General features: G+C 67.1%; 54 protein-coding genes (1 of these 54 only partly in view). 21 read left to right on the top strand and 33 right to left on the bottom strand.

Annotated elements, in window-relative coordinates:
• The first annotated feature begins 404 nt into the window (after positions 1–404).
• Positions 405–1,127, top strand: coding sequence for a hypothetical protein (locus QZY44_RS22795; RefSeq protein WP_295453059.1), 723 nt, complete (start codon positions 405–407; stop codon positions 1,125–1,127).
• Between the two features lie 249 nt (positions 1,128–1,376).
• On the opposite strand, the gene QZY44_RS22800 is transcribed toward QZY44_RS22795, so the two are convergent.
• From QZY44_RS22800 to QZY44_RS22815, 4 genes are all read right to left on the bottom strand, one after another.
• A complete protein-coding gene (locus QZY44_RS22800) occupies positions 1,377–2,783 on the bottom strand; it encodes an FAD-linked oxidase C-terminal domain-containing protein (RefSeq protein WP_295453062.1) in 1,407 nt (468 codons plus the stop codon).
• Entirely contained in the window at positions 2,758–3,381 is a 624-nt protein-coding gene (locus QZY44_RS22805; RefSeq protein WP_295453065.1) for a BON domain-containing protein, read from the bottom strand. Before QZY44_RS22805 ends, QZY44_RS22800 begins: the two co-directional genes overlap by 26 nt.
• A 77-nt stretch (positions 3,382–3,458) precedes the next feature.
• Positions 3,459–3,815: a YraN family protein gene (locus QZY44_RS22810; RefSeq protein ID WP_295453070.1), complete on the bottom strand. Its 357-nt coding sequence runs from the start codon at positions 3,813–3,815 to the stop codon at positions 3,459–3,461.
• Positions 3,812–5,245, bottom strand: coding sequence for a penicillin-binding protein activator (locus tag QZY44_RS22815; protein WP_295453073.1), 1,434 nt, complete (start codon positions 5,243–5,245; stop codon positions 3,812–3,814). Before QZY44_RS22815 ends, QZY44_RS22810 begins: the two co-directional genes overlap by 4 nt.
• A gap of 36 nt (positions 5,246–5,281) precedes the next feature.
• On the opposite strand from QZY44_RS22815, the gene rsmI reads away from it, so the two are divergent.
• Positions 5,282–6,139 carry a 16S rRNA (cytidine(1402)-2'-O)-methyltransferase gene (rsmI, locus tag QZY44_RS22820; RefSeq protein ID WP_295453076.1) on the top strand — a complete coding sequence of 286 codons (858 nt, stop codon included), beginning with the start codon at positions 5,282–5,284 and terminating at the stop codon, positions 6,137–6,139.
• A 231-nt stretch (positions 6,140–6,370) separates the two neighbouring features.
• Here rsmI and hypB read toward each other — a convergent pair whose 3' ends face one another.
• From hypB to QZY44_RS22895, 15 genes are all read right to left on the bottom strand, one after another.
• The gene (gene hypB / locus QZY44_RS22825) at positions 6,371–7,255 is read right to left on the bottom strand and encodes a hydrogenase nickel incorporation protein HypB (protein WP_295453080.1); all 885 of its coding nucleotides are present in this window, start codon (positions 7,253–7,255) and stop codon (positions 6,371–6,373) included.
• Positions 7,256–7,312: 57 nt separating this feature from the next.
• The gene (locus QZY44_RS22830) at positions 7,313–7,684 is read right to left on the bottom strand and encodes a hydrogenase maturation nickel metallochaperone HypA (RefSeq protein ID WP_295453084.1); all 372 of its coding nucleotides are present in this window, start codon (positions 7,682–7,684) and stop codon (positions 7,313–7,315) included.
• 199 nt (positions 7,685–7,883) lie between these two features.
• Entirely contained in the window at positions 7,884–8,492 is a 609-nt protein-coding gene (locus tag QZY44_RS22835; protein WP_295453087.1) for a DUF5989 family protein, read from the bottom strand.
• 2 nt (positions 8,493–8,494) lie between these two features.
• Positions 8,495–10,339, bottom strand: a complete 1,845-nt coding sequence (locus QZY44_RS22840; RefSeq protein WP_295453090.1) for a carbamoyltransferase — start codon at positions 10,337–10,339, stop codon at positions 8,495–8,497.
• Entirely contained in the window at positions 10,336–11,964 is a 1,629-nt protein-coding gene (locus QZY44_RS22845; RefSeq protein ID WP_295453095.1) for a GDSL-type esterase/lipase family protein, read from the bottom strand. The genes QZY44_RS22840 and QZY44_RS22845 overlap by 4 nt, the downstream gene beginning before the upstream one ends.
• A gap of 510 nt (positions 11,965–12,474) precedes the next feature.
• A complete protein-coding gene (gene dusA / locus QZY44_RS22850; protein WP_295453098.1) occupies positions 12,475–13,578 on the bottom strand; it encodes a tRNA dihydrouridine(20/20a) synthase DusA in 1,104 nt (367 codons plus the stop codon).
• A 15-nt stretch (positions 13,579–13,593) separates the two neighbouring features.
• Positions 13,594–14,373, bottom strand: coding sequence for an ABC transporter ATP-binding protein (locus tag QZY44_RS22855; RefSeq protein WP_295453101.1), 780 nt, complete (start codon positions 14,371–14,373; stop codon positions 13,594–13,596).
• A gap of 7 nt (positions 14,374–14,380) precedes the next feature.
• Complete coding sequence (locus QZY44_RS22860; protein WP_295453106.1) at positions 14,381–14,659, bottom strand: RnfH family protein; 279 nt, start codon at positions 14,657–14,659, stop codon at positions 14,381–14,383.
• Positions 14,660–14,682: 23 nt separating this feature from the next.
• The gene (locus QZY44_RS22865) at positions 14,683–15,354 is read right to left on the bottom strand and encodes an electron transport complex subunit E (protein ID WP_295453110.1); all 672 of its coding nucleotides are present in this window, start codon (positions 15,352–15,354) and stop codon (positions 14,683–14,685) included.
• 1 nt (position 15,355) lies between these two features.
• The gene (gene rsxG / locus QZY44_RS22870; protein WP_295453114.1) at positions 15,356–16,000 is read right to left on the bottom strand and encodes an electron transport complex subunit RsxG; all 645 of its coding nucleotides are present in this window, start codon (positions 15,998–16,000) and stop codon (positions 15,356–15,358) included.
• Entirely contained in the window at positions 15,997–17,073 is a 1,077-nt protein-coding gene (locus tag QZY44_RS22875) for an RnfABCDGE type electron transport complex subunit D (protein ID WP_295453117.1), read from the bottom strand. The genes rsxG and QZY44_RS22875 overlap by 4 nt, the downstream gene beginning before the upstream one ends.
• The gene (rsxC, locus tag QZY44_RS22880) at positions 17,070–18,578 is read right to left on the bottom strand and encodes an electron transport complex subunit RsxC (protein ID WP_295453122.1); all 1,509 of its coding nucleotides are present in this window, start codon (positions 18,576–18,578) and stop codon (positions 17,070–17,072) included. The genes QZY44_RS22875 and rsxC overlap by 4 nt, the downstream gene beginning before the upstream one ends.
• A 17-nt stretch (positions 18,579–18,595) precedes the next feature.
• On the bottom strand, positions 18,596–19,126 hold the full coding sequence (locus QZY44_RS22885; RefSeq protein ID WP_295453128.1) for an RnfABCDGE type electron transport complex subunit B: 531 nt from the start codon (positions 19,124–19,126) through the stop codon (positions 18,596–18,598).
• 61 nt (positions 19,127–19,187) lie between these two features.
• Complete coding sequence (gene rsxA, locus QZY44_RS22890) at positions 19,188–19,769, bottom strand: electron transport complex subunit RsxA (RefSeq protein WP_295453132.1); 582 nt, start codon at positions 19,767–19,769, stop codon at positions 19,188–19,190.
• Between the two features lie 15 nt (positions 19,770–19,784).
• Entirely contained in the window at positions 19,785–20,288 is a 504-nt protein-coding gene (locus tag QZY44_RS22895; protein WP_295453136.1) for a SoxR reducing system RseC family protein, read from the bottom strand.
• 335 nt (positions 20,289–20,623) lie between these two features.
• On the opposite strand from QZY44_RS22895, the gene QZY44_RS22900 reads away from it, so the two are divergent.
• Positions 20,624–21,577 carry a cation diffusion facilitator family transporter gene (locus QZY44_RS22900; RefSeq protein ID WP_295453141.1) on the top strand — a complete coding sequence of 318 codons (954 nt, stop codon included), beginning with the start codon at positions 20,624–20,626 and terminating at the stop codon, positions 21,575–21,577.
• A gap of 272 nt (positions 21,578–21,849) precedes the next feature.
• Entirely contained in the window at positions 21,850–22,962 is a 1,113-nt protein-coding gene (locus QZY44_RS22905; protein WP_295453146.1) for a hypothetical protein, read from the top strand.
• Positions 22,963–23,112: 150 nt separating this feature from the next.
• Here QZY44_RS22905 and QZY44_RS22910 read toward each other — a convergent pair whose 3' ends face one another.
• Both QZY44_RS22910 and QZY44_RS22915 read right to left on the bottom strand, forming a co-directional pair.
• Positions 23,113–25,674 (bottom strand): ArsR family transcriptional regulator, encoded by a 2,562-nt coding sequence (locus QZY44_RS22910; RefSeq protein WP_295453149.1) that lies wholly within the window; start codon positions 25,672–25,674, stop codon positions 23,113–23,115.
• A gap of 7 nt (positions 25,675–25,681) precedes the next feature.
• Positions 25,682–26,002 carry a hypothetical protein gene (locus tag QZY44_RS22915; RefSeq protein WP_295453153.1) on the bottom strand — a complete coding sequence of 107 codons (321 nt, stop codon included), beginning with the start codon at positions 26,000–26,002 and terminating at the stop codon, positions 25,682–25,684.
• A gap of 447 nt (positions 26,003–26,449) precedes the next feature.
• Here QZY44_RS22915 and crcB point away from each other — a divergent pair, with 447 nt between their 5' ends.
• Genes crcB through QZY44_RS22935 form a run of 4 tightly spaced genes read left to right on the top strand, consistent with a single transcriptional unit; the run spans position 26,450 to position 28,501 of the window.
• Positions 26,450–26,839, top strand: a complete 390-nt coding sequence (gene crcB, locus QZY44_RS22920; protein ID WP_295453379.1) for a fluoride efflux transporter CrcB — start codon at positions 26,450–26,452, stop codon at positions 26,837–26,839.
• A gap of 20 nt (positions 26,840–26,859) precedes the next feature.
• A complete protein-coding gene (locus QZY44_RS22925) occupies positions 26,860–27,186 on the top strand; it encodes a DUF190 domain-containing protein (protein WP_295453160.1) in 327 nt (108 codons plus the stop codon).
• Positions 27,183–27,680 carry a disulfide bond formation protein B gene (locus QZY44_RS22930; RefSeq protein WP_295453163.1) on the top strand — a complete coding sequence of 166 codons (498 nt, stop codon included), beginning with the start codon at positions 27,183–27,185 and terminating at the stop codon, positions 27,678–27,680. The genes QZY44_RS22925 and QZY44_RS22930 overlap by 4 nt, the downstream gene beginning before the upstream one ends.
• A complete protein-coding gene (locus QZY44_RS22935; RefSeq protein ID WP_295453166.1) occupies positions 27,677–28,501 on the top strand; it encodes a lysophospholipid acyltransferase family protein in 825 nt (274 codons plus the stop codon). The genes QZY44_RS22930 and QZY44_RS22935 overlap by 4 nt, the downstream gene beginning before the upstream one ends.
• Positions 28,502–28,519: 18 nt before the next feature.
• Here the strand turns inward: QZY44_RS22935 and QZY44_RS22940 are convergent, their stop codons facing one another.
• Positions 28,520–30,037 (bottom strand): bifunctional UDP-sugar hydrolase/5'-nucleotidase, encoded by a 1,518-nt coding sequence (locus tag QZY44_RS22940; RefSeq protein WP_295453169.1) that lies wholly within the window; start codon positions 30,035–30,037, stop codon positions 28,520–28,522.
• A gap of 301 nt (positions 30,038–30,338) precedes the next feature.
• On the opposite strand from QZY44_RS22940, the gene QZY44_RS22945 reads away from it, so the two are divergent.
• Complete coding sequence (locus QZY44_RS22945) at positions 30,339–31,307, top strand: GAF domain-containing protein (protein WP_295453172.1); 969 nt, start codon at positions 30,339–30,341, stop codon at positions 31,305–31,307.
• Between the two features lie 8 nt (positions 31,308–31,315).
• Here the strand turns inward: QZY44_RS22945 and QZY44_RS22950 are convergent, their stop codons facing one another.
• The 3 genes from QZY44_RS22950 to QZY44_RS22960 form a co-directional block, all read right to left on the bottom strand.
• Complete coding sequence (locus QZY44_RS22950; protein ID WP_295453175.1) at positions 31,316–32,137, bottom strand: HAD-IIA family hydrolase; 822 nt, start codon at positions 32,135–32,137, stop codon at positions 31,316–31,318.
• A gap of 85 nt (positions 32,138–32,222) precedes the next feature.
• Positions 32,223–32,801 (bottom strand): peptidylprolyl isomerase, encoded by a 579-nt coding sequence (locus tag QZY44_RS22955; protein ID WP_295453179.1) that lies wholly within the window; start codon positions 32,799–32,801, stop codon positions 32,223–32,225.
• 89 nt (positions 32,802–32,890) lie between these two features.
• Entirely contained in the window at positions 32,891–33,499 is a 609-nt protein-coding gene (locus QZY44_RS22960; protein ID WP_295453182.1) for a hypothetical protein, read from the bottom strand.
• Between the two features lie 146 nt (positions 33,500–33,645).
• On the opposite strand from QZY44_RS22960, the gene QZY44_RS22965 reads away from it, so the two are divergent.
• Together QZY44_RS22965 and QZY44_RS22970 are read left to right on the top strand one after the other, a co-directional pair.
• A complete protein-coding gene (locus QZY44_RS22965) occupies positions 33,646–34,080 on the top strand; it encodes a TerB family tellurite resistance protein (protein ID WP_295453185.1) in 435 nt (144 codons plus the stop codon).
• Positions 34,081–34,281: 201 nt separating this feature from the next.
• Positions 34,282–34,923 carry an EF-hand domain-containing protein gene (locus tag QZY44_RS22970; RefSeq protein ID WP_295453191.1) on the top strand — a complete coding sequence of 214 codons (642 nt, stop codon included), beginning with the start codon at positions 34,282–34,284 and terminating at the stop codon, positions 34,921–34,923.
• A 139-nt stretch (positions 34,924–35,062) separates the two neighbouring features.
• Here the strand turns inward: QZY44_RS22970 and QZY44_RS22975 are convergent, their stop codons facing one another.
• Both QZY44_RS22975 and QZY44_RS22980 read right to left on the bottom strand, forming a co-directional pair.
• A complete protein-coding gene (locus QZY44_RS22975; protein WP_295453195.1) occupies positions 35,063–35,395 on the bottom strand; it encodes a hypothetical protein in 333 nt (110 codons plus the stop codon).
• 12 nt (positions 35,396–35,407) lie between these two features.
• The gene (locus QZY44_RS22980) at positions 35,408–35,908 is read right to left on the bottom strand and encodes a hypothetical protein (protein WP_295453198.1); all 501 of its coding nucleotides are present in this window, start codon (positions 35,906–35,908) and stop codon (positions 35,408–35,410) included.
• Positions 35,909–36,642: 734 nt separating this feature from the next.
• Here QZY44_RS22980 and QZY44_RS22985 point away from each other — a divergent pair.
• Entirely contained in the window at positions 36,643–36,906 is a 264-nt protein-coding gene (locus QZY44_RS22985; RefSeq protein WP_295453203.1) for a hypothetical protein, read from the top strand.
• 158 nt (positions 36,907–37,064) lie between these two features.
• On the opposite strand, the gene QZY44_RS22990 is transcribed toward QZY44_RS22985, so the two are convergent.
• From QZY44_RS22990 to QZY44_RS23010, 4 genes are all read right to left on the bottom strand, one after another.
• A complete protein-coding gene (locus tag QZY44_RS22990) occupies positions 37,065–37,358 on the bottom strand; it encodes a nucleotidyltransferase domain-containing protein (protein ID WP_295453208.1) in 294 nt (97 codons plus the stop codon).
• A 163-nt stretch (positions 37,359–37,521) separates the two neighbouring features.
• A complete protein-coding gene (gene mfd, locus QZY44_RS22995) occupies positions 37,522–41,031 on the bottom strand; it encodes a transcription-repair coupling factor (RefSeq protein ID WP_295453211.1) in 3,510 nt (1,169 codons plus the stop codon).
• A gap of 86 nt (positions 41,032–41,117) precedes the next feature.
• Positions 41,118–41,294, bottom strand: coding sequence for a hypothetical protein (locus tag QZY44_RS23000; RefSeq protein ID WP_295453214.1), 177 nt, complete (start codon positions 41,292–41,294; stop codon positions 41,118–41,120).
• A 249-nt stretch (positions 41,295–41,543) separates the two neighbouring features.
• Positions 41,544–43,259 carry a protein kinase gene (locus tag QZY44_RS23010; protein WP_295453219.1) on the bottom strand — a complete coding sequence of 572 codons (1,716 nt, stop codon included), beginning with the start codon at positions 43,257–43,259 and terminating at the stop codon, positions 41,544–41,546.
• A 372-nt stretch (positions 43,260–43,631) separates the two neighbouring features.
• Here QZY44_RS23010 and tagH point away from each other — a divergent pair, with 372 nt between their 5' ends.
• The 9 genes from tagH to QZY44_RS23055 all read left to right on the top strand — a co-directional run bounded on the left by tagH (position 43,632) and on the right by QZY44_RS23055 (position 54,539).
• A complete protein-coding gene (tagH, locus tag QZY44_RS23015; RefSeq protein WP_295453223.1) occupies positions 43,632–45,314 on the top strand; it encodes a type VI secretion system-associated FHA domain protein TagH in 1,683 nt (560 codons plus the stop codon).
• A 68-nt stretch (positions 45,315–45,382) separates the two neighbouring features.
• Positions 45,383–46,039, top strand: a complete 657-nt coding sequence (tssJ, locus tag QZY44_RS23020; protein ID WP_295453227.1) for a type VI secretion system lipoprotein TssJ — start codon at positions 45,383–45,385, stop codon at positions 46,037–46,039.
• Positions 46,040–46,048: 9 nt separating this feature from the next.
• Positions 46,049–47,383: a type VI secretion system baseplate subunit TssK gene (gene tssK / locus QZY44_RS23025; RefSeq protein ID WP_295453232.1), complete on the top strand. Its 1,335-nt coding sequence runs from the start codon at positions 46,049–46,051 to the stop codon at positions 47,381–47,383.
• 3 nt (positions 47,384–47,386) lie between these two features.
• On the top strand, positions 47,387–48,805 hold the full coding sequence (icmH, locus tag QZY44_RS23030) for a type IVB secretion system protein IcmH/DotU (protein WP_295453244.1): 1,419 nt from the start codon (positions 47,387–47,389) through the stop codon (positions 48,803–48,805).
• Entirely contained in the window at positions 48,802–52,419 is a 3,618-nt protein-coding gene (gene tssM, locus QZY44_RS23035) for a type VI secretion system membrane subunit TssM (RefSeq protein ID WP_295453248.1), read from the top strand. The genes icmH and tssM overlap by 4 nt, the downstream gene beginning before the upstream one ends.
• Complete coding sequence (gene tagF / locus QZY44_RS23040; protein ID WP_295453251.1) at positions 52,416–53,168, top strand: type VI secretion system-associated protein TagF; 753 nt, start codon at positions 52,416–52,418, stop codon at positions 53,166–53,168. Before tssM ends, tagF begins: the two co-directional genes overlap by 4 nt.
• Before the next feature lies 1 nt (position 53,169).
• On the top strand, positions 53,170–53,907 hold the full coding sequence (locus tag QZY44_RS23045) for a protein phosphatase 2C domain-containing protein (protein ID WP_295453254.1): 738 nt from the start codon (positions 53,170–53,172) through the stop codon (positions 53,905–53,907).
• Between the two features lie 186 nt (positions 53,908–54,093).
• Positions 54,094–54,291, top strand: a complete 198-nt coding sequence (locus QZY44_RS23050) for a hypothetical protein (RefSeq protein WP_295453259.1) — start codon at positions 54,094–54,096, stop codon at positions 54,289–54,291.
• Positions 54,288–54,539, top strand: a complete 252-nt coding sequence (locus tag QZY44_RS23055) for a hypothetical protein (RefSeq protein ID WP_295453263.1) — start codon at positions 54,288–54,290, stop codon at positions 54,537–54,539. The genes QZY44_RS23050 and QZY44_RS23055 overlap by 4 nt, the downstream gene beginning before the upstream one ends.
• Positions 54,540–54,665: 126 nt before the next feature.
• Here the strand turns inward: QZY44_RS23055 and purT are convergent, their stop codons facing one another.
• On the bottom strand, positions 54,666–55,850 hold the full coding sequence (gene purT, locus QZY44_RS23060) for a formate-dependent phosphoribosylglycinamide formyltransferase (protein ID WP_295453267.1): 1,185 nt from the start codon (positions 55,848–55,850) through the stop codon (positions 54,666–54,668).
• A gap of 83 nt (positions 55,851–55,933) precedes the next feature.
• Positions 55,934–56,268: the 3' portion of an ATP-binding protein gene (locus tag QZY44_RS23065; RefSeq protein ID WP_295453271.1), read on the bottom strand. Its footprint extends 1,240 nt past the window's final position; only the last 335 of its 1,575 coding nucleotides appear in the window; the start codon falls outside the window, past its right edge; the stop codon is at positions 55,934–55,936.

Genomic DNA, 56,268 nt, shown 5'->3' on the forward strand with positions numbered 1-56,268 from the left:
ACCAGCCAGCACTGCTTCGTACCCCGGAATGGCTCGTTGTAGACCGCACGGTAAACCGACCCAGGCGCCCTGCGCCTGAGGTGAACTCAGTGTTGGCATTCGTCGTCTCCTGTGTCAACCATTACACCCAGGCCGCCAGCCGGACCCGTTGCGGCCTCGCGGAGAAGTTCAAGGCGCGGCTCGTGCGTCGCGGACGCAAACGAATATGCCAAAGCCTTGCTCGATGAAATACACCGCACCGACACCGGTTCGGCCCTCTCCGACCAGACCTATCCGCAGGCCGTACTCGGCCCCCGCACGGCCGACGGCGCGAATCGAGTCTGACACCGGGGCCGCCCAAGGCGGGAAAGAGTCCGGCTGAGGCAGCCGCGCACAGGGAACTGCTGATCGACTTCGGCTGCCGGGTGGACGCACTGCCCGATCTCTCGACCTCACTGGATGGTCAGCTCCGCGACGAGGATCACGTGGCGCAGAGCCAGGGCGGCATCACGCTGGCCGAGATCCGCGACCCGGCGCGCGCCGCTCTCGTGGTCAGCGTCGGCGTCTCGATGCGTCCGGTCGCTGATGCCTTCCTCTCCCGCTGCCCGCGGGTGCGGCACCTGCATCTGCCGCGGGTGATGGGGCCGGCGTCCGGGCGCGCCACGGCCATGAGTGGCCTCAGGATCGTTGGCACGCGGAATGCTGCATTTTGGTCAAGGGACCCCAGCGGGGACCGAACCAAGATCGGGAGAACCCAGATGTACGCCGAGTCACTGCAACTTAGTATCGCGACCGTCCAACCCCAGCAACAAGAGCGTACACGCCAGCAGCGCGGTGCGCTGACCCAATTGTCACTTCGGGACGAGAAAGTCCTGTTTGAGCGTACACGCGCACTCGGTCTGCACAATGAGCGCCGGGGTTTCGTGCCCGGCTTCCGCCACAATGCGAGTGGCGACCTGGCCATCGCCCGGTTCGCGGACGGTTCTGCGGCCCCGCTGCATGTGCTTGATGGGCTGCCGGAAGACTGGATCGCCGTGCGCGATGCGCGCGGGCACGTGACCCACACCTGCGCGGGGCTCGTCAGCGGATTCATCCGCGAGGGCCGCTTCTACACCCGTGACGAGGCTGCTCGCGCCTGCGCGCATTAGTCGCCCTTTGTATTCCCTGGTCTCGCCGAGTGCGCGCAGTCCTTCCAGCAGCGTCGGCGTGACCCGATACACTGACCGTTGTGGGTCGTCACCTCGGGCCCAGCGGCGGGTATGGCATCCCGTGCGTGCCCGCCAGCCAGTGCCAGACGCTCCTCGTCTGTGACAAAAAGGTCACCCCTAACCCGTTCGATCGTGTCGTCCAGCGTCTGGTTCAGATGTCTCCAGCCTGCAGGTCGTCCTCGTTGAGTGTCACTCGCTTGGCAGGCCCTTCCCCGGATTGAGTATCCCCGCCGGGTCGAAGCTCTGTTTCACCGCCGCCATCACCGCCAGGGTGGGGGCGTCGATCTCCCGGGCGACGAAGTCGCGCTTCTCCAGCCCCACCCCGTGTTCCCCGGAAAGGGTCCCGTCGAGCCCCAGGACCAGTGAGAAGACCGCGTCCAGGCAGGTCCGGGCGCGTGCCATCTCTTGCGGATCGTCTGGATTCATCAACAGGTTGACATGGATGTTGCCGTTGCCGGCATGGCCGAAGTTGACGATGCGGATGCCGGTCTCCCGAGCCAGGCGCTCCAGTCCATCAATGAACTCGCCCAGGCGCGAGACCGGCACCACCACGTCCTCGTTGATTTTCTTGGGGGCGGCCTGCCGCAGCGCCGGTGACAGGGCCTTGCGCGTCCGCCATAGGGCCGCAACCTCCGCCTCATCCCGGGCGTGACCGACCTCCAGCAGGCCCTCATTGCGGGCGGCGTCCGCCACGGCAGTGACCGCGCCGGCGATACAGGCGGCCGGTCCGTCCACCTCGATCATCAGCAGGGCGCCGGTTGCCGCCGGCACGTCGAGTGCCGCATAACCGCGCACCATGGCTAGTGCCGCGCCGTCCATGAATTCGAGTGCGCACGGGATGACTGGCTGGGCCATGATCGCGGACACGGCCGCCGCCGCGGCATGGATATCCCGGTAGGCGGCGCGCAGCGTCCGGGTGGCCTCGGGCAGCGGGGTCAGCTTGACTGTGGCTTGCGTGATCAGCGCCAGCGTCCCCTCGGAGCCGATGATGAGACGTGTCAGGTCATAGCCGACCACGCCCTTGGTGGTCAGTACGCCGGTACGGATCGGCTCCCCGCGCCCGGTGACGGCCGCGAGTCCCAGAGTGTTCTCCCGCGGGGTGCCATATTTCACCGCCCGGGGGCCGGCCGAGTTGTAGGCCAGATTGCCGCCGACGGTGCAGACCGCCGCACTCGTGGGGTCAGGCGGCCAGAAAAAGCCTACCGCACCCACCGCGCGCTGCAGGTCGGCGTTGACCACCCCGGGCTCGCAGATCGCCAGCCGGTCTGCGGGGGCGATGCGCAGGATACGGTTCATGCGCTCGAATGACAGGACCACCCCGCCCCGGTCCGGTACCGTCGCCCCGGTGGTGCCGGTGCCGCGCCCACGGGCCACCAAGGGCAGGCCCGCCGCCGCACACAGCCGGACCAGGCGCTCGACCTGTTCGCCATCTGCGGCGAAGACCACCGCTTGGGGGAGGGCGTGACGGCGGCTGTTGTCATAGCCATAGGGCCAGCAGTCTGCCGGGTCGGTGAGCAGCCGGTCCGGCCCGACGGCGGCGGCCAGGTCCGAGCGCAGTCCGGGGCTCAGGTCAGGTCCTTGGTTCCTGGTACTCAAAGAGCTTCACCACTTGCTTGACCCCAGGGACATAGCGGACCTGCTCGGCCGCCGCGTCGCCCTCCGCGGCCGAGACCAGGCCCAGCAGATAGACCACGCCGTCCTCGGTCACGACCTTGACCTTGGTCGGGTCGAAGCTCGGCACCTTGACGTTGAAGAGTGCGAACTTGGCCCGCGAGGTCACGATCACATCCTCGCTCTGGCGTGGCAGGCTGATGTCTGGTCCGATCGTGACCTCGTTGATGACCTTCTTGACCTTGGACATACGGCGTACCACCCCGGCCGCCAGATCCACCTCCGCGGGGCTGCGCACCTGTCCGGTCAGCAGCACCTGGTAGTCGTAACTGGTCACCGAGACGCGACCACGTCCCTGGAGGCCCGGCTCGGCCTCAATGGCTCGCGCGGCGTTGAATTCGATCTGCTGGTCCTCAATGACGGCGGCGGCACCCCGGCGGTCGTAGACCGCCGCCGCGCCCAGCGCCGCCCCGCCGATGATGACCGGGACGCATCCGGTGATTGACGCCGCCACGGCGACCAAGAGGAGTCCCGCCCAGGGTCGCGGGCAGTTGGATGGTCCAGGCTTCTTCTGATGAGACACGTTGGCTCAGCCTCCCGGGAGTAAAGCGCATCGGTTACCAACAACCGTTGCACTGGACTGACGAAAAATGGACAGGATTACGCACCAAATGCATTTTTGATCCACCGGATCTGATCCTGGTCGCGGATCGCCACCACGTCGAAGCGGCAGGGTAGCACGCTGGGGTGACACCGGAGGTAGTGCTCGGCGGCGGCGCACAGGCGCCGTTGCTTGTGATAGTCCACGCTCTGTTCAGGGCCGCCGAAACGCCCGGAGCGGCGATAACGGACCTCAACGAAGACCAGACAGTCGCGATCCCCCATCACCAGGTCGATCTCACCGAACCGGCAGCGATGGTTGCGGGCAATCAGGCGCAACCCCTGGGCCTGGAGATAGCGCGCGGCGAGGCGCTCCTTGTCCTCGCCGACGGCGCCCGGGGACGCGGGGTCTGTCACCCGGGCCGGGCGACGGGCTCCGGCTGTGGCGCCGGGGTGACGGGCTCCGGCCGCGGTGCCGGGGCGATGCGCTGCGGCCGCGCGATCGGCGTCGGCGGCTCCGCCTTGGCCGCGGGCTCTGCCGGGGCCGCGGGTTCCGTTCCAGTTGCGGGCTTCGGCTTGGTGGCGGGCTTCGCCTTGGTGGGATGCTTGGCCTTGGCGGGTTTGGCGGGTTTGGCGGGCTGGTCGGCCGGTGCTGCCGTGGCCGGCACGCCGGGTTTGGCCGCCACCATGGCGGGCGCCGGCTGGGGGCCGCTCGCGGTGAACTGGGCCAGCGTCAGTTGGCGCTGGACCCGGCCGGCGCTGTCGATGGACAGAGTGCCGGACTCGCCCGGGAAGGTGGCGCCGGCGTCCTTGGCCAGCGTGCTCAGGCGCGGGGCCAGGCGGTAGGCGTCGATGCCCATCGCATAGAGCCGCAGACCCAGCGGCGTGGCGAGCGCGCTGGAGCCCCGCTTGAGCTTGGCGCGTGCCAGCGGATCATCCGCCGCGCCCACCCCCAGGACCCAGGGTGCGTCGACGAAATAGAGTCCGGTCAAAGCCTTGTCGCGGACCGGGTCGGGCTGACCCGAGTAGACCGCCGAGGTGGCTACCACCGGGAGTGAGACCGCCCCGTCGCGCACCGCCGGAAAGACCTTGCGCGCCTGGTCGGCGTCGGTGGCCAGGAACAGGACGTCCGCCGCACCCTTGTGGAGCAAGGCGTTCAGTGACTTGCTCAGGTTCGCCGCGGCCGGGTCGAGGCTTGCTTCGCCCACCAGGGTCCCGCCGAGCTTCTGCCACTGGCGGCGGAAGGCATCGGCGCGTCGGCTCCCCGCCTCACCCTTGGGGGAGAGCATCAGTGCGCGGGTGAAACCCCGGGCCTTCGCCTTGTTGGCCACATCCACCGCCTCGGTCTCCGGGGCCAGGGCAAACTGATAGAGATTGGCCGCGGGTTTGCCGGGCGTGGTCGCCTGGTTGAGGGCCAGGGTCGGCACCTTCAGCGCCGGACCGCCCGCCAGGACGTCCACGGAGGGCTTGAGCAGGGGGCCGATCACCTGGGTCGCGCCCGCCCCGATGGCGCCTTTATAGTCCGCCGCCATCTTCTTGGGGTCGTCGTTGGCGATGAAGGTCAAGGCGGGCTTGGCGGCCGTGTCGTCCGCGCCGTTAGCCGCGCGCAGCCCCTCGCGGACCGCGTTGGCCGCGTCCGCCACCGGGCCCTTGGCGGGCAGGATGACCATCAGCTTGTCGCCCGCCGCATAGCCGCCGCGGATGCTGGGTGGCGGCGGCGCCTTCTGCCAGGGGAAGCCGGCGCAGCCGCTCAAGGCGAGGGCCGCGACCAGGGTTGCGATCAGCGCGGGGGCGCTACCCTGGGCCGGGACGCAATGCGCATGGGGGACGGGGCGATCTTGGTGCATGATAGGCGTTCCATTACAGCAGCGGAGATGGTCGGAATGGACGAACGATGTGGCTTACTATACGTGGTGGCAACGCCTATCGGCAATCTGGGCGACCTGACCGAGCGGGCGCGCAAGGTCCTGACGGACGTCGACCTGATCGCCGCCGAGGACACCCGGGAGACCCGCCGGCTGCTGGCCCATTGCGGCATCACCACCCGGCTCATCGCCTACCACGACTACAACGAGGCCACGGCCGCCGCCCGCCTGATCGAGACCCTGGAGTCCGGCCTCAGCGTCGCCTTGGTCTCGGATGCCGGCACCCCCCTGATCAGTGACCCGGGCTACGACTTGGTCGTCGCCGCCCGCGCCCGGGGGCTCACCGTGGTGCCGGTCCCCGGGGCCAACGCCGCCATCTGCGCACTATCGGCGGCCGGCCTGCCCAGTGACCGCTTTCTCTTCCTCGGCTTTCCGCCCCGTACCGGCGCCCAGCGGCGGCTCTGGCTACAGGCGGTGGCGCGGGAGCCCGGCACCCTGATCCTCTACGAAAGCGGCCGCCGCGCCGCCCTGACGCTGGCCGATGCCGCGACCGTGCTCGGGGAGACCCGGCGCGCGGTGGTGGGCCGGGAACTCACCAAGCGGTTCGAGACCTTCCTTTCCGGCTCGGTACGCGAACTGGCGGATCGGCTGACGGCCGAGGACGAGCAGCGCCTGGGCGAGATGGTCCTACTGATTGAGGGTTGGCAGGACCCGGGGTCGGCCGACCAGGTGGAGCAGGAGCGTGTGCTGCGCGTACTGGCTGCCGAGCTGCCGCTGCGCCAGGCCGCCGGCCTCGCTGCCCGCCTTACCGGTGGGCGTAAGAACGACCTCTATCGCATGGGGCTCGAGCTGGGGTTGGCGCAGGGGTCTGCGTAATCTAGGCCGCCCTTCAGGGCGACCGGCGCCTGCCCTCGCGGGCGGGACGGGGTTTGCAACCCCATCTCGAATGTTTCGGGACCGGGCGGCATAGCGGATTCGCTAGCTGCTTCAAACGGTTCCGGACGGGGCGAATGCCCCGTCCGGCGTGCGCGCGACGGTGCAACCTGACTGGGGGTCCACTATCTCTGGTCGTGACGCGCACACGCGGCACGCACGCGGACCCCAGCCTCAGCTGTGATGATGGTCATGGTGATGCCCGTGCACGTGCCCATGGTGGTGATGGGTGTGGCCGCCCGCCTCTGTCGTATGCAATCGCGCGCCCGCTGACTGGCCACCGGACTTGGTGGTGAGGCCCTGCTCCAGCCGTGCGCGTTGCGCGGTGAGCTCCTCCTGCAGCCATTCGAGCCAGGGCTCCAGGTGGCCGGGGCCGCGGGTGGACAGCACCGCAAAGGGCGCGGAGCTTGCCAGATTGCGCAGGTAGCGCTCGGCGCTCTCCGGCTGGAACTCGGGCAGCAGGGGCAGCAGGTCGGACTTGGTGCAGAGCACCAGGTCGGCCGCGCGGAACATCACCGGGTACTTGGCCGGCTTGTCGTCTCCCTCCGGGACCGAGATGAGGGTGACGTTGCGGTGCTGGCCCAGGTCGAAGCTCGCCGGGCAGACCAGGTTGCCCACGTTCTCGATGAACAGGATGTCGATCCCGTCGAGATCCAGGTTGTGCAGGGCCGCGTGGACCATGTGGGCATCCAGGTGGCAGGCGCTGCCGGTGGCGATCTGGATCGCCGGTACGCCCTTGGCGCGGATGCGGACCGCGTCGTTCTCGGTCTCCAGGTCGCCCTCGATCACGGCGATCCGCAGGCGCCCGCCCAAGGCGTCGATGGTCGCCTCCAGCAGGCTGGTCTTGCCCGCCCCCGGGGAGGACATCAGATTCAGCGTGAGGGTGCCGTGCTGGTCGAAATGTTCGCGATTGTGCGCGGCCTGATGGTCGTTTTCGGTGAGCAGGCACTGGAGCACCGTCACCGCCGCTCGGCCGTCGGCGGTGCGGGCGAGCGGCCCGTCCCCGCGGACCAGGTGTTCGTTGCCGGGGGTGATGTTGCAGCCGCAGGTGTCACACATGAGTGGTCTCAGAATCGGTCAGCGTAAGAATTAAGTGGCTGTTCGCGCATGGGCGCGTCAGCCGTCCGGGTTCGTGGTGGCGTCCGGGATGGTCAACTCCACCCTGGCCAGGAGCAGTTCGTCGCCGCTGATGAGCCGGGTGCGGAAGCCCCCGCAACTAGCGCACAGTAGGCGATTGGGGGTGGCCGCCGATTCCGCGTGGCAGTCCAGGCAGCTGACTCGTACCGGCGCGGGTTCGATCACCAGTTTCGCGGTCTCGGCCACCGTACCGGTCGCCGCCAGGGGCCAGGCGCTCATCAACAGGGCCGGTTCCAGCCCGGCGAGCGGGCCGACCTGGAGCAGAATGCGCTCCACCCGGCTGGCGCCGTGTTGCCGTGCGATCCCCTCGACCTGATCGAGCAGGGACTGACAGATGGAGAGTTCATGCATCGGCACTGACCTGCTGCACGCCGTCCGGCGCGGTCGGACAAAGAAACACCCTAACCGAATCGTCGGCGCCTTGCACCCTTAAGGGGTGTCCGGTCAGGGTGACCGCGCTCAGTCAGGGGGGGCGGTGCCTGACCGCCAGGGCAACAGCAAGGGATTGATCTGCTGGTGAGGTCGCCGCGGGGCGGCGGGATCGGCAACGCTAGAACAAGGTGTAGATCAACGGTGCCAGGGCCGAGGTCTTGACGAAGAACAGCACCAGCCCAAGGGCCACGAGGATCACCAGCGTCGGCAAGAACACGTAGTGGCCGCGGCTGGCAAAAAACGCCATCACATTAAGAAAACGCCGCGCCGGGCCCTGGCTGCCGCCGTGGCCTTGATTGGTCTCGAAGAGCACCTCCTTCGGGTACCAGCCTTCCATCGCTGGGGGCGGACGTTCAGCCCACTGGTAGATTGGTGCGTTGCCCTTGATCACACGCACGAGCCAACCAAGCGGGGTCATCAAGAGGATATAGACCAACCCGAGGAGCACCGCAAAGAGGGCGCCGCCGACGGTGCGGATCACGGCACCGAGTGCGGACTGTGGGAGATGCCACGCGGATGGGAACACCAGGCTAAGCAGCAGTCCGATGCCGCCAAGCGCGGCGACGAGCAGCCACAGGCGGTCAGAGGCACCGATCAGGAAAAAATATTTCCAAAGACCAACGGCACTCAGCATGCCCGAAACGACTAACCCAAAGACGATGTCGCGTTTGAGTTCGTCCAGGCTCAGTCGTGCCTGCCGACGCGCCAGGTAGTGACTCTTGGTCATGATCAGTCCAATGCGAAATTGGCGAGCCAACGCTCGCGCTGCGCTTCGTCCATCGCACCGCCTGACTGTTGGTCGCGCAAGAACAGTCGATTGCCGACCACGAGACAATCGATCTCAGTCGCGACGAAACAGCGGTAGGCATCGCGCGCGGTGCAGACGATGGGTTCCCCGCGCACGTTAAAGCTGGTGTTGATGATGAGCGGGACGCCAGTGAGTTGCTCGAACTCAGTGAGCACCCCATGAATAAACGGGTTGCGTACCAGATCGATGGTTTGTACCCGCGCCGAATAATCGACGTGCGTGATCGCGGGGACGTCGGAGCGCGGAACCTTCAGCAGATCGATGCCCCACAGGTTGGCCTCGTGCACGGTTGGGGTGCGTCGTCGGCGCGCCGTCACCGGGTAGGCCAGCAGCATGTACGGGCTTTCCTGGGTGATATCGAAATACTCACGGGCGCGTTCGGCCAAGACCATTGGGGCGAAGGGCCGGAAGCTCTCGCGGAACTTGATCTTCAGGTTCATGTGAGACTGCATGTGCGGCGAACGCGGGTCGCCCAGGATGGAGCGGGCGCCGAGTGCGCGCGGTCCCCACTCCATCGCTCCGCGGGCCACCGCCACGACCTTGCCCTGCGCGATCAGCGCGGCGATCCGGGCCTGGAGATCGGGCTCGCTCATGGTCACCCAGCGGCCGCCCAGGGCCGTCAGGTCGGCATCATCGGTTGCGTCCTCGGGCCGGATCTCGGGGCCGAGGAAGGCACCCTGCATGGCGTCCGGTTGCTCTGCCGCGCGCGGGTGATCCAGCACCATGTGCCACAGCCACAGGGCCGCGCCCAAGGCGCTGCCGGCATCGCCGGCGGCGGGTTGGATCCAAATCTCGTCGAACGGTCCCGTGCGCGCGAGCAAGCCGGTGGATACGACGTTCAGTGCCACCCCGCCGGCCATCACCAGGTGACGCATGCCGGTCTCGCGCTGGACGTGGTGCGCCATCTTCATGACGATCTCGTTCAGGACCTCCTGAATGCTCGCGGCCAGGTCCATCTCGCGCTGCGTGATCGGCGTCTCCGGCGCGCGCGGCGGGGCACCAAACAGCGCGGCAAAACGGTCGTTGGTCATCGTCAGACCGCCGAGATAGTTAAAGTAGCGTTGGTTGAGATGGACCGCACCGTCCTCCTGAATGTCGACAATCTCCTTGCGGATCAGCTCTGTATAGATCGGCTTGCCATAGGGGGCCAGGCCCATAAGCTTGTACTCCCCGCTATTGATCTTGAACCCGGTAAAGTGGGTAAAGGCCGAGTAGAGCAGACCGACGGAATTGGGGAACCGGATCTCCTTGAAGAGCTCTATCTGGTTGTCGCGACCGACGCCGAAGGTGGCGGTGGACCACTCCCCCACGCCATCGATGGTCAGGATTGCCGCTTCCTTGAATGGGCTCGGGAAGAAGGCGCTCGCGGCATGCGACAGATGGTGGTCGCCCATCGCGATACGCTTGCTGATCCCAAGTTCAGACTGCATCTCGCGTTCCAGCCACAAATTTGAGGTCAGCCACTTGGGAAAGGACTTCAGGAAGCTCTGGCCGCTCTTCGGTGCAGTCAAATGATAAATGGCGGTCAGCCGCTCGAACTTGACCAGGGGATTCTCATAATAGACCCAGTGATCGACCTCATGCTCGGTGATGGCGGCGCGCGCCAGGCAAAAGGCAATCGCGTGATGGGGGAATGAGGAGTCGCCCTTGATGCGGGTAAAGCGCTCCTCTTGGGCGGCACACAGGATCTTTCCATCCTTCAGCAGGGCCGCCGCCGAGTCGTGGTAATAGGCCGATATCCCAAGAACGTAGACGGGCTTGCTCATGGCCGGACCGCAACCTCATCAAACTCGATCTGGAGCTGCAGGGCATTGGGTTCAGTCGGATAACTCACGAGTGCGTAGCGCCGCCCGTTTTTCTTGGGATGGCTATTGTCGCTGGCGGAAAAGACCACTTGGCCCTTCCAGTGAGACCAGCGCCCAGCCCCAGCGGTCGCAATATCGGCATGCTGGGCATGGGCCGGCTTGAGCGGAACCCCGTTCTCCAAGAGTATCCAGGCGGAGCGCGTCGGGTGGATGTCGTCGTCGGCCTCGGTGTGAAGGTCAGTCGCTGCGAAGACAAAGGCGTGACCGCCCCACTGGCTGATGGCATCGGGACCCGGCTCGATCGAACGATCCACCCGCTGGGCGGCAACGTCGGCGGCGATCCTCAATGTATTCACCGCATCGGCTCCGACCTTTCCCCCTAAGTCCCACTCGACCGCCGCGCCCCGTCGCACCTCGCCCCCGATGGGATTGCCGCGGTCCACCCCGGTCCCCGGATCGACCGCGGTGAACCAAAGCCGCGCGGATGCCAATCGTTCGCCGGAAAGTCTCACCTTGCGTATGGCCACCGGCAACTCGAAGGCGAGCATGACATGCGGCGTGTCCAGCGGCTGGCGCGGGGCGAGTGCGTCCGGGCCCGGGTAGAGCAGGCGCCATTGTCCGGGCGCGGTCGCCACGACCGCCGCCGCTGGAGGCATCCAGTCGTTTAGCTTCGGCACCAGCAGCCCTGACGCCTGGCGACGCTCGCCAAGCGTCTGCGGGACTGAGTGCTCCAGGATGTCGGCTACCTGGCGGGCGTAGAACCTGGTGGCAGTCGGGGCTGGGTGCGCGTTTGCCGGGTTCACGCCCCACTGCAGAGCGCTGGGGCTGATCAATCCGTTAGTTTCAGGGTATTCGCGGACAAATTCGTCGAGCAGGTTGACGAAGGGCAGCCCGGCGGCAGCAAACAGTGGTTCGACCGGACGGTAGCGCGGCGCGAATGCGTCAGGGTCGGGCCTGTTCGGTAGCGTCACCACGAACGCGGGCCGATCGTCGCTGCGCAGCAAATCAGCGAGTTCCTGCACGATCCGACCGTAGGCCTCAATGTTCGGCGACTCCAGGATCTTGAGTTCCCAGGTATCGTAGGCGTAGGTATCGGTTTGTTCGCTTGCCCACTTGGCAGTGAGCTTCGGCTTGATTTGGGCCGCCAAGGTCGGCGCAACCTGGCCCAAGGTGGCATCGAGTGCGGTCCATGTCGGGAGCGGTACATCCCGACCGAACTGGCGCACCAGATACCTGCCGTCCGGGCCGCGGACATCGGGGTCGTTGGTGACATAACCAAGGATGACGGCATCCGGTTGGATCGTCGGTAAGAAGCCTGGGTCCCTTAGCCATTCGAGTTGCTGTTGTGTGGACGCCCCATTACGGCCGGCCGCGACAACCTCTACCCCAGGGTAACCCCGATGCCTGAGCTCCCGCTCAAGTTGCCGCCACCAGATGTCGTTGGCGTTGAGGTAGCCGTCGCCCCAGACAAAGGAGTCCCCAATGACTAGAATGCGGCCCACGCCCGGCGACCGTTGGCCAATGGGGATGCCGGCCGAGTGCCAGATCGGGTCGGTTGCGGAACCCAGCACCTTTTGTTGGTTCATCTGGTTGATCGTATCGTTCTCGATCGCCCATGCGTTTGAGACCACGGTGCGCTGCGACGCGAGATACCGAAGCGCGCCCTCGGTCAGCGCCACGCCTGCGCCAAGCGCCAAGAGGGCGTAGATGAAATACCGTAACGCCAGCGTTGGCAGTAGCGGTCTCGGTGCTGTCTCGCCCGTCCAACCCAGGGCGGAACAGAAGTTTGCGTTTGCTGCGTTCGAGTGGTGGCCCACGATATTTGTCAAAGCTCCTAACCTATCACGGGCCAAAGGTCTGCTTGACAGACCGTCCGCGACCACGCAAACCGCGCGAAACCAACGATTCCAGGGACAAGCGAGAACGGGGCGTTCGCCAATCCGGCGGTTGACGGCAGGTTCTTGCAAGCAAAGACGCTCGGCGGTGCCGGCAAGCGCAAGTCAGGTTGGCTGGTTTCGGCCGCCGTTGTCGCGGTGCGCGGACCTGGACGGCCGAGCCGGCTGGCCCGATAAACGAGATGTTATCAAGCTTATTGCTTATCTGGGAATCTTATCGATGCCCGCCGCGTCTGTCAAGCTGGGCCGGGCGGGCCGTCTGTAGCCTGCCCCGCCGTCGGGGCAAGTCGGGCGAGCGGTGCCCGACGCGAGTTCTTGGTTGTGGCATGCCTCCCGCTCCCGCGGCAGCGCGGCGGTCAGTACCTCCAACCCGGCGCCGCGCCGGTGTGCCTCCTCGCTGATGTGACGGCGCCAGGCGCGCGCCCCGGGCTGGCCTTGGAAGAGCCCGAGGATATGGCGGCTTATGTTGCCCAGCGGGACCCCAGCGGCGAGCTCCCGCGCCACATAGGGCAGGAAGCGCTCCAACACCTCGTAGCGGCTCGCGGGCGCCGCGCTCTCGCCGAAGATCAGGCGGTCGGCCTGCGCCAGCATCCAGGGGTCCTCATAGGCCGCCCGGCCGATCATGACGCCGTCCAGATGGGTGAGGAAACCCGCGGCGTCGTCGAGGATCCGGATGCCCCCGTTGATGGCGATCGGCAGCGCCGGGAAGTCGGCCTTGAGTCGCGCCACCCAGTCATAGCGCAACGGCGGTACCTCGCGGTTCTCCCGCGGGCTCAGGCCTTGGAGCCAGGCCTTGCGGGCGTGGACGATGAGCGCGTCGCAGCCGGCCCCCGCAACCGCGGCGACGAAGGTGGTCAACTCCTCGTAGCTGTCGCGATCGTCGATGCCGATGCGTGACTTGACCGTCACCGGGATCGCGACCGCCGCCTTCATCGCCGCCACGCAGTCGGCGACCAGCGCCGGCTCGGCCATCAGGCAGGCGCCGAAACGCCCGTTCTGGACCCGGTCGGAGGGGCAGCCGCAGTTGAGGTTGATCTCGTCATAGCCCCAGGCTTGACCCAGGCGGGCACACTGGGCCAGGGCCTGGGGGTCCGAGCCGCCGAGTTGCAGCGCCAGCGGGTGCTCCGCCGGGTCGAACCGCAGGTGCCGGTCCTGGTCGCCGTGGATCAGTGCACCGGTGGTGACCATCTCGGTATAGAGCAGGGTGCGCCGGGTGATCAGCCGCAGGAAATAGCGGCAGTGCCGGTCGGTCCAGTCCAGCATGGGGGCGACGGATAGTCGGCGCTCGAGTGGGGGCAGTGACATGAGTGGTGGCGGTCGCTAGTGGTCTTGCAGAGTCGCTTGCCTGCCGCCATCCACATAGCCGGACTCCAGCGCCGCCGAGACTGCACGGCACAGGCTTGCGTAAGCGGGTGTCAGGCGGAGATCCGGCGGGCGCGGATAGGGCAGGTCGACGGCCAGGTCCGCGATGACCCGGCCCGGGCGTGCGCTCATGACGAGTACCCGCTGGCTCAAGTACACCGCCTCGAAGACGCTGTGGGTGACGAAGACGGTCGTGAAGCCATGGACCTGCCAGAGTGCCAGCAGGTCGTCATTGAGTCGGGCGCGGGTGATCTCGTCCAGCGCGGCGAAGGGCTCGTCCATCAGCAGCAGCCGCGGGTGGGTGACCAGTGCGCGGGCGATCGAGGCGCGCATCCGCATGCCCCCGGAGAGTTCCCCCGGATAGGCGTCGGCGAACCGTCCGAGTCCGATGGCCTCCAGGGTCGGTTCGATACGGCGGCGGGCGTCGGCCCGCGGGGTACCCTGGATACGCAGGGGCAGGCTCACATTGTCGTAGAGCGTCGCCCAGGGCATCAGGGTCGCGTCTTGGAAGACGCAGGAGGTTTGGGCCAGCGCTGCGTCGGTGCCGACCGCGACCACCCCGGAACACGCCCGGTCGAGTCCCGCGATCATCCGCAGCAGGGTGGTCTTGCCGCAGCCGGAGGGTCCGAGCACGGCGGCGAACTGACCCGCGGGGACCTCGAATGAGATGTCCGCCAGGGCCGCGATCCCGGAGGCGAAGCGCCGCGTGACCGCGTCGAGGCGGATGGCCGCCGTCATCGGGCGGTCAGGTGGCCGCGGGGCTCGCCTTGCCGCGTTGTTTGACCTGCTTGGGGTCGGCGACCAGGGCGCGGTAGATCTCGACCCGGTCGCCGTCCTCCAACGGCGCGTCCAGCGCGGTGATTTTGCCAAACACCCCGAACTTCTGCTGTTCCAGGTCGATCTCCGGAAATTGCCGCAGGACGTCGGAGCGCATCACGGCATCTTTCACCGTGGAGCCTTGCGGGATATCCACATGGACCCAGAACTGGCGTGCCGGCGTGGCATAGACGACTTGTATCTTCATCGCGTCGGTCTCGTGCGGTGGCGTCAGACGGCGTGGGCGCCGGCCATTTGGATGGACTTGCCGCCGGCCACGTCGATCATCCGCTTGCCGACCACCATGAGTCCGGCGACCAGGAAGCCGCCGGGGGGCAGGATCAGCAAGAGGACGCCCATGCTCTCGGGCATGATCCGCATCTCCATGAACTTGAAGGCGGGGCCGAGTAGCAGTGACGCATCAGCAAAGAGCGTGCCGGCGCCGATGATCTCACGCACCGCCCCGATCGCGGTGAGTGCCAGGGTGAAGCCGAGGCCCATGAAGACCCCGTCAGCCAGGGAGCGCATGACCGTCTCTTTGGAGGCGAACGATTCCAACCGGGCTAACGGCAGACAGTTGGAGACGATCAGCGGGATGAAGAGCCCGAGCACCTTGTAGAGGTCATGCATATAGGCGTTCATTCCGAGATCCACCACCGTCACCATGGCGGCGACGATCAGGATGTAGACCGGGATACGCACCTCCTGGGTGATGTAGCCGCGGAAGAGGGCGACGAGCGCCCCGGAGGCCGCCATCACCACCGCGGTGGCGAGCCCCATGCCCAGTCCATTGGTCGCGCTGGTGGTCATGGCCATGGTCGGGCACATGCCGAGCAGCATGGCCAGGACCCCGTTGTTGTCCCACAGGCCGTCGCGGGCGATTCTGCCGTATCCGGTTGACATCTCAGCGCACCTCGTTTGATATCTGTGGGTTTGCCGTCTGTGGGGTTGTTTGCTGGGTCATCAGCGGCTGGTTGGCCGCGAAAAAGGCCAGGCCCTCGCGGATGGCGCCGACCACGCCGCGCGGCGTGATGGTCGCCCCGCTGAACTGGTCGAACTGGCCGCCGTCCTTCTTCACCTTCCATTTCTCCACCGGCGGGTTGCCGAGGCTCAAGCCGGTAAAGCGGGTGATCCAGTCGCCCTTCTTGATCTCGATCTTGTCGCCCAGCCCGGGGGTCTCCTTGTGGGCGAGCGCCCGCACGCCCAAGACCCGGCCATCCGCGCCGACCCCCAGCATGAGCTTGATCGGGCCGGCGTAGCCGATGCCGCTGATCTCGTAAGCCACCCCGGTGACCTGGTTGCCCTTCTTGGCGCGGTAGACGGTCAGCTCTTTGCCGTCGCCACCCTTGATCGTCACCGTGTCGGTGACCGGGTTGTTGTCATGGATGCTGTCCGGGATCACCGCGGAGAGTGAGTTCTGCCGGTCCTCCATGGCCCGCGCGGCGATGTCCTCTTTGGTCACCCGGTGGGTGAGTGCCAGCAGCAGACCGAAGCCGAGACAGAAGGCGCCCAGGACCAGACCGTGATAGATGGAGCTATTCTTGTTCATTTGTCCCCCAAGGGCGCCAGCGGCTCACCCCGGCGGGTACGTCCGAACCGACGCGGCCGGGTGTATTGGTCGATGATGGGGGTGAGTGAGTTCATCAGCAGCACGGCGAATGCAACGCCCTCAGGGTAGCCGGCAAAGGAGCGGATGACCCAAGTGAGCAGTCCGACCCCGCAGCCGAAGACGATCTGCCCCGACTTGGACACCGGCGAGGTGACATAGTCAGTGGCGATGAAAAAGGCACCCAGGAAGGCCGCGCCCGACATCAGGTGAAAGGTGCCGTCGGCGAAGCGCGCGGGATTGGCGGTATGCCCCAGGGTGGCCACCACGAAGAGGGTGCCCAGCATCGCCGCCGGGATGTGCCAGGTAATGATCTTTTTCCACATAAGGAAGAGGCCGCCGGCCAGGATCAGGACCAGCGAGGTCTCGCCCAGGCTCCCGGCGCGCAGCCCCAGGCCCATGTCCATCAGGTCGGGTAACTGGCCCATGGATTGAGACACCGGGATGCCGCGCGACAATTCGGTCTTGACAAACCCGAGCGCGGTCGCGGCGCTGAATCCGTCCGGTATCTGGCCGCCGAAAGTGATGTTCAGGGCCTCCTGGAACCCCGGGGTCCCGGTCCAAAACAGCGGATGAGGCCCCACCCAGGAGGTCAGGGCCACCGGAAAGGAGACCAGCAGGGCGACGCGCGCCACCATGGCTGGGTTGAACAGGTTCTGCCCCAGACCGCCGAAGGCCTGCTTACCGAGCAGGATGGCGAAGACCGCCCCCAGGACCCCGGTCCACCAAGGCGCCCACGGCGGCAGGGTCATGGCCAGCAGCCAACCGGTCAGGATCGCGGAACTGTCGCCCAAGGTGGGGAGCAGGCGTCGGCCGCGGATCAGCAGGGCGAGGCCCTCCATGGCGACGCAGGAGAACAGCGTGACGCTGAACAAGAACATGGCCGGCCAGCCGAACAGGTAGAGGTTGAACGCGGTGGCCGGCACTAAGGCCAGGATCACCGTGTTCATGGTCTTCTGGACGCTGGCTGCCGAATGGGTGTACGGCGCGCTGGTGGTGGCGGTCTCGATCATCATGCCTCTGTTGGCTCCTCGGCCCGCGACTGGCGGGTGTCCGGGGCGGTTCCTGTGGCGGCGGCGCCATTGGCGCTTGCGCGGGTGGTCTTCGTGGCCTTCGCGGCGAGTTTGGCCGCTTCCGCCTTTTCCATGCGTGCCCGATGGGCTTCGGTCTGCATCTTGGTGTGTTCGCTCTTGGCCCGCTCGCGCTCCTTGGTCTTCAGCATCCCCTTGGCATAGTTGAAATACTGCACCAGCGGGATGTGCGAGGGACAGGCCCAGGAACAGCTCCCACAGGAGAGACACTCGGTCACGCCCAGGTTGGCGGCACCCTTCAAGTCGTCGGTGCGGATAAAGGCGGCCATCTCCAACGGCACCAAGCCGCAGGGGCAGATGCTGACGCAGGTCCCGCAACGGATGCAGGGGCCTGGGGCCGCCTCACCGGTCTCTTGCGCGTCGAGCGCCAGGATACCCGAGGTCCCCTTGATCACCGGCACATCCAGGTTCGGCAACGGCTGTCCCATCATGGGCCCGCCGAGCACTAAGCGCGCCGGAACGCCGACGAGCCCGCCGCAGAACGCGATCAGGTCGGCGACCGGGGCGCCGATCGGCGTGCGGATGTTGCGTGGCTCGCGCACGGCGCGCCCGCTCACGGTTACCACCCGGTCGATCAGGGGGCGGCCGTGGCGGACTGCCTGATGGACGGCCTGCGCGGTTGCAACGTTATGTACCACTGCGCCGATGTCCGCGGTGAGCTTCATGGCCGGGGTCTCGCGGCCGGTGAGGGCCTGCACCAGGTGGCGCTCGGAACCCATCGGATACTGGACCGGTACCGGTTGGATGGTGACGTCGGGGAACTCGGCGGCCGCCCGGGTCATGGCCTCCAGAGCCTCCGGCTTGTTCTCCTCGATGCCGACGATGACCTGCCGGGCACCCAGTGCGTGGGCCATGATGCGGGCGCCGTCGACCACCTCCGCGGCCTGTTCGCGCATCAGCCGGTCGTCGCAGCAGAGGTAAGGCTCGCACTCGGCGCCGTTCAGGACCAGCATCTCCAGCTTGCGCTGCACCCCCAGGTGTAGCTTGATCACCGAGGGGAAGGCGGCCCCGCCCAGGCCCACGATGCCCGCTTGTGCTACCCGATCCCAGATTTGTTGGGGGGCAACCGTCAGCGCGTCGGTGATGGGGTCGGGCAGGGTGGCCCACTCGTCCAGTCCGTCAGGCGCCAGGACGACCGCGGTCAGGGGCAGTCCGGAGGCGTGCGGGGCCGTGACCTCGCTCACCGACTCGATTACCCCGGAGGTGGGGGCGTGCGTGGGGGCCGAGACCGGCCCCTGGCCCTGGGCGATCATCTGACCCTTGCGGACCCGTTCACCCGGGGCGACCATCAGCCGGGCCGGTGCGCCGATGTGCTGATGGAGCAGGATCTGGAGTCTGGCCGGCATCGGCAGGGCGGTGATCGCCTTGTCGCTGGCCAGTTCCTTGCGGTAATCGGGATGGATGCCGCCCCGGATCGCAAACAGTTTCATCGCTCGATCTCCAAAAACTAATGCGCGGCGAAGGGCTTAGGCCAATGCCAGGTGCCCAGGGTGACCGGCACCGGATGCATCTTGATCGCATCGGTGGGGCAGACCGGGATGCATTTGCCGCAGGCGTGGCAGGCCTCCGACAGGATCGTATGCATCTGCTTGGTGGCCCCGACGATGCCATCCACCGAGCACTCCTTGATGCAGCGGGTGCAGCCGATGCACAGTGCCTCCTCGATCGCGGCGAATTCCGGACCCCGGTCCACATGGGTCGAGAGGTCCACCGTGACCCCCAGGCGTTTGGCCAGGGCCTCCGCCACCGCCTTGCCCCCCGGCGGGCAAATCGTCACGGCCGCGTCGCCCTGGGCGAGCGCCTTGGCCGCCTGGGCGCAGCCGACATAGCCGCATTGACCGCACTGGGAGCCGGGCAGCAGGGCCTGCAGATCGGACTCCAGTGGGTCGACCTTGACTGCCAGGAGGCGCGCCGCCGTGCCCAAGATGCCGCCGAGCGCCAGTCCGATGACGGTGAGACTACCGATCGCGATCAACATAGTGAATCTCCAGTGTTATGGCAGACACATGACTGTAATAGAGGGGGCCTAGTATAGGGGTCTAGACCGTGCTGATGCCGGAGAATCCCATGAAGGCGAGCGCCAGCAGGCTGGCGGTGATGAAGCCGATCGGCGGCCCGGCGAACAGGCGCGGCACCTCGGCCAGCGCGAGGCGTTCGCGCAGCCCGGCAAAGATCACCATCACCAGGCTGTAACCGACCGAGGAGGCGAAGGCGAACAGGGTGCTCTGGATGAACGTGAGTTTGCCCTCGATCAGCAGCAGGGCCACGCCCAGTACCGCACAGTTGGTGGTGATCAGCGGCAGGTAGATGCCCAACATCTGGAACAGGGGAGGGGAGACCTTGCGCACGGTCATCTCGGTGAACTGTACCGCCCCGGCGATGACCAGAATAAAGACCACGGTACGCAGGTAATCCAGGCCGAAGGGCTCCAGGAGGTACTCCTGCGCCGCCCAGTTCAGCATTGAGGACAGGGTGATCACGAAGGTGGTCGCGAGCCCCATGCCCATGGCGGTATCGACCCGGGTGGTCACACCCATGAACGAACACAGGCCAAGGAAGCGCGCCAGGATCACGTTGTTGACCAGGGCCGCGCCGACCATCAGAAGGACATATTCCTGCATTGCCTGAACCTTAAGCTAGATGATTTGACAGGTTTGGGGCGCCTGGCCCACCCGGCGCAGGAAGCGCGGGGCGCTGGCGCCGCTGGCGAACAACCGGCCGGCCCCGAGCCGGGCCAGCACCAAACCGAAGAACAACCCGCCGACACTGCCCGCGATGGTCGTCGCATCCTGACCCCAACCCCATTGTGCCAGCCCGCCGCCCAGGAACAAGGTCACCAATGGCACGGCATAGGCGGTGAGCGCCGCCTTGACCAGTGCATCGCCTCGCACCCCCACCACTACCCGCTCGCCGACGCGCAGCCCCGGGTGATCCACCAGCGGAAAGCGGCGCGCCGCGATGCGGTTGGCGACCGTCCCCAGTCCCTTGGCTCCGCAGGCGCCCGACGCGGCACAGCCGCCGCAACTCGTGGTCTGCTCCGGCTCCAGCCAGGCGACCGCCCCCGCGACCTCGACCACGCGCGCGATGCCCTCCACCAGCTCCGGGGGGCCGGCATCCAGGCTGTCAATGGTGTCAGGCATTATGCGCACCCTGCGCAGCGCTATGCCGACCGCAATCGGCGTCGCGACTCACCACCAAGCGACGGGAAAGGCACGCAGACATGACGGCCACCTCGTGGAAAAACCGACAAAAATGAAGCGTTCACGACAATGCTGCGACGCACAATGCCGAATCTACGACAAAAGGAACCCGTTAGGCAATGTATCGATATCATTTATTTCGCGACAGCGGCGCCGCCGGCCGACTCGGGTCAATTTGAGATCGCAAATGAGCAATCAACGTGCCAAGCGTCGCCGTGCGCCGGACGCCCCCAGCGGTGCGACAATGATACCTTTCCAGGTTGACCGGAACATTGATGAGCCACGCCCACCCGACCCATGCTGACCATCATGGTCACGACCACCAAGTCCCGGCGACCCTGCCCGCACTGCTGCTCACCCTCGGTCTCACCCTGGGGTTTGCCCTGGTGGAGGCCGCCGCGGGTTGGTGGTCCGGTTCGCTGGCGCTGCTCGCGGACGCCGGCCACATGGTCACCGACGCCGCCTCGCTGGGGCTGGCGGGGCTGGCCGCCTGGCTCATGGCCCGTCCGCCGTCGCCGCGGCACAGCTATGGCCTGGGGCGCGCCGAGTCACTGGCGGCGCTGATCAACGCGGTGGCCATGCTAGTGGTCGTGGCCCTGATCGCCGCCGCGGCCTGGGGGCGTTTCCAGTCACCGCGGACCATCGACGGCCTGGCGGTGAGTGCCGTGGCCGTCGTGGGCCTGGTGGTGAATCTTGTGGTTGCCTGGGTGCTCGCCCGTGGCGAACGCGATCTCAATGTGCGCGGTGCGCTGTTGCACGTCATGGGCGATGCCCTGGGGTCCGTGGCCGCCATCGTTTCGGGGTTGGTGATCTGGACCACGGGTTGGACGCCCATCGACCCGTTGCTGTCGCTCCTGATCTGCGGTCTGATTCTCTCCTCCAGCGTGGGGCTCCTCAGCGAGGCACTGCACACCCTGCTCGACGGCGTGCCCGGCAGCCTGCCACTGGAGAGCGTCGGGATGACCCTGGCCCGCGTCCCCGGCGTTACCGAGGTGCATGACCTGCATGTGTGGTCGCTGTCCTCCAAACGGGTCGCGCTCTCCGCCCATGTGCGGGTCCCGGACCTGCTGGGCTGGCCAGAGACCCTGGAGGCCCTGCGCCGGGCCGCCCAGACCCTGGGCATCGAGCACGTTACCCTCCAGCCGGAATCCATCGCGCAAACGGTGCGCTGGGGGGCCCGACCGGCGCCGCATGCCGGGCATTGCAGTCACTCGCACCCGCACTCATGACGGCGTCCGGCGCTGCTGCCTGCCCGATCGGATCGCGCCGTCATTGCGTTCGGGATTCGGCGCGTGTTTCGTTTGTCGGCGACGAGACTGAACAGGAACACGCACCTAATCGCTCGCGTTGCGGACGAGCGGACGCGGAGGCGCCACGATGCGCTGTCGCGCTGTCGCGCTGTCGCGCCGGTGCGGCGTCTTTTTTCAGCGCCCTTGACGCGAGCGGGCGGGCGTGGTAGTAGAATCAAACAAATCCCGCTTTCTCGCCATTGGAGGTTGCTATGTTTGAAAATCCCATGCTTGATGTTTTCATCGGGCTGATTTTTTTCTATATGCTCCTGAGTGTCATCGTCACGGTCGTACAGGAGGTTATCGCGTCGTCTCTGAGCTTGCGGAGCAAGAACCTGCGCACCGCCATCACCATGTTGATCGGTGCGGATAATTTGCAGGCGTTTTATAACCACCCGCTCATTTTTCCGCTGTTTAAAGGTGAGGTCGATGATAAGGGCCATCCTATTAGTGGCGGTCCGTCCTATATTCCAAAACGCAGCTTTGCCCTGGCCGCTATTGATGTGGTGAGCAAAGCCTCGTGCGGCGCCGACCCGTTGACCGAGCCTCGCCAACAGTTGCCACCGGTTCTGGACCTGATCAAGTTGTTGAGCGACCCCGATAATAGCGGTTCAATTGGGATGCAGGTTAGCCATTTGGATCAGGCCGCCACTGACCTCGTTGCCAAGATCGCCAGCCCGGCCGTCAAAGACGCCGCGAACAAGGCGCTCGCGGTCGCCGTCGGTAGGCTGACCAGGGATCTTGGCAAAGTCGATTCGGTCATAGAGGGTGTTGAGGCCTTGTTCGACAGTACGATGGATCGGGCCATCGGCTGGTACAAGATCAATGCGCAGCGCATTTCGCTGGGAATCGCCCTGGTGTTGGCGGTGGCATTGAACGCCGATTCGTTTTTCGTGGGCAAACTGCTCTGGCAGGACGAGGCGCTCCGCAAGGGTGTGGTCAGTTCCGCTGAAACATATTACAAGAGCGCAGAGGGTAAGGCGAACCTGCAGACAATCTGTGCTGCTAAGGTCGCGGCCGACAGCGCCCCCAAGAACGCAGCCGATCAGTTAAGCGCTGTCGGCACGTGTGCTGCAACCCAGTTCCGTGCGGTCACGGCTGAGTTGAGCCCTTATCCGATCGGCTGGCCCATGGCCGCGCAGCAGCAGCCCACAGGGAATTGGCTGTCGTTGATTGTCGGTGGTCTGGGGATCCTCGTCGGTTGGGTGGTCACCGCACTCGCCATGAGCCTCGGGAGCGGTTTTTGGTTCGACCTGCTCAGCAAGGTGATGAGCATCCGCATGGCCGGCAAACGGGAACCGACCGAGTTATCAACCAAGAGTTAGACGCGGCGCAGCCTTGGTCATCGCGGTGGCCATCGCAAGAGGTGCGGCGGCGGAAGTCGCTCCGGATAGTAAATCGAATCTGGCAGCCGCTATGGCAGGCGCCGCTGCCGGATGGCAGCGGTGCGGGCTCGCTTTCGGCAGGGCGCTGAATCAGGATTCGGTTTCCGGGTTGAATACCTGCCCCAGCAAGGTGCGCTCTTCCTGATTGAGGTCCAGCAGAATGCCGCGGTCGGTGCCGCCGGCCTTCAGGAAGTCCACGCCAGTGCGGAAGAGGCGTAGCGGCAGCCGGAAAGCGTCGATACCCTGGCCCGCGGCTTCCCAGGCAGCGGCCCAGGTCTCCAGGTTATCCGGGCTCGGCAGGCTGGCCGGATCGGTATGGAGTCTGCCCAAGTGCTGCATGAGTGCCTCCCCGAGTTGGGTGATGGCCTCTAAGTCGCGGTAGACCTGGAGCAGGTTGCGGGTGCGCTCGGCCCGGATTGCGGGTTGTAGCGAGCTGTCGAAGAAGGCGCCGATGATGTCCGTTGAGTCGCCTTGATAGGGTGGCGAGGCGCTCATGCCTTCCCGCAGGCCGTTCCCCAGCGCCGTGATGGCGTCGTACCAGCGGCCAGTGGCAATTCGGATCTCGGCCAGCGCAATCTGGGAATCGAAACGAATTTCCGTCGGTGCTCCTTCCAATCGCAATGCGGCGTCAAGATCCCGTTCGGATTGATCGGCTTCGCCCGACTGCCAATAGGTTAGGCCCCGGTTGATGAGCGCCCTGGCGATCGGCTCGACAGGCGCTTGCGGTAGGTTGATGGCGGCGCTGTAGTCGGCAATCTCTTTATCCATATCGCCGCGTTGCCCGCAGGCTACGCCCCGGTCGATAAGCGCCCAGGCGACCTGCTCGGCGGGGGCCTGCGGTAAGTCGATGGCTGCGCTGTAGTCGGCGATTTCCTTTTCGATGTTTCCGAGTTGACCGTAGGCAATGCCGCGGTTGATGAGTGCCCGGGCGACCTCCTTGGTAGGGGCCTGCGGTAGGTCGATGGCCTTGCTATAGTCGGCAATTTCCTTTTCGGGTTCTCGGATCTGCCCGTAGGTCAGGCCTCGGAATACAAGCGCCATGGCGACCTGTTGGGCGGGAGCCCGCGGCATCGCCAGCGCGGCATCGAGCTGCCCTATTGCCAGAACCCACTCGCCTTTCTTATAGTGAATCTCAGCTGCGAGATTTAGGGCCGACGCCTTTAATCCGACGGACTGAGTGCTGCCCTCGCCGGCAATCTCATCGAGGATACGAAGCGCCTCGGTATCCTCACCCTTCGCCCAATGCCCGCAGGCCAGGGCCAACTCCTCGGATTGTTCAGCGTAGGTTTCAATCCGCGGCCCCCATTCGGCCCGGCCCGCATCATCCAACTCCATCTTGAATCCGTCCGCCAGCAGCCGCGCACGGAGATTGCCCTTGGCTTGGTTGGCCTCAATGGCCGACGCCAGATAGGTGCGGGCTATGCCGTCAGTTTTTCCATCGGATAGCCTGGCGTTCAGCTCGCGTCCGTCATACCAGACGCGCAGGAAGTCGACCAGCACCCGTAATGGCCCGTGTTTCTGGTTCTCCTTCACCTCGACACAGATGCGCATCATCGGTTCGGCGATCTCATACAGCGATTCGCGTCCGCGTTGAGCGGCCTGGACGTAGCCCTTGTCGCGCAGGTCCTTGAGCTGGCTGGAGACGGTCTGTTGGCTGGCGAAGAGTCGGCGAGCAATCTGTTTGACCGCAGTGGGCCGGTCCTGGGTACACAGCAGTTGGACGATCTTGCGCTGCTGCGCCGGCAGCCAGCGGATGAGTTCCCGGTAATAGGGCGTCATCTCGTCGACCATCTTGGCGAAGGGGTCCACCAGGGATTGGATGCTGTCGCGGGTGATGAACTGGGACAGGACGATGTAGATGCGGTGGTTGCCGCCGGAGAGGTGATGCAGTGCGCGGATGCGCGAGCGGCCGGTGGCGCTGTCCAGAAAGGCGACGACATCGCTCTGGTTGTTGAGCCGGGCGATGTTCTGGAGCAGTTCGCGGGCCTGCTCCACCGACAGGGTCTTCAGGTGCTCGGTCTGAAAGAAGCCGAAGAAGGCGCTCTGGCGCTTGGCGATGTCGTCCACCAGCCGCTGGGCGGTGGCCACCAGGGCCAGCACCGGGTGCTCCTGGATGAAGGCGCGGAGCTTCTGTTGACCGGCCTGCCCCAGCCCCGCCAACAGGGCGTCGAGATTCTCCACCAGGACCAGCAGGGTGCGGTATTGCAGCGTCTCAAGCAGCAGTTGGGCGAGTGCGCCCTCCGCCGCGTCCGGTGTCAGGTCGAACAGGGGGTCCAATGCTGCGGCCGTGAATTCATTCGGGTAGCGCTTGGCCAAGGCGTCATAGATGCGGCGCAGCAGTTCCAGCAGACTGGTGCTGGTCTCGTCCTCGTTGAGCCAGGCGACGCGCAGCCGATCATCCAACGCCCGGTCCTGCCCCAGCCGGTAGACCAGCAGCGTGACCAGGTGGGTCTTGCCGGTGCCGCGCGGACCGACGAACAATAGATGGTGCTTGTTGCCCGTGGTGGCGCTCTCGCGCACCCGCTCGACGGCGTCCGTGATGAGCGCTTGGCGTTGGACGGTGATGGCCTCCAGGTCTTCCGGCGACGTGCGGCTGGGGGTGAAGACGGAGAGGAAGGCGCGATCGTTCATGGCGGGGCGGGTGCTTTGCATGGTGGTCTCAGAGTCCGCGGGCGAGCCGCCACCAGCGTTGCAGTAGCGGGAAACGGAACCGATAGTTGCCAGCGGTATCGCGCGCCAGATAGTGGTCCTGCTCCACGAGTCGGAGCAGTTCGATCAGGCGGTCACGATCGTCCAGGCTGCCGCTCGCCTTGCCCTCCGCCAGCAAATCGACCTCGCGGTAGACCGATAGCGCGAATTCCCGGGCGCTGTGATACCGCTCCAGGTCCTGAAACATCGGCACCCAGCCGGGCCTTGGCTCCGCGCACAGTTTGCGGATGATGGTGGTCTTGCCGATGCGCCGCTCGGCGTTCATACGCATGGATTGCTGCTCGAGCGTGTCCCAGATCCGCCTCGATCAGTTGGTCGCGCCCGACGACCTCCGCGAGGTCGATCTGGCCACCCGGGTTTGCCTTCATGTCTAAATCCTGCGCCAATGGTTGGATTGCGAAATAGTACGCTGAATCAATCGTACGTCAAATCTCACGTGCGTTTAACGTCTCGGTCGACACCGGCCAAGACCCCGAAGGGGCTGATGCGTCGCCCGCTAGCATCAGCCGCGCTGACCCTCAGCGCGGGCGAGCGGGTCCCGCGGTGGCGATCACCAACCGTGCGGGTTAGCATGGCACCAGCGGGGACGCTCTGGCGCTCCAGCGCGGGCCTGGCCGCCGGGGGCCGGTTCGCCCACTATGCCCAAACTGGACTATCGGAGGCGGTGCCAACCGGCCGCGCGCCGCCGTGACGGGTCCGACCCAGCCTCCAGGGGACACTGAACTTGATTGCTGTCTTTGCCGTCTTCACCGGCGCCGGTCTGGGCGCACTGCTGCGCTGGGGGCTGGGGCTGCGGCTGAATCCGCTCTTTCCCACCCTGCCACTGGGAACGTTGGCGGCTAACCTCCTGGGCGGGCTGCTGGTCGGCTTCGCGGTGGCCTGGCTCGGCCGTCATCCGGGGCTGCCGCCGGAGTTGCGGCTCTTTTTCATCACCGGCTTCTTGGGTGGGCTAACCACCTTTTCGACCTTCTCGGCGGAGGTGGTCACGCTGATCGCCCGGGGTGAATACGGCTGGGGCCTGGCCGCCGCGGGCTCCCACTTGGCCGGTTCACTCGCGTTGACGGCCGGCGGTATGGCCCTGGCCAACATGATCATGGCCCGGCACTGAGCTATTGCGGTACACACACCATGAACGGCTGCTTTCTCAAATTCTACGTGGCGGAAAAGCGCCGCCACCACCACCGTCTCGCCTATGAGTGGCTGCTGGAGGAGGCGCAGTCACTCGGCCTGCACGGCGGCTCCGCCTTCCGCGCCTTGGCCGGCTATGGGCGCCACGGTCGGCTGCACGAGGAGCAGTTCTTCGAGCTGGCCGGCGACCTGCCGGTGGAGGTGGGTTTCGTCGTCACGCAGGATGAGGCGGATCGTTTCCTCGCACACATCGGGGCGCAGGGGCTCAACCTCTTCTATCTGCGGGTGCCGGTGGAGTATGGCTTCACCGATGGGGGGGCGTCATGAACCGGCTGTCCGCGCGTCTGCTCTGGTCGGTCCTGGCCCTGGGCTGTCTGGTCCTGGTGGTGGGGAGCTTCATCCTCACCGCCTGGATGGACCTGCGTCCTTGCCCGTTGTGCATCTTCCAGCGCCTGCTGTTCATGGTCTTGGGGCTGCTCGCCCTGGCCGCGGCCTGGCTCGGTTCGCGCCCGGCCGCCCTGCTTCCGGGACTGCTGACCCTTCCGTGCGCCGTCGGCGGGATCGGCATCGCCGCCTACCAGATCTGGCTGCAACTCCAACCGCCGGCCAGTGCCTCCTGCGGCGGCGGACCCCTGGCCTTCATCGACGTCGTGGTCGATTGGTTGGGTGATCGGCTGCCGACCCTGTTCCTTGCCACCGGCTTCTGCGAGGAGTCCGGGCCGCTGATCCTGGGGCTGACCCTGCCCCGGTGGGCGCTGGTTGGCTTCAGCGGCTATCTGATCATTGCGCTCTGGGCCATCCTGGCCCGCCGCCGCACATGAGTCCCCCGGACCGGACGCCCCAGCCGGCGCGATGCGGGGCCTGGCGGACCCTCTGGCGTTGCCTGCGGCTCGTGGAGCACATCACGACCGGGGTGCTGATCCTGGGCTTCGTCAGCCTGATCTCCCGGGAGGGCGCTCGCCCCGCCTGGTTGCCGTCGGTAGTTCAGTGGTGGTATCAGCGGGAGTCCCGCGCCCTGGGGTTGCGAGTGGAGGTTACCGGGCGGCTTGCGAGCGGTTGTCTACTGGTCAGCAATCACATCTCCTGGCTGGACGTGACGGTCTTGGGTGCCCAGGGGCCGCTGGGCTTTCTGTCCAAGTCGGAGGTGCGCGGCTGGCCACTGATCGGTTGGATGTCGGGCGTGGTCGGCACCCTGTTCATCGAGCGCGGCGCCCATCAGGTCGGCACCGTCACCGCCGAGATCACGGCGCGTATCGGGCGGGGGTGCAGCCTGGTGATCTTTCCTGAGGGCACGACCTCAGAGGGTGGCGGGGTGGGCCGCTTTTATCCCCCCCTGTTCTCCATTGCCCTGCAACCGGGTCTGGGGGTCCAGCCAGTAGCGATTTCCTATCGGTGCGCGGACGCGCCCGCGCCGGACCGAAGCATTGCCTTCGTGGGTGATCAGACCCTGGTCGCCAACCTGTGGCGCGTGCTGCGCCACCCCGGCCTGGTGGCGCGGGTCCAGTTCCTCGCGCCCATCCACCCGGGGCCGGCGGATGACCGGCGTTCGCTCTCCGGCCGTGCCCGCTCCGCCATCCTGGCCGCGCTGGATCTCCCGCAGGGGCCGCCCAGCGTGCGACGGCGACCGGGCCGACCGTCGTAGGAACGGGCTATTTCGCTGTCAGGGATCGGTTAGCCGGATGATGCGCCCATCGGGTTGCGGGTCCACCGTCCCGGCGGCACGGAAGCCTTCGATGACCATGTCTGAGATCAGGCGGCCGCTCATCACCCGCTTGTCCATCGTCTCGAGCATGCCGTAGCCGTCGCCGCCCGCAGCCAGGAAGTCCGAGGTCACCACCCGATAGCGTCGCGCCGGGTCGATCGCTGCGCCGTCCACCGTGGCAGCGGCGAGCCGTGTGCCCTCAATCGCATAGCGCACCCCGGAAACCTGGAGGAAGCCCCCGGGGTTGTCCGCCGGGTCCAAGGAGGCGCTGCGTGCCAGGGCGGCGAGCAATTGCTCACCGGTCAGGTCCCCGACCACCAGTTCATTGCGGAAGGGGAATGCCTGGTAGATCGACTTGAGGGTCACCGGACCCGCCGGGATACTTGCCCGGAAGCCGCCGCTGTTGAAGAGTGCCACGTCGGCCTGGGTGATCGAGCGGGCCAGGTCGGCCACGAAGTCGCCGAAGGGCGCCTCGCCCCGGCGAATCAGTTCACGCCAGGCGCTCAGCTCGCGGGTGCTGGTGCCGACCTGTTGGTCCAGTTCCTGGTCGGCCTGTGCGGCGATGCGCCGGACCTCGGCCGCGACCACCGGGTCCTCGGGGCTCGCTGCATCAATCGGGATCAGCCGGTAACCGGTGCGGACCAGGTGCCCGTCGCGGCACTCCAGGTCCAAACGCCCCAGCCAGCCGCCGCGCTCCCCGGCCTGCAGGATGGCGACCCCATGCTCCATCACCGGCTCCGCATAGAGGTTGTGGTTGTGGCCGCCGACGATCAGGTCGATCCCCGGGACCGCACGGGCCAGCCGACGGTCCTCCGCGATCCCCATGTGTGACAGCACCACCACCAGGTCGGCCCCCTCACGCAGCCCCGGCACCAGGCGCTGGGCGACGGCCACCGGTTCCTCCACGCTCATGCCCTCCATGTTGCGGGGGTGGGTGGCAGTCGCCAACTCGGGCGAGGTCAGCCCCAGGACGACCACCCGCGGTGTGCCCGGTCGCTTGATGACCACTTGGGGGACCACCGGCAGGGGCTCCGGATGGGACTGCACGTTGGCGGTGAGGATCGGGAACGGGGCCTGCGCGGCCAGTCGGCGAAACACCGCCTGACCATAGTCCAGCTCGTGATTGCCCATCACCGCGGCGTCCACCCCCATGCGCCCAAACAGTGTGACATCCGGTACGCCCAGAAAGAGGCTGGAGGTCAGGGTGCCTTGCAGCAGGTCGCCAGCGAACAGGAGCACCACGGGGCGCTGCGGGTCCTGCGCCCGCACCTGGGCCACGGTCGCGCTGAGGCGGGCGATGCCGCCGCGCTCGATCGGGTTCTGGGCGTCCTTGTAGGGCTCCAGCTGGCCGTGGAAATCATTGAAATGCAGCAGCGTGAGACCCCCGCCCGGGGGGCAGACCGCCCCGGCCAGGGGTGGCAGCAGCGCGGCGAGCAGGAGCCAGGAGCGGATCGAGGGCGAGCAGCGCAATGACATCGGGGTACCTTTGAAATGAAATCAGGAATAGTGAGAGTCCTGAAAATCCAGTTAATCCTGTCCATTTATGCTCAGGCCGCTCCGACCTTGCGACGTGATTGTGCGTTACCCGCTCCCACCGCCACCGCCAACTTGACTGATTTGTGACAATGGGGGGATCAAGGAGCCCGAGATGCTACCCAACTGCACCCTCGCCGGCCAGTGCGGTGCCGCACCCGGGGCTCGTCCATCCATTGGGCGGAAAGCTGGCCCGATTATCGCATAGTGTGATTCAAGTCACATTTCCAGTCGGAGTCACGCTATGCACCCCACCGACATCGAGACCGCACCCGGCGCCGAGTTGCTGGCGCTCCAGCAGGTCGCCCGCATCGTTGCCCGCGCCGACGACGCCGAGTCCCGCATCCAGGACATCCTCCGCCACCTGGACGAGTCCGCCGCGCTGGTGCGTGGCCGGGTGATGCTGGCGGACCCGGCCGCGGGCGAGCTCTACATCCGTTACGCCCACGGACTGACGCCGGCGCAGTTGGAACGCGGCCGCTACCGCATCGGCGAGGGCGTCTCCGGGCGGGTCTTCCAGAGCGGCGTGGCGGCCTTGGTCGCCAACGTGCTTGACGAGCCCGGCTACCTGGCACGCGCCGTGGCCCTGGATGCACTGCCCCCCGAGCAGGTCGCCTTCCTGGCGGTGCCCATCGTGCGCGATCACCTGCCGGTCGGGGTGCTGGCAGCCCACCGGCGGCGCGACCCTGAGCGCTCGGCCCGGTCTGACCTCGCACTGTTGGAGGTCGTCGCGACCCTGCTTGCGCAGATCCTGTGCACCGCTGAGCAGACCGCACCTGCGGTCGTGCCAGTTTGGCGCGACCTTCCCGTCGCAAGTCCAGTTGCGAACCGCGCCCGCCGGGACCCGGACCACGCCGGCCGCGATCTGACGCTGCGCACGGCCGCGCAGCGCCATGCCGAGGGCCGGTTACACCAGGCCGCAGACCTGTACCTCAAGGTCGTGGGACAGCATCCCGGGACCGAGTCCGCACTGCGTGCAGCAGCCAGGCTGGTGGAGATCGCCCAGTATTACGAGGCCCGGGGCGCCACCCGGCTCGCCTTGGATGTACTCGATCGCCTGCAGCGCAGCCGCGACGAGGGCGATTCGGGCGGTGGCCGCCCGGCACCGCGTGAGCGGTCCGGCCCCTGGGACGACAGCGGTTTCGGGGCCGGGGAGTGGGACGCGTTCGGCGACTCCGAAGGCTCCGGCGGTATTGGCATCCGGGTTCGGTGACTGCTCGCTTAAGGCGCGGCGAGCAGTCCGGGAAAGGCCTCATCCAGGGCGTCCATGAGCGCCTCAAGGTCCGCGACATCGATATCCGGCCGCGGCAGGCCGGCCACCCAGTCCCGACCGGGCGCGAAGCGGCCGGTGCGTACCAGGGCCGTCCAGATGCCCAGGCGCTCGGCCCCGGCGATGTCGGTGTCCGGCCGATCACCGATCATGAGGCAGTGGGCGGCGGCGCATCCGAGTTGCTCCAGCGCCATCTCGAAGAGCAGCGGCTCCGGCTTGCCGATGACCGTCGGGGTCACCCCGGTGGCCGCCACGAAGGGCGCCACCAGCGCCCCGCAGCCGGGCAGGACGCGGCGTTGGCCGTCGCACACCCCATCCACCGTGGTGTCTGGATTGGTCGCGACCAGGCGTGCCCCGCGCCCCAGGATCAGATTGATCCCTGTCGTCAGGGTCGCGAAGTCCAGGCCCGCCCCTTCGCCGACCACCACCGTGTTGGCGTCGCGCTCGTCGCGGCTGCCCACGGTACTCAAGGCGGCGTCCAGCCCACCGGCGCCCACGGCGAAGTAGCGCAGGTCCGGCCGCTCATGGCCCAGCCAGCGGGCGGTGGCCAGGGCCGAGGTGAGGATCGCGCGCGGGTCAGGGCGGGGGAGCCCCATCGCGACGCAGGCATCCGCGATCTGCTCCGGGGTACGGATGGGATTGTTGGTGATGAAGCAGTGGGGGCGCCCCGCCAGCCGGCCGAGCAGGTGCCCGGCACCGGGCAGCGGTTGGTCGCCCTGGAAGATGACCCCGTCGAGGTCGATCAGGAGTGCGTGCGGGGGCGGGCGGTGCATGGCTTCTAGGGTCTGCAAATGACTGCGTGATGGGCGCGACCGGACCCCTCCGGCGGTCCGGTCGCTGCGGCTCCTTAAATACGGCTTAGAGCGCTTTGCAGGCCGCCAGCCTGACGTCGCTCTTGGTGCTGCCGGACTGGGAGCCCTGGGCCTCCAGCTTCTTGACCACGTCCATGCCGTCGACCACCTTGCCGAAGACGACATGCTTGCCGTCCAGCCAGGAGGTATCGCCCACGGTGATGAAGAACTGCGAACCGTTGGTGTTCGGTCCGGCGTTGGCCATGGACAGGGTGCCGGGGCCCGCGTGCTTGAGCTTGAAGTTCTCGTCGGCGAACTTCTCGCCATAGATCGACTCGCCGCCGGTGCCGTTGCCGCGGGTGAAGTCGCCGCCCTGGATCATGAAGCCGGGGATGATGCGGTGGAAGGGGCTGCCGGCGTAGCTCAGGGGCTTGCCGCTCTTGCCCATACCCTTCTCACCGGTGCACAGGGCGCGGAAGTTCTCGGCGGTCTTCGGCACTACGTCGGCAAAGAGCTCGACGGTGATGGTGCCGGCCGGCTCACCGCCGATGGTCACGTCCAGGGCCACCTTGGGGTTGGCCGCCAGGGCGGTCGGGGCGCCGACGGACAGGACGGCGGCGGCGAGCAGGTTGGGGGTCAGGTTCATGGTCACTCCTAGATATCAGCGGGGAAACTGGGTTGCGAACACTATTGATCAATCGCTGGCCCGGCCGGCAGGGACCGGACCGCGCATGATCAGGCCGAAGGTGCGCCCGATGCAAATTCAGTGTCCGCCCCCGTCAGGTCCGGCGGGGGCGGGAAGCGCCGCAGCAGCCGCTCCGGCACCTCGCCCCGCTGGGCCTGATAGAGGGCGCCGGACGCCAGCATGATGAGCACCATCAGCGCGATCAACATGGGGGCGATGGCGACCCGTTGTAGGGCGATGAACATCATGTCCTGCATCCCGGGTTGCTTCTGGGCGTGTGCCAGGAGCCAGGCCAGGGTGATCAGGCCGCCACCGGCCAGATACACGATCAACAGGACCAGATAGCGGCCGGTCGCCAGCCGCCAGTGGGCGGCCAGGAACCAGGGACCTTGCAGCGCCGTGCGCCGCGCGCGCAGGAAGCTGTAGGCGATGATGACGAGCGAGCCGCCGAACGGCACCGCGACCGCCAGTACCCGGTAGGGTGCCAGGGTCGAATCCTTTTCCACGAAGCTGCCGGCCAGCAGCGCGATCAGCATCACCAGGTTGAAGAGCAGCAGATTGACCATGGCCAGTTCGTGCGGGGACTTGGCCTGGCGACGGACGGGTTCGGCGATGGGGAAGAACATGGGGTGCGGGGCCTCTGCGGGCTGATCGGCCATTCGGCGGTGGCGCGGGCTGCGTTGATTGTCTGCCCGATCCCCGCCTTAAGGCAATGCGGTCGGGTTCTCGTGCGCGGCCGGCCCGCTGTGCGATCATGTCTCCCCGCAAACCATTCGCGAACACGTTATGCCGACCGGAGTCCCCGATGACCCTGCCCGAATTTCCCCCCCTGCCCGAACTCACCCCCTATCCCGAGAACAGCCCGGAGGCGATGCTGCGGGTCATCACCCTCTTTATCGTGTGCGACGGGGACGTGGCCGACCGCGAGATGGAGACCCTGGAGCGGCTCGGCGTACTGGACACCCTGGGCGTGGATCGCAACCTGTTCGCGGTGGTGTTCGATGGCTACTGTGACGACCTGATTGCCCATGCCGGCACCGCGCGCTATGTCGGCCTGGCCGATACCGACTGGGTGGACGCGGTGCTCGCGGGGGTCACCGACCCGGAGCGGCGTCGCTATCTGGCCCAAGCGTTGCTGCTGATCGCCCACGCCGACGGCCATTTCGCCGATGCCGGACTCACCGTCTACCGCCAGATGCTGGACCGTTGGGGGCTGGACGTAGACCACCTGGCGGCTTAGGCCGCGCTGGTCCGCCGCTTGCCCGCATCCGCGCTGATCTTTGTCTTTGGCCCGCGACTGAGGGTCGGGTAACCACCGGCTGGCCGCTGGCGTCGAGCGTTGGTCACCCGCGAAAAATTTCCGCTCAATGTATGCCAGCGCACCGACCGGTCGGGCGTGCGGGCATACATTTCGGACTTGATCAATCAGTGGAGCGCAGAGATGAAATACTATACCCGAATGTTTGCCCTGAGCGCGGCGATCGCGGCGATCTGCGGCGCCCAGCCCGCACTGGCCGCACCGGTCGGCAGTCCACTGCCCTTTGCCGCCTATGATAAGGACGCCAACGGTGTCGTGACCCAGCAGGAATTCACTGCCGTCCAGGCGCAGCAGCGGGCGGTCCGCGATGCCGCCGGTGCGCCGCTGGGCGGGGCCGCCAATGCGCCGTCATTTGCGGTACTCGACCTCAATAGTGACGGTCAGGTAACGCTCGAGGAATTCAACACGGTCCAGCCGCCCGCCGCGCCAGCGGGCGCCGGAACCATGGGCTCTGGTGTGCGCATGGGGCTCAGTGATGGGTCAGGGGGCGTGCCCAGTTTTGCCGATCTCGACGAGAACCATGACGGGAGCATCAGCGCGGCCGAGTTCAACGACGCGCGCGCCAACCGGGCCGTCGAGAAGTCACAAGCGGGTCAACCACTGGGCAGCCTGCGCAATGCACCGCCGTTTGGTGCACTCGATACCAATGGTGATGGCCGGATCAGCCCAGAGGAGTTCGCGACGGCGCAGGCCAAGCATCCGGATGCTCCGCCGCCGCCCGCGGTGACGCCGGTGCCTACTCCGCCCAAGGCGCCCCCGTACTGAGCTTAAAGGTTTAAGGCGTGCGCAGCGGCAACTCGGGGCGCACGCCTGCGTTGCGTTGGCCGGACGGGGCATTTGCCCCGTCCGCCGCGTCTGGGGCCTGAGTGCCCGGCCCCCCTGACTGCCGTGGTGGCAGTAGCGGCTAAATGACCTTCCAGCCAATCGCCTTATTGACAACCGCGCGCACGACATCGAGCGCGGCATTGATCGCCTTTTCGGCCATGGCCAGGCTGATCCCTTCCAGTGAGGTAAAGACCATCTTCATCGAGCGCTGATGCAGCCGCGTTAACGACTGCGCCTGCTCTTCGGTGATCTGATGCAGGCCCTTCCACACCTGGATGTCCGCCATGCTCTGGGCGAATTTCTTGGCCTCGCTGGTCGCGAAGTTCTGCACCTCCGGCCACTTGTCCTTCAATACACCCTGGGCCGCCACGAGCATCTGATGCGCGACATCATTGACATTGATAGGGGTCATTTTCCGTCTCCTTTACTGTTGGGTGAGTGCCGGTTGGCTTTGATTCCACTTAAGGAACAGCAGGTGCTGAACGATGGCCCTGAACGATTGCTCAAAGGCGTCCTGGGCACTCTTGAGCAGCGCCGGTGCGGGGGCCGTCTTGTGCAGTGCCGCCAGATCTTCATATTGCGCCTTGAGCGCCTCGAAATTCGTGGTCAGCGGGCGGGCTTTCAATCCATCCTCAAGGACTTTGGCCCGCGTGATCAACGCGGCCACATCGCCCTGCGCCTGTTGATAAAACGCCTTGTTTGCCTCGTAGGAGGCCTCCGCCCGTGATGATGCGTTCAGTTTTGCAAAAAAGCTTACCGTCTTGACGTGCAGCGCGTTGACGGCGTTATCAATGATTGCGTCGTATTCCGCAACCAGTCTTACCTTGAATGCGCAGCCGGCCAGAAAGCTGACCAAAAGCAATGCCGCCAACCACACGACATACTGGTTGCGGAACTGTTGCTGCACCTGCCTCGTATTATTCATGCCGGTCCTCCAGAGAAACGTTTAAAGACGCCCTACCAGCTTGCGGCGACGCTGCTAACCTCACAAATCGCCGGGCGAAAGATTTTAGGCAGATTTTGTGCGTGAAGTCAAGCCCCCGAATAGGTCGCCCCGCGGCCTCCTGCGGGCCTTGATCATTCTTCTCGGTTCCTCTGCGGATGCCCTCCCGTAGGAGCGGCCCCCAGGCCGCGACGGGTTGCCGCCCGGACCGGTGACCGCAGTGATCCCACCCCTGGCCCTCTCGCCCGACGTAGCGCCCGAGCGCCCGGTGACCTACCGCGCAACCAGCGGAAAATTGGCGCTCCCCAGGAAGGCGGAGACCGTCTGCTGGTAACCGTGGCCCTTTCTCCTGGGCGATCTGACGGACCTCCCGCTCGGTGTCCGCCCAGATGTGGGCACCCGATCCGCCTCACCTCCGAGGATTGCTGTGCCGTGCCTTGAGCAGGAAGGTGGTGCCGATGTATTCGCCGATCAGACCGATCCGCCGCAGCACCGCAACTTGTGACGATGCAAGTCCCCCGTGGGAGCGGCTTCAGCCACGACGAGGCCACGGCAGCTTGCCAGGTCGCGTCGCGGCTAAAGCCCCTCCCACGGGGTCCCAGCCTGACTTTCGCGGTAAAGCCTCGACCCCCGGTCTATTAGCGGTCGCTTGGTTGTGTGCTTCGTGGATCGGTCCTGGCATCTACGGCAATATCGCCTTTGCTGAGGATCATCGGATGGCCACCCTGGTCTTGCGCAACGTCCCGGATGACCTGTACGGCAGGCTCAAGCAAGCCGCCACCGACCACCGCCGCTCGATGGCGCAGGAGGCCATCGTCGCCCTTCAGTCGGGGCTCGCAGGGGCGCCCGGCCTGCCGCGCAGACCCACGGTCGCGGAAAGCCTGGACTGGCTCAAGACTGAGGTCTGGACCTTGCCGGTACTGGATCGGCGCGCTGACGATGAAATTCTGGGCTACAACGCCGAAGGCCAATGTGATTGATTCGGTCGCCGCTACTCGTGTCTTCGGTCAGTCTGAAAAGCGGGCGTTCAGCCAGATATGCTGGATCGCAATCGGTCCCCAGGTATTCGTGCCCGATGGCATTGCGCAGGTCACGCTGACGTTCCCAATCGTCCAGTGGAGCACGGCATGGCGCGGACTCATAAGGGATAGCCTTCGGTGCGTGCCTGACGCATGAATGCGGTGGTCTGCCCGGGATTGATCACCAGGTCGACTGGGAGGCGGAGTCGTCGCTCCAGGTCGCGGCGCAACGCCTGGCGGGCGAGCAGGAGGTCTTCCGCAGGCAGGTGGACAGGCTCCACGTAGAGGTCGACATCGCCCCCGCGGGCGCTGTCGTCCAGGCGCGAGCCGAATAGCCAGATGCCCGCGTCAGCGCCAAAACGCGCCTGAACCAGACAGCGGATGGCGGCGATATCTTCGTGAGACAGTCGCATCGGCGGGTACCTTTAGGAGGTGTTTCGGGGCTTGGTCCCAGGGAGATTGTACGCCAAGGCGAACGGGCTGGAAGTAGCGGGGTTGTGGCCATGGCCGTGCCCGCACAGGTGGGCAAGCGCCCGGCTGCGGCCTCCACCGGCTGAAGCCTCGACCTCCAATTGCCTAGCCGACCAACTGCTCCACCACCCGCCCGACTTGCTCGATGCGCTGGCTGGGATCGGACAGGTCCCTGAAAAACCGCAGCTTGTCGCCGCCGTCGAGCTTGTATTCCTTCGGCCTGGTCTGAATCAGCTTGATCAGTCGCGTCGGGTCGACCTTGGTGTCGCTGCCGAAGATCACCCGCCCGCCCGCCGGACCCGCCTCTATCTTCTTGATGCCATAGGGCTGCACGGTGAGCTTGATCTCGGTGATGGCCATCAGGTTCTTGGCCGGGTCGGGCAGCAGGCCGAAGCGGTCGATCATTTCCACCTGGATCTCGCGCAAGGCCTCCTGGTCCTTGGCGCTGGCGATGCGTTTGTACATGACCAAGCGCGTATGGACATCGGGCAGATAATCACTGGGCAGCAGCGCGGGCAGTCCCAGATCGATCTCGGCGCCGTGGTCTAACGGACGGTCAAGCTCGGGGGTGCGGCCGGCCTTCAATGCCTGCACCGCCCGCTCCAGCAGATCCGTATAGAGCGAAAAGCCGATCTCGTGGATCTGCCCCGATTGCTCATCGCCCAGGAGTTCACCGGCGCCGCGGATTTCCAGATCATGGGTGGCTAGGGTAAAGCCGGCGCCCAGGTCTTCCATGGACTCGATGGCCTCCAGGCGTTTCTTGGCGTCGGCGGTCATCTGTTTGGGCGGCGGGGTGATCAGATAGGCATAGGCACGGTGGTGTGAGCGCCCGACCCGGCCGCGCAATTGGTGCAGTTGCGCCAGCCCGAGCTTGTCCGCGCGGTTGATGACGATGGTATTGGCGCTGGGGACGTCGATACCGCTTTCGATGATGGTGGTGCAGACCAGCAGGTTGAAGCGCTGGTGATAGAAGTCGCGCATGATGCGCTCAAGGTCGCGCTCACGCAGTTGGCCGTGGGCGATCTGCACCCGCGCCTCCGGGATCAGCGCCTCCAACTTCTGCGCCTGGTTCTCGATGGTCTCGACCTCATTGTGGAGGAAATAGACCTGGCCGCCGCGTTTCAATTCGCGCTGCACCGCCTCCTGGATCAATGCGTCATTCCAGGGGCTGACAAAGGTCTTGATGGGGTGCCGCTCCACCGGCGGGGTGGCGATGATCGACAGGTCACGCAGGCCCGCCATCGCCATATTCAGCGTCCGGGGGATGGGGGTGGCGGTGAGTGTCAATATATCGACCTCGGCCCGCAGCGACTTCATCTGCTCCTTGTGGCGCACCCCGAAGCGGTGTTCCTCGTCGATGACCACCAGCCCCAGGTTCTTGAACTTCACCGATGCCTGCAAGAGCTTATGGGTGCCGACCACGATGTCCAGGGTGCCGTTGGCCAGCCCGTCCAGGATGACCTTCTGTTCCTTGGCATTGCGGAAGCGCGACAGGCTCTCGACCCGGATCGGCCAGTCGGCGAAGCGGTCGGAGAAGTTCTCGAAGTGCTGTTGGGCGAGCAGCGTGGTGGGCACCAGCACCGCCACCTGACGCCCGCCGTTGGCGGCGACGAAGGCGGCGCGCATGGCGACCTCGGTCTTGCCGAAGCCCACGTCGCCGCACACCACCCGGTCCATCGGCTTGCTGTCTTCCATGTCGGCCAGCACGCCCTCGATGGCGCGCTGTTGGTCCGGGGTCTCCTCGAATGCAAAGGCGTCGGCAAAGGCGGCGTATTCCTCCCCGGGCGCCGGGAAGGCGACGCCGGGCCGGGCGGCGCGCCGGGCGTAGATGTCCAGCAGTTCCGCGGCCACGTCGCACGCCTTCTCGGCTGCCTTGCGCTTGACCTTGTCCCATTGGTCGCCGCCTAAGCGGTGCAGCGGGGCATTCTCCGGCGAGGTCCCGGTGTAGCGTGAGATCAGGTGCAGCGAGCTGACCGGGACATAGAGCTTGTCCCCCTTGGCATACTCCAGGGTCAGGAACTCGGTGGTGAGCCCCCCGACGGTGAGCGTCTCCAGCCCCAGATAGCGCCCGACGCCGTGGTCCTCGTGGACCACCGGTGAGCCGGCGGTGAGTTCGGTCAGGTTGCGGACAATGGCGTCGCTGTCGCGCTCCCGGGCGCGGCGGCGGCGGTCCTGGCGCACCCGCTCGCCATAGAGCTGGGTCTCGGTGACGATGGCCAGATCGGGGTGCGCCAGCCACAGGCCCTGCTCCAGCGGGGCGACGGTCAGCCCAACCGCGTCCTTGCCGGCCAGGAAGGCGGCCCAGCCGGCGACCGGGCGGGGGTTGATGCCGAAACCGTGCAGATGGTCGTTGAGCATCTCGCGGCGGCCCAGGCCCTCGGCGATGAAGAGCACGCGCCGCCCCGGCACTGCCAGGAACTCCTGGATGGCCTGGGCCGGGTGGGTGGCGCGTGCCTGGATGCCGAGCGGCGGCAGTGCCCGGGTGGCGAAATTGTGGGCGTCCGCATAGCCCTTGCGCCGTTCGTCCAATTCGGAGCGCTGGTAGAGCACGCCCGTGAGGCCCTTGAGCCGATGGGCCAACTCGTCCGCCTCCAGATAGACCTGGGCGGGCGCCAACAGTGGCCGTTCCACGTCATGGCGACGCTGCTCATAGCGCGCCTGTACACCGTCCAGGAAGGCGGCCGCCGCGTCCCGGCAGCCGTCGGGCTCCAAGGCCAGGCAGCCATCGGGCAGATAGTCGAAGAGGGTCGCGGTCTGCTCGAAGAAGAGCGGCAGGTAATACTCCAGCCCGCCTGGGGTGCGGCCCTCCGAGACCTCCCGATAGATCAGGCTGGCCTTGGGGTCGCCTTCGAAGCGCATCCGGTAGCGTTGGCGGAAGCCGGAGATCGCCTCCTCGCTGAGCGGAAACTCGCGCGCCGGGAGCATGCGGACCTGGGTCAGGCGTTCGCGGGTGCGCTGGGTCTCGGGGTCGAAGGTGCGGATGGTGTCGACCTCGTCGTCCAGCAGGTCGATGCGCAGGGGCTCCGTGCTGCCCATGGGGAAGCAGTCGAGGATCGAGCCGCGCACGGCAAACTCGCCGTGGCCCATGACCTGGGAGACGCAGGAATAGCCGGAGCGCTCCAGGCGGCGGCGGGTCAAGTCCAGGTCCAGCTGGTCGCCGACGGCCAGCACCAGTGAGTGACCGTCCACATAATCGCGCGGCGGCAGGCGCTGGAGCAGGGTCGCCATCGGCACCACCAGCACGCCGCGCTTGAGCGTCGGCAGGCGGTGCAGGGTTAGTAGGCGCTCGGAGACCAACTCCGGCAGGGGCGAGAAGACGTCATAGGGCAGGGTCTCCCAGTCCGGGAAGCCGAGCAGTGGGATGGCGTCCGCGGACCCTTCGCCCAGGAAGAACGCGAGTGCGTCACGCAGTCGGGTCGCCGCCTGCACGTCCTCCACCAGGGCCAGCACCAGGCCCGGGTGGCGCTGCGCCGCCGCGGCAATCGCCAGTGCCCGGGCCGCCCCCCGCAGCCGGCCCCACAGGAGTCGCTCGCCGGGGCGCTGCGGCAGGGGGGGTGTCAGGGGTGAGCACAGTGCGGCGTCGGCGGCGGCCTCGGATACGGCAGGGGGAGTCATCAGGATTCGGGGTGCGGGTCAGGGGGGCGGGTGGGGATTTTCTCACAGTCCTTGAAAAATCGCCCCCTGGGCGATTTTTCACGCGTTCAAACACCGGTCGGGCGTGCCTCCAGGGCCATGGGCGCCGGCGACCACAGCGCGGTGGCCGTGGCCGTCCTCTTGCCTTTGCCGCCGTCACCGGCGTGTGCGGGGAGCAGCGAACCGGCCAGGAGCAGACCGGCCAGCAGGCCGGCGGTGAGGAGTGCGGACGTGCGGATGGTCATCGCTGATGCCTCGTGGGCTGTGAATGGGGTGGTGAGTGGCGCTCGGCACCGGCGCGGGGTGCGTCTCCTACCAATAAGTTAGGGCATTGCCGGGAACCACAAGGCGCGGCGTAACTGCGCGCCCGGCTCGCCGCCCATCACCTCACCCCCGTTGCGGCACCGGTCTATGCCTGCTACAACGGTCCCTTCACGCCAGGTCCGCTGCGCCGCAACGAGGTCCTGATCGAACTGGCCGAGGGTCGATAACGCTCACCCGCCCGGCGCCGTCTTGAGCGCCTCCAGGCGTGCGGCGGCTTCGGGGACGCCGCGCGCCTGGGCCTTGCGATACCACTCCTGCGCCTTGTCGGGCCGGGGCTTGGGAAGCGGGGAGGTGCCGGGCGCCCAGTGCAGCGGGTCGTACATTTCGGCCAGGGCAAAGGCGGCGGGGCCGTCGTCGTGGTTGGCAAGGGTCCGCACCAGGAAGAACCAGGGGTCGAGATGGCCGGCCTCGCGCAGATCTTGGGCCAGTGCCCAGAGGTCAGCGGCGGGCAGTGCGACCTCGGCGGCGATCAGTGCCTCCACCAGCGCGAAGGCGTCCGCGGGTCGGCCGGCGACCCGCAGTTGTTTGGTCAGGGTCACCAAGGCGTCGTTCGGCAGCCCGCTCGCGGGTGGCGCGGCGATCAGTGATCGGGCGGACTTAAGGGCCTCGTCATAGCGTCCGGCCTGGGTCAGGGACTCAATGTTTTCGGCCATGGTCGCGGGCGATCCGGACTCAGGCGGCTTGAGTCGCTGGCTCCCGGTCGCCACTGAGGCGGTGGTTGCGCCGGGCTGGTCCCGGCCGGGCGGTGGGGTCGTCTCCAATGGGCGCAGAATGAAGTAGATGCCCGCCGCCGCGGCCACCGTCAGCACGGCGCCGCCACCCCAGAGCAGCGGGCCCATCCGGCCTCGCGGTGCCGGCTCCGCGGGGGGCCGCCAACCGTCTGGGGTGTGGGACCGCTGGGCGACCGGGGGGTGCGCCGGCCACTTCAGCAGCAGGGTATCGAGGCTTGCGGGTCGGCGCGCCGGGTCGGGCTCCAGCATGGCGCTCAACCACGGGCGGATGGGGGCCGGTATCTGCGTCAGGTCGGGCACCGTCAGACGGGCGCGCAGGGCCGCATCAATGCTGTTGGTCATGTCCAAGGGGTGGCCGAGGGCCGCAGCGGCGAGGATCAGACCCAGGCTGTAGATGTCCGAGCGCCCGTCCACGACCCCGCCGAACATCCCGAACTGCTCCGGGGAGGCAAAGCGGTATTTGCCGGCGAATGAGTCACCGATAATGGTCGCCTCAGCCGGGTCGGTGAGTTTGCTCAGTCCGAAGTCGATGAGTTTGGCGGCGGTCACCCCGGCGTCCGGCAGGATCACGTTATCCGGGGAGATGTCGCGGTGAATGGCCCCGTGTCGATGGGCTGCCGCGAGTCCCGCGGCGAGCCGGTCACGCAGTATCAACACCTCCTCGGGGGGGAGCGGCCCTTCGCGTAGTCGCTCCGCCAGCGAGGAACCCTCCACGAACTCCATGACCAGATAGTCCCGCCCCTCGGCATCGCGCAGGAAACCCTCGTAACTCACCACGGCGTCGTTACGTACCCCGCGCAGAACCTTGGCCTCGCGGTAAAACAAGTCCATCACCTGGCGGTTGGCGGCCATCGCGGGGCGGATCACCTTCACCGCGTGCAGGCTGCCGAGTCCGGCATGACGGGTCAGGTAGACCTCGCCCATGCCGCCGCCGCCCAGCAAGCGCTCGACCCGGTAGGTATTGACCAGCAAGGTACCGGGCGGGATGTCGGTTGGCGAGGGTGGCTGCGTCGCCTCGGCGGCGGGGAGTGGCGGTGCCGTGGGCGCTGAGTCTGGCCCGGTTTCCGGCCCGGTGGGCATCATGGTGCGCAACTGCGTGGCCGCCGTGGGATCGGCGCTGCCGGTTCCGGTCAGCCTGGTCGATTCGCTGTTCATCTGCCCCCCGGTTGCGTTCATGTGCGGACCAATGCCCTGTCTTGGGACCTCCCGGTCAGGCACGGGCGCGGGGTCCGTGTCCCGTGGCGGGCGGCTGGCTGCGGCTCATCCCGTGCCGGGCATTGTAGCCGACAGCTGCGCTGCGCGGGGTTACCGTCCCTCCCCGACGCCGCATCCGGCGCCGGGTTCAAGGCGCCGGCGGTGGCAGCGTGTCGACGCTCGCGCGGGTGGATTAGGCCTGGGTCCCGGTGTCATACAGGTGCCACCTGGCCTGGCGCCCCCCAACCGGGCAAGTACTCCGAGGGCGCCGCGAGTGGGTCGCGACCCGCTGGTGTGCGCGGTCCAACGATGCAGGGCCAGCCGATCCTAATCATGACCTTGGTTTATACTGACGCTCCCTTCGTCAACGAGTCAGGGCTCGACATGGAGTTCAGCATCACCATCGCGCGCCATCAGGGCGCGGCACCCGCAACCCCCACCCGCCTCACCATTGGCGAGAGTGGGTGTATTGTCGGTCGCAACCCGGGCAGCGACCTGATCCTGAGCGATCCGGATCGGGTCGTCTCCGGTCGCCATCTCCGCCTTGAGCTGCGTGACGGCAGCCCCTGGGCGATTGACCTGGGGAGCACCAACGGGACCTTCCTCAACCAGGCTGAAGAGCGGCTGCCGGTCCAGCAGCCGGTCCGGTTGGCGGACGGGGACACCCTGAACATCGGCCCCTACGAACTGGTGATCGCTGCGGGTGGAACCGGGGCCGCCCGATCCGATCCCTTCGGCCTCACGGGCGATCAATTCCTGCCCGGCCTCAATGGCCCCGATCCGACACCGGACATCATGGACCTGCTGACCCCGGGCGGCGCTGCTGCGGGCACCGGCCCGGCCCCGCCCGCCCGTGCCTTCTCTCTGTCAAAGAGGTCGGACCCGTTTGCCGATGCCGTGGCCCTGGACCCCTTCCTCGGCGGCCCGGCCGCGCCCGCCGAGGCGGGGCTGGCGATGCCCCGGCCCACCCCCTTCGAGCACGTCCATTTCCGCCCGCCGGAGATTGGGCCCGCCGCGCGGCCAGGCGGGGCGCCGGCCGGGCCCCTGGTGCCGGACGATTATGACTTGCTCGCCGACGATTCGGGCGACCATGCGAGCGATCCGTTCGCGGATTTTGGCGCCCCGCTGCCGCAGCCTCCCCTGCCGGTAGCCCCGTTGCAGCCCGTGCCACCGCCCCGGGGCGGGCCGCCCGCGGACCCTATCCTGTCGGTGGAACCGCCGACACCATCGGCCGTGCCGGCCGCTGTAATGTCACCGGCGCCGCCCGCATTGGCCCCGGTCGTGGCGGTGCCGCGTCCGGCGCGTCCGTCCCAGATGGCGCCGGAGCCGGTTCCGCAGCCCACCGCGCCGATCGCGGTTCCCGTCACGCCCCCCGTCGCCGCGCCCGGCGCGGCACCGTCGGCGCTGGACACCGGGCTCGGCAGCTTCCTTGCCGGGCTCGGGGTCGGCTGCGCCGAGTCGATCAAAGACCCGCATCAGTTCTTGTACGACGTCGGGGAACTCCTGCGGGAGCTGACCCAGGGGCTCACGGGGACCATGCAGAGTCGCGCTGAGTTCAAGAGCGAACTGCGCCTCGGGGTGACCACTATCCGTGCGGCGGAGAACAACCCCTTTAAGTTCTCCGTGGGAGTGGACGAGGCCCTGGAGCGGTTGCTGTTTCGCTCTGCTCCGGGCTTTCTGCCGCCCGTGGAGGCGGCACGGGGCGCCTTCGAGGACATCCAGGCGCATGAGATGGCCATGATCGCCGGTCTGCGCGCGGCCCTGCGGGCGCTGCTGGCCCGCTTCGAGCCGGCCGAGTTGGAGCGGCGCCTGGGGGCGGCCTCCGGGCTCGACAAGCTCCTGCCGATGGCGCGCCGTTCGCGCTATTGGGATCTTTTCACCGAGACCTATGGTCAAGTGGCAGCGGATGCGGCGGATGACTTCATGCAGTTGTTCGGTGACGCCTTCACCCGCGCCTATGAGGACCAGGTCCACCGCCTGGCCCAGGCGCGTCGGCAGCAGGGCAAACATGGCTAGGACCGGCTGCCGTTCCCTGATAATCTCTGACGACCACGAGTGACGAGGCCAGCGACGAGGGTAGCGTGATGAACCGACCGGCAAAGCAATGGCAGCGGGCAGTCAGTGTCCTGATGTTGGCTGTGGCGGTATTAGCCGCACCCGTCGGCGCCGCCGGCTTGGCCGACGCGCCCGCGTCGGCCCCCAAAGACTCGCAAGCCGCGCAGCGTCAGCAGGCCGTCGACGCGGCCAAGACCGCCGCGGATGTCGGTGGGAAAGCGAAGTCGGTCTGGGATAAGCTCGGCGAACTCGCTGGCAAAGCACCTCCGGTCGCACCCCCGGCCGCACCCAAGGGGGACAAGCCGCCGCAGTTGCACCTTCAGGTGCTCGCCGCCCCCGACGCCAACCGGGGGCCGGGGAAGCGTGGCCTGCCGATCGTGGTGCGGATCTATCAACTGAAGGTCGAGGGGGGCTTTGCGAGTGCGGACTTCTTCAGCCTCTATGACAAGGAGTCGGCGACCTTGGGTGCTGACCTGATCGCTCGGGAGGAGGTCAGGTTGGTGCCGGGGCAGCGGCGCTCGCTGGTGCAACCGTTAAACCCCGCGGCCACTCACTTGGGCGTGGTCGGTGCCTTCCGTGATATCGACCGGGCCGATTGGCGGGCCTTGGAGGTCCTCAAGCCGGGCCAGGACAACACCGTTCAAATCGACGTCGGGGCGACCACGATCACCGCCCAACAGCGCTGAGGAGGCACTATGGCCCAGGACAATCGCGTCCTTTGGTCGGAGGGGCTGTTCTTGCAGCCCCATCACTTCCAGCAACATGACCGCTATCTGGAGCACCTGGTGGAGTCCCAGGCGGGGCTCGGCTGCCCCTATCCCTGGGGGCTCACACGGCTCGCCATCGATCGGGACCTGCTCGCTCAGGGGCGGCTCGCGGTCACCGACTGTGCCGGTCGGCTGCCGGACGGCACCCCCTTCGATGCCCCGGCCAGTGATCCACTGCCGCCGCCCTTGCTGTTGGAGGCAGATGCTGCGGGTCAGATCATCTACCTGGCCTTGCCGCTGCGCCGCCCGGGCGCGGCGCAGAGCGGCGCGGCGAGCGCCCCGGAGACCATGTTGCGCTATCGCGCCGGGGAATTGCGGGTGCTTGACGACGCCCTGGGTGCGGATACCGAGACCCTGTTGGAGGTGGGGCGGCTCGATCTGCGCCTGCTGCGCGAAAATGATGCCCGCGACGGCTTCGCCTGTTGCGGTCTTGCCCGGGTCCTGGGGCGGCGGGCCGACCTCTTGGTGCAGCTCGATGACACCTATTGCCCACCCTGTCTGGAGCTGTGCGCCGCCCCGCGGCTCACGGGTTTTCTGGAGGAGGTCACCGGGCTGATGCACCGCCAGGCCGAGGCGCGCGCCGGACGGGTGCGCGGGGGCGGGCGCGGCGCGGTCTCGGACTGGGCGGATTTTCTGATGTTGCAGCTGATCAACCGGAGCGAACCGCTGGCCATCCACCTGGGCCGCATCCAGGGGTTGCACCCGGAGCCGCTTTACCGCTTCTTGCTCGGGCTGGCCGGGGAACTGGCGACCTATGCCGCGGACAACAAGCGCCCGCCGGACTTCCCCCCCTACCGCCATGACGACCTGGACGCCAGCTTTACCCCGCTCATGGCGCGCCTGCGCGATTATCTGAGCCGTGAACTGGTAGAGCGCGCGATCCAGATCCAGATTCAAGAGCGCAAGTTCGGGTTCCGGGTCGCCCTGGTGCCCGACCGCAACCTGCTGGCTGAGGCGCGCTTTGTGCTCGCGGTCCACGCGGACATGGACTCTCAGGCCCTGCGCAACCGCTTTCCGCCCACGGCCAAGATCGCGTCGGTGGAGAAGATCCAGGAGTTCGTCAGGCTGGCCCTGCCGGGGGTCCCGTTGCGCGCCATGCCCACCGCCCCGCTGGAGATTCCCTATCATGCCGGCTCCGACTATTTCGAGCTGGACCGCACGAGTGAGTATTGGACTCAAGTGGTCACCGCGGGCACCCTCGGCCTGCATATCGGCGGCGAGTTCCCGGGCCTGGAACTGGCCCTGTGGGCAATCCGGGAGTAGACCTTGACCAACGACGACCCCTTCTTCGACCCTGCCGACGCGGGTGCCACCGTGATCCGGCCGACGCCCGGGGCCCGCCGGCCCGCTGGGGCGCCGCCGTCTGCGTCGCCCGCCCCCTGGCCCCCAGCGGCCGATCCGGGGCAGGCGGCATGGCCGCCGTCGCCCGCCCCAGCACCGACCCCGCCGCCAGTGCCCACTGCGATGATCGCCGCCGACAACCCGCTGGTGGCCTGCGCCAGCGACCTGCTGGCCGTGGCCGGCGAGCTGCGCGGGAGTGCCTCCCACCGCGACCCCGATGGGCTGCGCGAGCGCCTGGTTCGCCAGATGCGGGATTTCGAGGCCTGTGCTCGCGGCCGCGGCCTACCCGAGTCGGTGGTCTCCCCTGCGCGTTATATCCTGTGCGCCCTGTTGGACGAGGCGATCCTCGATACCCCCTGGGGCAGCCACAGCATCTGGAGCAAGCAGGGTCTGCTGGTCAGCTTCCACAACGAGACCTGGGGCGGTGAGAAATTTTTCGACGCGCTGGACCGCCTGCTCGCCTATCCCGCGGGCAATCTGCATCTGCTGGAGTTGATGTATCTCTGCCTGGCCCAGGGGTTCGAGGGCCGCTACCGCGTGCGCGACGGCGGTCGTGACCAGCTCGAGCGGGTGCGCGCCAACCTGTACCAGGCCATCCGCAGCCAGCGCGGCGATCCGGAGCCGGAGCTCTCGCCCCATTGGCGCGGCGTGGCGCCGCACCGTGACCCACTGATCCAGCAGGTGCCACTGTGGGTGCTGTCCGCGGTGGCGGCGCTCCTGTTGCTCGGGCTCTTTACCGTCTTCACCTTTGCGCTCAGTCGGGACTCGGACCCGGTCTATCTCGCCCTGGCCGCCCTCGACCGGGGCCTCTCGGTCTCCACGGAGCGCCCCCGTGCGCCGGCGCCGCCCCCACTGGAACCGCCGCCCGGCCCCGGCCCGGGCGCGGTCACCCTGCGCACCCTGCTCACCGACGACATCGGTGCCGACCGTCTGAGCGTGGCCGAGCGACCCCAGGGGCAGACCATCATTATCCGCGGTGAGGGTCTCTTTGCCTCCGGTCAGGCGAGCCTGCTGCCGGGTGTGGCGGCGCTGATCGAACGCATCGGGGCGGCCCTGACCCAACTGCCGGGACCGGTCCTGGTGACCGGTCACACCGACAGCGTGCCGATCAAGTCACTGCGCTTCCCCTCCAATTTTCACCTGTCCCAGGCGCGGGCGCAGGAGGTTGCCGTGCGGCTCGGGGCCATCACGAAGGAGCCCGGGCGCTTTACCGCCGAGGGCCGCGCCGAGAGCGAGCCGGCGGTACCGGAGAATCCACGGGATGCACGCAACCGGCGGGTGGAGATCACCCTGCAGCGGTCTGTTCCTCAATCCACGCGTGATGCCGGGGGAGTGACGCGATGACAGGCCTGTTCGGATTTCTCACCGCACGCTGGTTCTTGAGCCTGTTGGGGACGATCGCCCTGGCGCTGCTGGTCTGGTTCCTCGGTCCCCTGCTCGGCTTTGCCGGCAGCGTGCCCCTGGACCCGGAGTCACGGCGTTGGTGGGTCATCGGTACCCTCTTCGTCCTCTGGGCATTGTGGCAGATAGGGGCCTGGCTGCTCGCGCGGCGGCGCAACGCCCGCCTGGTGGAGCAATTGGCGGCGGGTCCGCCGGACCCGGCGAACCTGGCTTCGGCCGAGGAGGTGGCGACCTTGCAGCGCCGCTTCGACGAGGCCCTGACCCTGCTCAAGGGCAGCGAGGGCAACAAGGGACTCGGGGGGCATTGGGTCTACCAGCTCCCCTGGTACCTGATGATCGGCCCGCCGGGCTGTGGTAAGACCACCGCGCTGGTCAACTCGGGGCTCAAGTTCCCGCTGGCCGAGCGCTTGGGCCAGGGCCCCATCGGCGGGGTCGGCGGCACCCGCAATTGCGACTGGTGGTTCACTGATCAGGCGGTGTTGCTCGACACCGCCGGCCGCTATGTCACCCAGGACAGTCATGCCCAGGTGGACAGCGCCGCCTGGACTGGCTTCCTCGGGTTGCTGAAGAAGCACCGCCCGCGTCGGCCCATCAACGGCGTCCTGCTGGCGATCAGCCTGGCCGACCTGATGCAGTGGTCCCCGGCCGAACGCGACGCCCATGCACAGGCCATCCGGGCGCGTGTGCAGGAACTGTACGGCACCTTCCGGCTGCGCTTCCCGATCTATGTGCTCTTGATGAAGGCCGATCTGGTGGCCGGCTTCATGGAATTCTTCGCCGATCTGGGCAAAGAGGGCGGTGAGCAGGTCTGGGGCATGACCTTCCCCTTCGCCGCCGCCGCGGATGCCGCACCCGCCTTGGCGGGCTTCGGCACCGAGCAGGGCGCCCTGCTCCAACGGCTCGACCAGCAGTTGCTGGGGCGGATGCAGGCGGAGCGCGACCCGCGTCGCCGCGGCCTGATCTTCAGCTTCCCGCGCCAGTTCGGCTCGCTGGGCGAGACCATCGGGCAGTTTCTAAACGACTGCCTGGATGCCACCCGTTACGAGGCGCGCCCCTTGGTGCGTGGCGTGTATTTCACCAGCGGCACCCAGACCGGCACCCCCATCGATCGGGTGCTCTCGCGGATCGCCGCCAACTTCGGGTTGGGCCGCCAGGGACTGGATGCCTTCCGCGGGACGGCCAAGAGCTTCTTCGTCACCCGTCTGCTGCGCGAGGTCATCTTCCCCGAGGCGGCGCTGGCCGGGCTCGACCCACGTCTGGAGCAGCGGCGGCGCTGGTTGAAATGGGGTGCCTATGCCGGTGCGGGCCTGCTCACACTGAGCGCTGCCGCTGCCTGGACCCTGAGCTACGTGAGTAACCGTGCCTATATCACGGAAGTCGCCGGCCAGGCCGCTGCCATCCAGACCCAGATCGATGGACTCAAGGGCGCCGCCGGGGTGACCGGGCGCGACCTGCTCGCGCAACTGCCCCTGCTCAATGCCGCCCGGAGCATCTCCGGGGGCTATGCGGAGCGCGACTTGGGCACCCCCTGGCGTATGACGTTCGGGCTCGATCAGGAGGAAAAGCTCGGTCCCCAGGCCAGCCGCACCTACCGCCGCATCCTGCACAAGACCCTGCTGCCGGCGATCACCCTGCAGTTGGAGCAGCAGATCAACCAGGCCATGGGTGATCCGGCGCGGTTGTACGATGCGCTGCGCGCCTATTTGATGCTGGACGACGCCGAGCACTATGATCCGGCGGTACTCAAGGCATCAATCGAGCAGGACTGGGCGGCGCGCCTGCCGCGTGAAACGACTACGGAGCAGCGCGCGGAATTGAGCGAACACCTGACTGTCCTGCTGGACACCCGGCCGACCCCGCTCCCGCTGGCCCTGGACGGTGACCTGATCCGCAAGGCCCGGGAGGCCTTGACCAGTAGCCGGCTCGCGAACCGCATCTATGACCGGCTCAAGGACTCGGCGATGGGCGCGGGCCTGCCCGACTTCACCATCAGCCGGGCCGGTGGTGACCGGGCTCCACTGGTCCTGGCCCGGCGCAGCGGCAAGCCCATCAGCCAGGGCATCCCGGCGCTCTACACCTATGAGGGCTACCATCAGCAGTTCACCAACACGCTGATCGGCCTGATCATCGCCGCGGCGCAGGATAGCTGGGTGTTGGGCCCGCAGGGGCGCGTCAGCCCCGGCACAGCGGAGGCCCGGACCCTGGCGGCGGATGTCAGGGAGCTGTATCTGCGCGACTATATCAACCGCTGGGACGAGTTACTGGCAGACCTCACCCTGGTGCGGCCGCGGGACCTGCAGGACACCGCGAAGGTGGCTGAAACCCTGGCGAGCCGCGACGATTCGCCGTTGCGCAAGGTACTCGGCGCCGCCGCCCGGGAGACCGAGCTCGACCGCGTGCCGACCCCCACCGCCACGGGGGGGATCGCGACGGGCGTGGGCACGACCATGGCCAATGCCATTGCCGACCGGGCGGCGAGCAGTGTGGGGGGGATCGCGGGTGTGGGTGCATCCGACCTGCGCAAACGCGTCGGCGACCAACTGAACGAACCCCGGCCGGCCGGGGTCGAGGCACCGGAGACCGCGGTGACGCGACACTTCGCCTGGTTGCACGACCTGACGCGCACCGGTGCGGACAAGAGCGCGCCGCTCGATCGGGTCCTGGAGAATGTCGGCCAGCTCGGCGTCCAACTGAAGGCGGCCGACGCCGCGGCGACCAGTGGGCAGGGGAGCCTTGCCGCCGGCGCCGGCAAAGAGATCCAGGCCGCCAAGCAGGCCGCCGCCGCGGCGCCCCCGGTGTTGAAGGGTCTGCTCGGCCCCCTGGCCGATGACAGCGCCACCCTGGTGGCGGGGGGGGAGCGGGTCCGCCTGAATAATCTCTGGAGCGTCAATGTCCTGGCCTTTTGCCGGGACGCGATCCGGGGGCGTTACCCCTTCGATCCGGGCAGTACGCGCGAGACACCCCTGGCCGACTTCGGCAAGCTGTTCGGCCTCGGCGGGCTACTGGATGCCTTCTTCAAGGAGCACCTGGCGCCCCTGGTGAACAGTACCGCCCGGCCCTGGCGCTGGCGCAACGCCGACCTGGGGATTCCCGCCGGGGTCTTGGCCCAGTTCCAGACGGCCGCGGTGATCCGCGACGCCTTCTTTGCGGCCGGTGGTCAGGTCCCGGCGGTGGCGTTTGAGCTGACCCCGACCACGCTGAGCGATCAGGCCACCCAGTTCACCCTGGATCTGGGCGGTCAGATCCTCAGCTACAGCCACGGCCCACTGAGGCCCCAGACCCTCAAGTGGCCGGCTCCCGATGGGCTCGGGCGGGTGCGTCTGTCCTTTGCCGGGGTCGATGGCAAGACCCCCAGCCAGACCGTCGAGGACGCGTGGGCCTGGTTCCGGGTCCTGGACCGGGCGCGCTTGCAACCCACCGGGCAGCCGGAACTGTTTCGTGTCACCTTCTCCTTGTCGGGGCTGGCGGCGAGCTTCGAGTTGCGCGCTACCAGCGTGCGTAACCCCTTCGTCGATCTCAAAGAATTGCGCGGCTTTAGCTGCCCGGAGCGGCTGTGAACAGTACGACAGGCACCACCGGTTTCTATGGTAAGTTCCCGAGTTTGGGGGACTTTGTCAATCGCCGCCTGGCGACTGAACTGATCGCACCCTGGGATCAATGGCTGCAGGAGTCGCTGGCCGCCAGTCGCGCACAACTCGGCGACGGCTGGCTCGACCAATACCTGACCAGTCCCTTGTGGCGTTTCGTGTTGAGCCCCGGGGTGGCGGGGCAGGGGGGCTGGGCCGGGGTGTTGATGCCGAGCGTGGATCGGGTCGGGCGTTACTTTCCGCTCACCCTGGCCGCGCCCCTGCCGATCGGCACCAACCCCTTCGAGCTGCTGAGCGCGCAGGACTGGTTTGAGCAGGTCGAGGTGTTGGCCCTCTCGGGGCTCGTCGACCCCTTTTCGCTGGAGGCCTTCGACGGCCAGGTGTTGGCCTTGGGCAACCCGGGTGCCGGCCCGGCATCCCTCGGTGCGTCGCCGCTCGCCGGCGGTGGGGGGCGCTCCAATGCCTGGCACCTCAGCGCCCCCAATGATGGCGACTTCGGGGGCGCCCGCAACATGCTCCTCGCCCAAGCGTTCGACCAGGTCTTCCTGGCGTACAGCCTTTGGTGGAGCCAGGGCTCCGACCAGGTCGCCCCCTCGCTTCTGGCCTGCCAGGGGTTGCCGCCGCCCGAGGGCTTCAGCGCACTCTTGACCGGCGACTGGGGCGGTTGCGGTTGGCGCCAACTCGGTGCCGTGCCAGCCGCCGCTGTTCCGGAGGTCTGAGATGGAGACGCCGATCACGCCTTATCGCTGGACCTCGGGCGGCCTCACCGATCCGGGCCGGCGCCGCAAGGTCAATCAAGACAACTTCCTGGACCGCCCCGACCTGGGGCTCTGGGCCGTCGCCGACGGCATGGGCGGGCACCGGGACGGCGGGCGGGCGAGCCGCACCCTGGTGGAGGCACTCGCGACCCTGCCGCGCCCGCGGCTTCTGGGCGCGGCGGCGGACGCGGTGCGGGGGGTACTCACGAAGGTCAACCGGCAACTCGCCGAGGAGACCGCTGCCGATGGTGGCGATGTCGTCGGCAGCACCATCGTGACCCTGATCGCGGTCGGTGACCACTGCGGTATCCTGTGGGTGGGGGACAGTCGTGCCTATCGACTGCGCGATGGTGTAATGACGCGTGTCAGCCGCGATCACACCCAGGTACAGGCCTTGGTGGACCAAGGGGTCCTGGCCCCCGAGCAGGCGGAGCATCATCCCTATTCCAATGTGCTGGCGCGCGCGATCGGTGCCGAGTCCACGGTCGAGATCGATACCCTCATCGCTCCCCTGCGCGCGGGTGATCGTTACCTGCTGTGCAGTGACGGACTGGACAAGGAAGTGAGCGACGCGCAGATCGCCGCCGTGCTGGCCGACGGGGCGCCGGGACAGGCGGCCCAGGCCCTGGTTGAACGCGCGTGCGAGGCTGGTGGGCGTGACAATGTCACGGCTGTGGTGGTCCAATTTGATTCCGCCTAGGAGCGCCAGCGCTTTTTTCAAGAGTTGGTCATCGTTCCGGCCGCCGCGCCCCGTTCTCGTGACACCGCTCAACCGGTGTCACGCCTGTGTCTGGCGCTCCGCGCCGGGAGCGCCGGCGCCGGAGCTATGATCAAGGCCCCTACGCAAGACAGAGTACGTGGCGCTTCCTTAACGAGTGAGGCAAGAATGACAATCGACCAAATTGAAGCGGCGGTGACCCAGCTCGCGCCGGACGCGCTTGACCAATTTGCAGAGTGGTTCGAAGAGTATCTGTCTAATCAATGGGACAAAGAAATAGAGGGCGATGTGTTGTCCGGCCGGCTCGATGCTGCCGCACAGCGGGCCGATGATGATTTTACGGCAGGGCGTTGTACCCCCCTGTGAGCCATTTCGCCTCCCCCGAGTTTTGGTTTCATTACCGTCGGCTCCCTTTGGACGTGCGGGAGTTGGCGGATAAGAGCTTCGGACTCCTGAGACTCGACCCACGACATCCCTCGGTGCGGCTGAAAAAGGTCGGTAACATCTGGTCTGCGCGGATTGGCCTGCGTTATCGGGCTTTGGCGAAAGAGCGCGCCGAAGGTCTCGTCTGGTTTTGGATCGGTCGGCATGGGGCCTATGACAAGCTGATTTAGCTTGATTCGAGTCTGGTAGGGTCCGCTTTGCGGACCCTTTGCCCGACGGATCGTGCCGGGGTTCGGTCCGCACAGCGGACCCTACCCCCTTGGCGAGCTTGGCGTGACGCCGCCTTTTTTGCAGAATCAATCGAGGCTGACCTGTACCTGCGCCGCCACCTTCAGTGCCTTGGCCTTCGCTTCGGCGATATCCGCCCCGCGGGCCAGTGCGACGCCCATGCGCCGCCGGCCGTGGACCTCGGGTTTGCCGAATAGTCGCAGATCCGTCCCCGGTTCGGCCAGTGCAGCGGCGAGGTTGCCGAAGCGGGGGTGGTCGGACTCACCCTCCACCAGGATGACGGCGGAGGCGGCGGGGCCGAGCTGGCGGATCGCCGGGATCGGCAGCCCCAGGATGGCGCGGGCGTGCAGGGCAAATTCGCTCAGATCCTGCGAGATCAGCGTTACCATCCCGGTGTCGTGCGGGCGCGGTGAGACCTCGCTGAAGATGACCTCATCGCCGCACACGAAGAGTTCCACACCGAAGATACCGCGCCCGCCCAGGGCCGCCGTTACCTGTCCTGCAATCTCCCGAGCACGCGCGAGCGCCGCGGCGGTCATCGGTTGCGGCTGCCAGGACTCGCGATAGTCGCCGTCCTCCTGCCGATGGCCGATGGGCTCACAGAAACTGGTGCCGTCACGGTGTCGTACCGTGAGCAGGGTGATCTCGTAGTCGAAGGGGACGAAGCCCTCGACGATGACCCGGCCGGCGCCGGTGCGGCCGCCGCCCTGTGCATACTCCCAGGCGTCGCCGATCTCCTGCGGGAAGCGCACCAGGCTCTGGCCCTTACCGGAGGAGCTCATGATCGGCTTCACCACGCAGGGCAGGCCGATGTCGGCGAGCGCGGTGCCAAACTCTTCCGGGGTGTCGGCGAACAGATAGGGTGAGGTGGGGATGCCCAGTTCCTCCGCCACCAGCCGGCGGATACCCTCGCGGTTCATGGTGAGCAGCGCCGCGCGCGCGGTGGGGATCACGGTGAAGCCTTCCGCTTCCAAGGCCACCAGGGTATCGGTGGCGATGGCCTCGATCTCCGGGACGATGTAGTCGGGGCGCTCCAGCTCGATCACCCGCCGCAGCTCGGCCCCGTCGAGCATGGAGAAGCTATAGGCGCGGTCGGCCACCTGCATGGCCGGGGCATTGGCATAGCGGTCGCATGCGATGACCTCGACGCCTAAGCGCTTCAATTCGATCACGACCTCACGGCCGAGCTCGCCGGCCCCGCACAGCAGGACCCTGGTCGCGGTGGGGGTGAAGGGGGTGCCGATGGTAGGCATAGGGGGCTCCTGAATCCAACTGTTGGTGCGTCTCGACGATGGCGTCGGCGAACATAGCAGAAAGTTGGCGGGCCGACTCGTGCTCAGGCGCGGATCACCGCAATCTGCCGCCCCTGGGGGCTCGACTGCGCGTTCGTGGCGGTGCGCTCGGCGATGGGCGGCTGACCGGTGCGGCGGTCGAAGATGATGAGCCAGCCCCAGTTGAGCCCCAGACCGGCCAGATAGCCATCCAACTGGGTGAGACCCTCGGCCAGCGGGTCCGGGGCGCCATTGCGCCAGACCTTGAGTTCCATCGCCAGCGTCATTGCCCCATAGCACAGACACAGGTCCATGCGCCCGGAGCCGATCGCATATTCGCGCTCCAGGGTGCCTCCGCCGTGGATGACGCGGTGCAGGAAGGCCATCAGCACCAGGTGCG

The sequence above is a fragment of the uncultured Thiodictyon sp. genome (assembly GCA_903837595.1).
Classification (GTDB): domain Bacteria; phylum Pseudomonadota; class Gammaproteobacteria; order Chromatiales; family Chromatiaceae; genus Thiodictyon.

Excerpts from the sequence above, each read along its gene's own strand:
- QZY44_RS22815 (WP_295453073.1), bottom strand. The coding sequence starts at position 5,245 with ATGCACCAAGATCGCCCCGTCCCCCATGCGCATTGCGTCCCGGCCCAG.
- rsmI (WP_295453076.1), top strand. The coding sequence starts at position 5,282 with ATGGACGAACGATGTGGCTTACTATACGTGGTGGCAACGCCTATCGGC.
- hypB (WP_295453080.1), bottom strand. The coding sequence starts at position 7,255 with ATGTGTGACACCTGCGGCTGCAACATCACCCCCGGCAACGAACACCTG.
- QZY44_RS22830 (WP_295453084.1), bottom strand. The coding sequence starts at position 7,684 with ATGCATGAACTCTCCATCTGTCAGTCCCTGCTCGATCAGGTCGAGGGG.
- QZY44_RS22835 (WP_295453087.1), bottom strand. The coding sequence starts at position 8,492 with ATGACCAAGAGTCACTACCTGGCGCGTCGGCAGGCACGACTGAGCCTG.
- QZY44_RS22840 (WP_295453090.1), bottom strand. The coding sequence starts at position 10,339 with ATGAGCAAGCCCGTCTACGTTCTTGGGATATCGGCCTATTACCACGAC.
- QZY44_RS22845 (WP_295453095.1), bottom strand. The coding sequence starts at position 11,964 with ATGAACCAACAAAAGGTGCTGGGTTCCGCAACCGACCCGATCTGGCAC.
- dusA (WP_295453098.1), bottom strand. The coding sequence starts at position 13,578 with ATGTCACTGCCCCCACTCGAGCGCCGACTATCCGTCGCCCCCATGCTG.
- QZY44_RS22855 (WP_295453101.1), bottom strand. The coding sequence starts at position 14,373 with ATGACGGCGGCCATCCGCCTCGACGCGGTCACGCGGCGCTTCGCCTCC.
- QZY44_RS22860 (WP_295453106.1), bottom strand. The coding sequence starts at position 14,659 with ATGAAGATACAAGTCGTCTATGCCACGCCGGCACGCCAGTTCTGGGTC.
- QZY44_RS22865 (WP_295453110.1), bottom strand. The coding sequence starts at position 15,354 with ATGTCAACCGGATACGGCAGAATCGCCCGCGACGGCCTGTGGGACAAC.
- rsxG (WP_295453114.1), bottom strand. The coding sequence starts at position 16,000 with ATGAACAAGAATAGCTCCATCTATCACGGTCTGGTCCTGGGCGCCTTC.
- QZY44_RS22875 (WP_295453117.1), bottom strand. The coding sequence starts at position 17,073 with ATGATGATCGAGACCGCCACCACCAGCGCGCCGTACACCCATTCGGCA.
- rsxC (WP_295453122.1), bottom strand. The coding sequence starts at position 18,578 with ATGAAACTGTTTGCGATCCGGGGCGGCATCCATCCCGATTACCGCAAG.
- QZY44_RS22885 (WP_295453128.1), bottom strand. The coding sequence starts at position 19,126 with ATGTTGATCGCGATCGGTAGTCTCACCGTCATCGGACTGGCGCTCGGC.
- rsxA (WP_295453132.1), bottom strand. The coding sequence starts at position 19,769 with ATGCAGGAATATGTCCTTCTGATGGTCGGCGCGGCCCTGGTCAACAAC.
- QZY44_RS22895 (WP_295453136.1), bottom strand. The coding sequence starts at position 20,288 with ATGCCTGACACCATTGACAGCCTGGATGCCGGCCCCCCGGAGCTGGTG.
- QZY44_RS22900 (WP_295453141.1), top strand. The coding sequence starts at position 20,624 with ATGAGCCACGCCCACCCGACCCATGCTGACCATCATGGTCACGACCAC.
- QZY44_RS22905 (WP_295453146.1), top strand. The coding sequence starts at position 21,850 with ATGTTTGAAAATCCCATGCTTGATGTTTTCATCGGGCTGATTTTTTTC.
- QZY44_RS22910 (WP_295453149.1), bottom strand. The coding sequence starts at position 25,674 with ATGCAAAGCACCCGCCCCGCCATGAACGATCGCGCCTTCCTCTCCGTC.
- QZY44_RS22915 (WP_295453153.1), bottom strand. The coding sequence starts at position 26,002 with ATGCGTATGAACGCCGAGCGGCGCATCGGCAAGACCACCATCATCCGC.
- QZY44_RS22925 (WP_295453160.1), top strand. The coding sequence starts at position 26,860 with ATGAACGGCTGCTTTCTCAAATTCTACGTGGCGGAAAAGCGCCGCCAC.
- QZY44_RS22930 (WP_295453163.1), top strand. The coding sequence starts at position 27,183 with ATGAACCGGCTGTCCGCGCGTCTGCTCTGGTCGGTCCTGGCCCTGGGC.
- QZY44_RS22935 (WP_295453166.1), top strand. The coding sequence starts at position 27,677 with ATGAGTCCCCCGGACCGGACGCCCCAGCCGGCGCGATGCGGGGCCTGG.
- QZY44_RS22940 (WP_295453169.1), bottom strand. The coding sequence starts at position 30,037 with ATGTCATTGCGCTGCTCGCCCTCGATCCGCTCCTGGCTCCTGCTCGCC.
- QZY44_RS22945 (WP_295453172.1), top strand. The coding sequence starts at position 30,339 with ATGCACCCCACCGACATCGAGACCGCACCCGGCGCCGAGTTGCTGGCG.
- QZY44_RS22950 (WP_295453175.1), bottom strand. The coding sequence starts at position 32,137 with ATGCACCGCCCGCCCCCGCACGCACTCCTGATCGACCTCGACGGGGTC.
- QZY44_RS22955 (WP_295453179.1), bottom strand. The coding sequence starts at position 32,801 with ATGAACCTGACCCCCAACCTGCTCGCCGCCGCCGTCCTGTCCGTCGGC.
- QZY44_RS22960 (WP_295453182.1), bottom strand. The coding sequence starts at position 33,499 with ATGGCCGATCAGCCCGCAGAGGCCCCGCACCCCATGTTCTTCCCCATC.
- QZY44_RS22965 (WP_295453185.1), top strand. The coding sequence starts at position 33,646 with ATGACCCTGCCCGAATTTCCCCCCCTGCCCGAACTCACCCCCTATCCC.
- QZY44_RS22970 (WP_295453191.1), top strand. The coding sequence starts at position 34,282 with ATGAAATACTATACCCGAATGTTTGCCCTGAGCGCGGCGATCGCGGCG.
- QZY44_RS22975 (WP_295453195.1), bottom strand. The coding sequence starts at position 35,395 with ATGACCCCTATCAATGTCAATGATGTCGCGCATCAGATGCTCGTGGCG.
- QZY44_RS22980 (WP_295453198.1), bottom strand. The coding sequence starts at position 35,908 with ATGAATAATACGAGGCAGGTGCAGCAACAGTTCCGCAACCAGTATGTC.
- QZY44_RS22985 (WP_295453203.1), top strand. The coding sequence starts at position 36,643 with ATGGCCACCCTGGTCTTGCGCAACGTCCCGGATGACCTGTACGGCAGG.
- QZY44_RS22990 (WP_295453208.1), bottom strand. The coding sequence starts at position 37,358 with ATGCGACTGTCTCACGAAGATATCGCCGCCATCCGCTGTCTGGTTCAG.
- mfd (WP_295453211.1), bottom strand. The coding sequence starts at position 41,031 with ATGACTCCCCCTGCCGTATCCGAGGCCGCCGCCGACGCCGCACTGTGC.
- QZY44_RS23000 (WP_295453214.1), bottom strand. The coding sequence starts at position 41,294 with ATGACCATCCGCACGTCCGCACTCCTCACCGCCGGCCTGCTGGCCGGT.
- QZY44_RS23010 (WP_295453219.1), bottom strand. The coding sequence starts at position 43,259 with ATGAACAGCGAATCGACCAGGCTGACCGGAACCGGCAGCGCCGATCCC.
- tagH (WP_295453223.1), top strand. The coding sequence starts at position 43,632 with ATGACCTTGGTTTATACTGACGCTCCCTTCGTCAACGAGTCAGGGCTC.
- tssJ (WP_295453227.1), top strand. The coding sequence starts at position 45,383 with ATGAACCGACCGGCAAAGCAATGGCAGCGGGCAGTCAGTGTCCTGATG.
- tssK (WP_295453232.1), top strand. The coding sequence starts at position 46,049 with ATGGCCCAGGACAATCGCGTCCTTTGGTCGGAGGGGCTGTTCTTGCAG.
- tssM (WP_295453248.1), top strand. The coding sequence starts at position 48,802 with ATGACAGGCCTGTTCGGATTTCTCACCGCACGCTGGTTCTTGAGCCTG.
- QZY44_RS23045 (WP_295453254.1), top strand. The coding sequence starts at position 53,170 with ATGGAGACGCCGATCACGCCTTATCGCTGGACCTCGGGCGGCCTCACC.
- QZY44_RS23050 (WP_295453259.1), top strand. The coding sequence starts at position 54,094 with ATGACAATCGACCAAATTGAAGCGGCGGTGACCCAGCTCGCGCCGGAC.
- purT (WP_295453267.1), bottom strand. The coding sequence starts at position 55,850 with ATGCCTACCATCGGCACCCCCTTCACCCCCACCGCGACCAGGGTCCTG.